The 57,465-nt window shown below is 59.3% G+C and carries 53 protein-coding genes and 1 tRNA gene; 19 read left to right on the plus strand and 35 right to left on the minus strand.

Features of this window, described 5'->3' with window-relative positions; translation table 11 throughout:
* The first annotated feature begins 462 nt into the window (after positions 1–462).
* A complete protein-coding gene (locus ABRP93_RS05180; protein WP_349864130.1) occupies positions 463–612 on the plus strand; it encodes an HNH endonuclease in 150 nt (49 codons plus the stop codon).
* 144 nt (positions 613–756) lie between these two features.
* Here ABRP93_RS05180 and ABRP93_RS05185 read toward each other — a convergent pair.
* Both ABRP93_RS05185 and ABRP93_RS05190 read right to left on the minus strand, forming a co-directional pair.
* Positions 757–833 (minus strand) — tRNA-Met (locus ABRP93_RS05185).
* 162 nt (positions 834–995) lie between these two features.
* Positions 996–3,965 (minus strand): UPF0182 family protein, encoded by a 2,970-nt coding sequence (locus ABRP93_RS05190; protein WP_349887153.1) that lies wholly within the window; start codon positions 3,963–3,965, stop codon positions 996–998.
* A 123-nt stretch (positions 3,966–4,088) separates the two neighbouring features.
* Here ABRP93_RS05190 and ABRP93_RS05195 point away from each other — a divergent pair, with 123 nt between their 5' ends.
* Together ABRP93_RS05195 and ABRP93_RS05200 are read left to right on the plus strand one after the other, a co-directional pair.
* Positions 4,089–4,625, plus strand: a complete 537-nt coding sequence (locus ABRP93_RS05195) for a PPA1309 family protein (RefSeq protein ID WP_284770000.1) — start codon at positions 4,089–4,091, stop codon at positions 4,623–4,625.
* 35 nt (positions 4,626–4,660) lie between these two features.
* A complete protein-coding gene (locus ABRP93_RS05200) occupies positions 4,661–5,305 on the plus strand; it encodes a beta-N-acetylglucosaminidase (RefSeq protein WP_349864125.1) in 645 nt (214 codons plus the stop codon).
* A gap of 22 nt (positions 5,306–5,327) precedes the next feature.
* Here the strand turns inward: ABRP93_RS05200 and ABRP93_RS05205 are convergent, their stop codons facing one another.
* Positions 5,328–6,392 (minus strand): YlbL family protein, encoded by a 1,065-nt coding sequence (locus ABRP93_RS05205; protein WP_349887154.1) that lies wholly within the window; start codon positions 6,390–6,392, stop codon positions 5,328–5,330.
* A 93-nt stretch (positions 6,393–6,485) separates the two neighbouring features.
* On the opposite strand from ABRP93_RS05205, the gene ABRP93_RS05210 reads away from it, so the two are divergent.
* Positions 6,486–7,931 carry a zinc-dependent metalloprotease gene (locus ABRP93_RS05210; RefSeq protein WP_349864120.1) on the plus strand — a complete coding sequence of 482 codons (1,446 nt, stop codon included), beginning with the start codon at positions 6,486–6,488 and terminating at the stop codon, positions 7,929–7,931.
* A gap of 6 nt (positions 7,932–7,937) precedes the next feature.
* Here the strand turns inward: ABRP93_RS05210 and ABRP93_RS05215 are convergent, their stop codons facing one another.
* Positions 7,938–8,459, minus strand: coding sequence for a M48 family metallopeptidase (locus ABRP93_RS05215; RefSeq protein WP_349864118.1), 522 nt, complete (start codon positions 8,457–8,459; stop codon positions 7,938–7,940).
* Between the two features lie 85 nt (positions 8,460–8,544).
* Between ABRP93_RS05215 and ABRP93_RS05220 the strand changes: the two genes are divergently transcribed.
* On the plus strand, positions 8,545–9,441 hold the full coding sequence (locus ABRP93_RS05220; protein ID WP_349864115.1) for a hypothetical protein: 897 nt from the start codon (positions 8,545–8,547) through the stop codon (positions 9,439–9,441).
* On the opposite strand, the gene ABRP93_RS05225 is transcribed toward ABRP93_RS05220, so the two are convergent.
* The 8 genes from ABRP93_RS05225 to ABRP93_RS05260 all read right to left on the minus strand — a co-directional run bounded on the left by ABRP93_RS05225 (position 9,419) and on the right by ABRP93_RS05260 (position 21,768).
* A complete protein-coding gene (locus tag ABRP93_RS05225; protein WP_349887155.1) occupies positions 9,419–11,473 on the minus strand; it encodes an ATP-dependent DNA helicase UvrD2 in 2,055 nt (684 codons plus the stop codon). The genes ABRP93_RS05220 and ABRP93_RS05225 overlap by 23 nt on opposite strands.
* Positions 11,466–12,197: an NAD(+) diphosphatase gene (locus tag ABRP93_RS05230; protein ID WP_349864111.1), complete on the minus strand. Its 732-nt coding sequence runs from the start codon at positions 12,195–12,197 to the stop codon at positions 11,466–11,468. Before ABRP93_RS05230 ends, ABRP93_RS05225 begins: the two co-directional genes overlap by 8 nt.
* Positions 12,198–13,316 carry a potassium channel family protein gene (locus ABRP93_RS05235; protein WP_349864108.1) on the minus strand — a complete coding sequence of 373 codons (1,119 nt, stop codon included), beginning with the start codon at positions 13,314–13,316 and terminating at the stop codon, positions 12,198–12,200.
* Between the two features lie 99 nt (positions 13,317–13,415).
* The gene (locus tag ABRP93_RS05240; RefSeq protein ID WP_349887157.1) at positions 13,416–16,595 is read right to left on the minus strand and encodes an ATP-dependent helicase; all 3,180 of its coding nucleotides are present in this window, start codon (positions 16,593–16,595) and stop codon (positions 13,416–13,418) included.
* Complete coding sequence (locus ABRP93_RS05245; protein WP_349887185.1) at positions 16,588–19,695, minus strand: ATP-dependent helicase; 3,108 nt, start codon at positions 19,693–19,695, stop codon at positions 16,588–16,590. Before ABRP93_RS05245 ends, ABRP93_RS05240 begins: the two co-directional genes overlap by 8 nt.
* 32 nt (positions 19,696–19,727) lie before the next feature.
* Positions 19,728–20,516: a hypothetical protein gene (locus tag ABRP93_RS05250; protein WP_349864103.1), complete on the minus strand. Its 789-nt coding sequence runs from the start codon at positions 20,514–20,516 to the stop codon at positions 19,728–19,730.
* A gap of 10 nt (positions 20,517–20,526) precedes the next feature.
* Positions 20,527–21,477, minus strand: a complete 951-nt coding sequence (locus ABRP93_RS05255) for a DUF3152 domain-containing protein (RefSeq protein ID WP_349864101.1) — start codon at positions 21,475–21,477, stop codon at positions 20,527–20,529.
* A 66-nt stretch (positions 21,478–21,543) separates the two neighbouring features.
* The gene (locus ABRP93_RS05260) at positions 21,544–21,768 is read right to left on the minus strand and encodes a DUF3107 domain-containing protein (RefSeq protein ID WP_023025669.1); all 225 of its coding nucleotides are present in this window, start codon (positions 21,766–21,768) and stop codon (positions 21,544–21,546) included.
* 73 nt (positions 21,769–21,841) lie between these two features.
* Between ABRP93_RS05260 and ABRP93_RS05265 the strand changes: the two genes are divergently transcribed.
* Positions 21,842–23,194: a DEAD/DEAH box helicase gene (locus ABRP93_RS05265; protein WP_349887158.1), complete on the plus strand. Its 1,353-nt coding sequence runs from the start codon at positions 21,842–21,844 to the stop codon at positions 23,192–23,194.
* Positions 23,191–24,429: an Rv3212 family protein gene (locus ABRP93_RS05270; RefSeq protein ID WP_349864096.1), complete on the plus strand. Its 1,239-nt coding sequence runs from the start codon at positions 23,191–23,193 to the stop codon at positions 24,427–24,429. Before ABRP93_RS05265 ends, ABRP93_RS05270 begins: the two co-directional genes overlap by 4 nt.
* A gap of 36 nt (positions 24,430–24,465) precedes the next feature.
* Here ABRP93_RS05270 and ABRP93_RS05275 read toward each other — a convergent pair whose 3' ends face one another.
* Positions 24,466–24,945, minus strand: a complete 480-nt coding sequence (locus ABRP93_RS05275; protein WP_349887160.1) for a hypothetical protein — start codon at positions 24,943–24,945, stop codon at positions 24,466–24,468.
* Positions 24,946–25,462: 517 nt separating this feature from the next.
* On the opposite strand from ABRP93_RS05275, the gene ABRP93_RS05280 reads away from it, so the two are divergent.
* The 4 genes from ABRP93_RS05280 to ABRP93_RS05290 all read left to right on the plus strand — a co-directional run bounded on the left by ABRP93_RS05280 (position 25,463) and on the right by ABRP93_RS05290 (position 28,525).
* The gene (locus ABRP93_RS05280; protein ID WP_005277545.1) at positions 25,463–25,723 is read left to right on the plus strand and encodes a WhiB family transcriptional regulator; all 261 of its coding nucleotides are present in this window, start codon (positions 25,463–25,465) and stop codon (positions 25,721–25,723) included.
* A gap of 104 nt (positions 25,724–25,827) precedes the next feature.
* A complete protein-coding gene (locus tag ABRP93_RS11695; RefSeq protein WP_369707509.1) occupies positions 25,828–25,902 on the plus strand; it encodes a 50S ribosomal protein bL37 in 75 nt (24 codons plus the stop codon).
* Between the two features lie 305 nt (positions 25,903–26,207).
* Positions 26,208–27,551 carry an IS256 family transposase gene (locus ABRP93_RS05285; protein ID WP_349887161.1) on the plus strand — a complete coding sequence of 448 codons (1,344 nt, stop codon included), beginning with the start codon at positions 26,208–26,210 and terminating at the stop codon, positions 27,549–27,551.
* 524 nt (positions 27,552–28,075) lie between these two features.
* Positions 28,076–28,525 carry a hypothetical protein gene (locus ABRP93_RS05290; protein WP_349863727.1) on the plus strand — a complete coding sequence of 150 codons (450 nt, stop codon included), beginning with the start codon at positions 28,076–28,078 and terminating at the stop codon, positions 28,523–28,525.
* Positions 28,526–28,880: 355 nt separating this feature from the next.
* On the opposite strand, the gene ABRP93_RS05295 is transcribed toward ABRP93_RS05290, so the two are convergent.
* Together ABRP93_RS05295 and ABRP93_RS05300 are read right to left on the minus strand one after the other, a co-directional pair.
* Positions 28,881–29,153 carry an anti-sigma factor gene (locus ABRP93_RS05295; protein ID WP_349887162.1) on the minus strand — a complete coding sequence of 91 codons (273 nt, stop codon included), beginning with the start codon at positions 29,151–29,153 and terminating at the stop codon, positions 28,881–28,883.
* Complete coding sequence (locus tag ABRP93_RS05300; RefSeq protein ID WP_005277540.1) at positions 29,153–29,755, minus strand: sigma-70 family RNA polymerase sigma factor; 603 nt, start codon at positions 29,753–29,755, stop codon at positions 29,153–29,155. Before ABRP93_RS05300 ends, ABRP93_RS05295 begins: the two co-directional genes overlap by 1 nt.
* A 36-nt stretch (positions 29,756–29,791) precedes the next feature.
* Here ABRP93_RS05300 and ybaK point away from each other — a divergent pair, with 36 nt between their 5' ends.
* Entirely contained in the window at positions 29,792–30,295 is a 504-nt protein-coding gene (gene ybaK / locus ABRP93_RS05305; RefSeq protein ID WP_349887163.1) for a Cys-tRNA(Pro) deacylase, read from the plus strand.
* Here ybaK and ABRP93_RS05310 read toward each other — a convergent pair.
* Entirely contained in the window at positions 30,281–30,928 is a 648-nt protein-coding gene (locus ABRP93_RS05310; RefSeq protein ID WP_349887164.1) for an SOS response-associated peptidase, read from the minus strand. The two genes, ybaK and ABRP93_RS05310, sit on opposite strands and share 15 nt — an antisense overlap.
* On the opposite strand from ABRP93_RS05310, the gene aroA reads away from it, so the two are divergent.
* Together aroA and rsgA are read left to right on the plus strand one after the other, a co-directional pair.
* Entirely contained in the window at positions 30,927–32,228 is a 1,302-nt protein-coding gene (gene aroA / locus ABRP93_RS05315; protein WP_349887166.1) for a 3-phosphoshikimate 1-carboxyvinyltransferase, read from the plus strand. The genes ABRP93_RS05310 and aroA overlap by 2 nt on opposite strands.
* On the plus strand, positions 32,221–33,255 hold the full coding sequence (rsgA, locus tag ABRP93_RS05320) for a ribosome small subunit-dependent GTPase A (RefSeq protein WP_349863713.1): 1,035 nt from the start codon (positions 32,221–32,223) through the stop codon (positions 33,253–33,255). The genes aroA and rsgA overlap by 8 nt, the downstream gene beginning before the upstream one ends.
* Before the next feature lie 6 nt (positions 33,256–33,261).
* On the opposite strand, the gene ABRP93_RS05325 is transcribed toward rsgA, so the two are convergent.
* Together ABRP93_RS05325 and ABRP93_RS05330 are read right to left on the minus strand one after the other, a co-directional pair.
* A complete protein-coding gene (locus ABRP93_RS05325; RefSeq protein ID WP_005277532.1) occupies positions 33,262–33,777 on the minus strand; it encodes a DUF6912 family protein in 516 nt (171 codons plus the stop codon).
* Positions 33,777–34,187 (minus strand): HAD-IA family hydrolase, encoded by a 411-nt coding sequence (locus ABRP93_RS05330; protein WP_349863711.1) that lies wholly within the window; start codon positions 34,185–34,187, stop codon positions 33,777–33,779. Before ABRP93_RS05330 ends, ABRP93_RS05325 begins: the two co-directional genes overlap by 1 nt.
* Positions 34,188–34,364: 177 nt before the next feature.
* On the opposite strand from ABRP93_RS05330, the gene ABRP93_RS05335 reads away from it, so the two are divergent.
* On the plus strand, positions 34,365–34,748 hold the full coding sequence (locus ABRP93_RS05335) for a hypothetical protein (RefSeq protein WP_284643374.1): 384 nt from the start codon (positions 34,365–34,367) through the stop codon (positions 34,746–34,748).
* Positions 34,749–34,830: 82 nt separating this feature from the next.
* Here ABRP93_RS05335 and secA read toward each other — a convergent pair whose 3' ends face one another.
* The 8 genes from secA to ABRP93_RS05375 form a co-directional block, all read right to left on the minus strand.
* Positions 34,831–37,416, minus strand: coding sequence for a preprotein translocase subunit SecA (gene secA, locus ABRP93_RS05340; RefSeq protein WP_349887168.1), 2,586 nt, complete (start codon positions 37,414–37,416; stop codon positions 34,831–34,833).
* Between the two features lie 238 nt (positions 37,417–37,654).
* A complete protein-coding gene (gene hpf, locus ABRP93_RS05345) occupies positions 37,655–38,299 on the minus strand; it encodes a ribosome hibernation-promoting factor, HPF/YfiA family (protein ID WP_023025625.1) in 645 nt (214 codons plus the stop codon).
* 136 nt (positions 38,300–38,435) lie between these two features.
* Positions 38,436–38,876 carry a ComF family protein gene (locus ABRP93_RS05350; protein WP_349887169.1) on the minus strand — a complete coding sequence of 147 codons (441 nt, stop codon included), beginning with the start codon at positions 38,874–38,876 and terminating at the stop codon, positions 38,436–38,438.
* Between the two features lie 251 nt (positions 38,877–39,127).
* A complete protein-coding gene (lpqB, locus tag ABRP93_RS05355) occupies positions 39,128–40,873 on the minus strand; it encodes an MtrAB system accessory lipoprotein LpqB (protein ID WP_349887170.1) in 1,746 nt (581 codons plus the stop codon).
* Positions 40,873–42,732, minus strand: a complete 1,860-nt coding sequence (gene mtrB, locus ABRP93_RS05360) for an MtrAB system histidine kinase MtrB (protein WP_349887186.1) — start codon at positions 42,730–42,732, stop codon at positions 40,873–40,875. The genes lpqB and mtrB overlap by 1 nt, the downstream gene beginning before the upstream one ends.
* Positions 42,733–42,801: 69 nt before the next feature.
* Entirely contained in the window at positions 42,802–43,494 is a 693-nt protein-coding gene (mtrA, locus tag ABRP93_RS05365) for an MtrAB system response regulator MtrA (RefSeq protein ID WP_349887171.1), read from the minus strand.
* Between the two features lie 3 nt (positions 43,495–43,497).
* Entirely contained in the window at positions 43,498–44,112 is a 615-nt protein-coding gene (locus ABRP93_RS05370) for a dTMP kinase (RefSeq protein WP_349887172.1), read from the minus strand.
* 63 nt (positions 44,113–44,175) lie between these two features.
* The gene (locus tag ABRP93_RS05375) at positions 44,176–44,529 is read right to left on the minus strand and encodes a DUF4259 domain-containing protein (RefSeq protein ID WP_349887173.1); all 354 of its coding nucleotides are present in this window, start codon (positions 44,527–44,529) and stop codon (positions 44,176–44,178) included.
* A 213-nt stretch (positions 44,530–44,742) separates the two neighbouring features.
* Here ABRP93_RS05375 and ABRP93_RS05380 point away from each other — a divergent pair, with 213 nt between their 5' ends.
* Complete coding sequence (locus tag ABRP93_RS05380; protein WP_349851994.1) at positions 44,743–45,609, plus strand: hypothetical protein; 867 nt, start codon at positions 44,743–44,745, stop codon at positions 45,607–45,609.
* A gap of 120 nt (positions 45,610–45,729) precedes the next feature.
* Here ABRP93_RS05380 and manA read toward each other — a convergent pair whose 3' ends face one another.
* Together manA and ABRP93_RS05390 are read right to left on the minus strand one after the other, a co-directional pair.
* Positions 45,730–46,983 carry a mannose-6-phosphate isomerase, class I gene (gene manA, locus ABRP93_RS05385; protein ID WP_349887174.1) on the minus strand — a complete coding sequence of 418 codons (1,254 nt, stop codon included), beginning with the start codon at positions 46,981–46,983 and terminating at the stop codon, positions 45,730–45,732.
* 6 nt (positions 46,984–46,989) lie between these two features.
* Positions 46,990–48,039 (minus strand): exopolyphosphatase, encoded by a 1,050-nt coding sequence (locus tag ABRP93_RS05390; protein WP_349887175.1) that lies wholly within the window; start codon positions 48,037–48,039, stop codon positions 46,990–46,992.
* Positions 48,040–48,080: 41 nt separating this feature from the next.
* Between ABRP93_RS05390 and cobA the strand changes: the two genes are divergently transcribed.
* Positions 48,081–48,833 (plus strand): uroporphyrinogen-III C-methyltransferase, encoded by a 753-nt coding sequence (gene cobA, locus ABRP93_RS05395; protein WP_349887176.1) that lies wholly within the window; start codon positions 48,081–48,083, stop codon positions 48,831–48,833.
* Here the strand turns inward: cobA and ABRP93_RS05400 are convergent.
* Genes ABRP93_RS05400 through ABRP93_RS05415 form a run of 4 tightly spaced genes read right to left on the minus strand, consistent with a single transcriptional unit; the run spans position 48,830 to position 52,514 of the window.
* Positions 48,830–49,849, minus strand: coding sequence for a sulfite exporter TauE/SafE family protein (locus ABRP93_RS05400; protein ID WP_349887177.1), 1,020 nt, complete (start codon positions 49,847–49,849; stop codon positions 48,830–48,832). The genes cobA and ABRP93_RS05400 overlap by 4 nt on opposite strands.
* On the minus strand, positions 49,843–50,580 hold the full coding sequence (locus tag ABRP93_RS05405) for a sirohydrochlorin chelatase (protein ID WP_349887178.1): 738 nt from the start codon (positions 50,578–50,580) through the stop codon (positions 49,843–49,845). The genes ABRP93_RS05400 and ABRP93_RS05405 overlap by 7 nt, the downstream gene beginning before the upstream one ends.
* Positions 50,581–50,589: 9 nt before the next feature.
* Positions 50,590–50,841, minus strand: coding sequence for a hypothetical protein (locus tag ABRP93_RS05410; RefSeq protein WP_005277497.1), 252 nt, complete (start codon positions 50,839–50,841; stop codon positions 50,590–50,592).
* Complete coding sequence (locus tag ABRP93_RS05415) at positions 50,838–52,514, minus strand: nitrite/sulfite reductase (RefSeq protein WP_284852117.1); 1,677 nt, start codon at positions 52,512–52,514, stop codon at positions 50,838–50,840. Before ABRP93_RS05415 ends, ABRP93_RS05410 begins: the two co-directional genes overlap by 4 nt.
* A gap of 307 nt (positions 52,515–52,821) precedes the next feature.
* Between ABRP93_RS05415 and ABRP93_RS05420 the strand changes: the two genes are divergently transcribed.
* The gene (locus ABRP93_RS05420) at positions 52,822–54,174 is read left to right on the plus strand and encodes an FAD-dependent oxidoreductase (RefSeq protein ID WP_349887179.1); all 1,353 of its coding nucleotides are present in this window, start codon (positions 52,822–52,824) and stop codon (positions 54,172–54,174) included.
* A 17-nt stretch (positions 54,175–54,191) separates the two neighbouring features.
* On the opposite strand, the gene ABRP93_RS05425 is transcribed toward ABRP93_RS05420, so the two are convergent.
* Together ABRP93_RS05425 and ABRP93_RS05430 are read right to left on the minus strand one after the other, a co-directional pair.
* Entirely contained in the window at positions 54,192–55,559 is a 1,368-nt protein-coding gene (locus ABRP93_RS05425; RefSeq protein ID WP_349887180.1) for a phosphomannomutase/phosphoglucomutase, read from the minus strand.
* 107 nt (positions 55,560–55,666) lie between these two features.
* Positions 55,667–56,158 carry a DUF3499 domain-containing protein gene (locus ABRP93_RS05430; protein ID WP_349868356.1) on the minus strand — a complete coding sequence of 164 codons (492 nt, stop codon included), beginning with the start codon at positions 56,156–56,158 and terminating at the stop codon, positions 55,667–55,669.
* Positions 56,159–56,252: 94 nt separating this feature from the next.
* Here ABRP93_RS05430 and ABRP93_RS05435 point away from each other — a divergent pair, with 94 nt between their 5' ends.
* Positions 56,253–56,729, plus strand: a complete 477-nt coding sequence (locus ABRP93_RS05435) for a metallopeptidase family protein (protein WP_349868357.1) — start codon at positions 56,253–56,255, stop codon at positions 56,727–56,729.
* Positions 56,730–56,813: 84 nt separating this feature from the next.
* Here the strand turns inward: ABRP93_RS05435 and ABRP93_RS05440 are convergent, their stop codons facing one another.
* On the minus strand, positions 56,814–57,107 hold the full coding sequence (locus ABRP93_RS05440; RefSeq protein ID WP_005277485.1) for a WhiB family transcriptional regulator: 294 nt from the start codon (positions 57,105–57,107) through the stop codon (positions 56,814–56,816).
* Positions 57,108–57,465: the final 358 nt, after the last annotated feature.

The raw sequence follows: 57,465 nt of genomic DNA on the forward strand, positions 1-57,465 counted from the left end.
TCAAAATGGTAATAAGAAGGCCGCTGCTTAACCCCTAAGCAGCTTAACTACGTGTCCACGATTTGCGGGCAACCCCACTCTTTTGAAAATGGGGTGTAGTGAAGCATGTTCTTATCCTTGCTGAGGGAGTGAGTATGTTCTTGGAACAATTTCACTATCTCACAAATAAACCTACCTTTTAAGATAATGTGATAAATACAATCACCGCACCCAGGAGCGGTTTTATCTCTGTAGAATAGGCAAGGTTGCATTCTTAATATTCGGGGATTGAAGTTTGAGAGTGGGGACGAATATGCCTTTCTCCCTGATCGAAGAAACCGTTACAGGAAGCAAATAAGGCAGGCCTGGTGATTACGTTCTATGCCTTTGCAACCACAGTGGTTATGCTGTCACTCTTTCTTCTTTAGGCGATAAGCACCATCGTGCTGTTTAACAAAGAGATGAGTGCTCTTTTGCACCTATATGACTTGCCGTTATTGTTATTCTGCCAACCCTTGGCCGCAGTCTGAGATGGATGCCGACCATGTCACAGCGTGGTCGAAGGGTGGTGCCACCGAAAGCAACTGCGAGCTGTTGTGTAAGTCCCACAACCGCGCGAAGGGTAACGCTTAGGGGCGTGTCGGGCAGCATCACTTCCAAACCGGCTTAAGTGACCAAATGCCATCGCTAAAGTCCCGATTTGAGTCCCAGGACGTGCTCCTTAAGAGAAATAACTAAAGCCCCTACCAGCGTTTCCACTGGTAGGGGCTTGGAAGTTGGTAGCGGGGGCAGGATTCGAACCTACGACCTCTGGGTTATGAGCCCAGCGAGCTACCGAGCTGCTCCACCCCGCGTCGAGATGACTTCCATCATCTGCGCTTGAACAGTGCGTTAATACTTAATGTATTCGCTCTGTCCCGGCGACTTCTGTAACTATACAGACAGGAAGGCACCTACCCAAATCCCCTGGGTAGGTGCCTTATTTCCTGAGTTTCGAGTGCGAGAAGTTGGAGGTTTTAGCCCTCGGACTTCTGGTAGGACTCAACTGCCTTATCCAACTCATCTAGGGCGCGGCCGTACTCTTCGAAGGAACCGTCGCGGGCATCTTCCAGACCCTTCAAGGCCTTGTTGATGTCATCGATAGCGCCTGCTTCATCGGAGGAACGAGGGGCCGAAGCCGGAGTGGATTCCTCAGAAGACTCCTTCTTCTCGTCCTTCTTATCCGCAGAAGAGCTGTCCTTATCGGCATCGTCTTCGCCGGAATCGCCCTCAATCTCTTCGATGTCTTGGGCAGACTTGGCGTCGATTCCCACTTGCTCTAGGGCATCACCGATAGTCGGTGCGTAGCCCACGCGGCCCTTGTAGGACACGAGCACGCGCAGCAGCTTCGGGAAGGCGGAGGCCTGATCCTTGCGCTGCGAGTAAATCGGTTCGAGGTAGAGGATCTCGCCGCCGCCGACTGGCAAGGCCAGCAGGTTACCGTTGTGCAGGTCGTTGGTGCCCTCCCACAGGGTGCGGTCGCGGGCAACCTGGTCAGACGACATCATGGCATCCTGCGCCTGCTTTGGACCCTGAGTCTGCGTATTGGTTGGCAGCACGCGCACGGTGATATCGCCGTAGGTGTCCGGATCAGAAGATACCGCCATGTGTGCGGACAGGAACTCACGGTTCAAGCCACGGTACGAGGTGGTCAGCTGGAAGCTCGGCTTACCGGTCTCTGGATCAGCAGCCATCACGTAGTACGGCGGCTGGTTCAGGTCGCGGGATTCTTCCGCGGTCGGGTCATTCGGCACAGACCAGAAGGCGTCGTTATTGAAGAAGACGTTCGGATCATCAACGTGGTAGCGGGCCAAGAGGTCACGCTGCACCTTGAACATATCCTCTGGGTAACGGAAATGCTCGCGCAGCTCATCGGAGATCTCCGATTCCGGCTTCACCACATCCGGGAAAACGCCTTCCCATGCCTTGAGCACGGGGTCTTCCTTGTCGAACTCATAGAGGTCCACGCTGCCGTCATAGGCATCCACCGTCGCCTTCACGGAGTTGCGGATATAGCCCACCTGGTCATTGACCAAGCGCTGGGTGGTGCCATCGGGATTGAGGGCGTCCTGGGTGGCATCGGAAAGCGAAGCGCGCTGCGAGTACGGCAGGGAGTCCAGGGTGGTGTAGCCATCAACGATCCACTTCAGGTGGCCGTCAATAACGGCCGGGTAGGTAGCGGAATCGGTGGTCAACCATGGGGCAACCTTCTCCACGCGCTCGCGGGGATCGCGGTCATAGAGCAGCTTGGATTCGCTGCCCACGCGATCCGAAAGCAGGAAGTTCAGCTCGCGGTACTTTGCGGCATACATGGTGCGGTCAAAGAGGTTGCCAATCTCAACGCCGCCGTCACCGTCATAGGTGTAGTTGGCGCTATCGGTGTCGTACTCCACTGGGTTCTCGCCGGTGGTACCGGTAATAGCGTAGTCCAAGTTATCGGCAGCGCTTGCGATGACTGGGCCGTAGTAAATACGGGGCTGGTCTACCTTGATGCCCAAGGACTTCTCAGCGTCTTGGGTCTCGCCCTCGCCCTCAGACTCGCCGGCCTGGGTCTGCAGGTCAGAGACGGTGAAGATGGGGTAACCACCGCGGGCGGACCCGGCATCGCGGGCAACCTCATCGACGGTATTAGCCTGCGCGGCTACGAAGCCATTGCCGTGGGTATATACGGTGTGGCGGTTAATCCAGTCGGACTGGTTTTCGCGCAGCTCGTTCGGGTCCAGCTCGCGGGCCGCAACGACGAAGTCGCGCATCTTGCCATCGATTTCGTAGCGGTCCATGGACAGCGTTTCTGGGAACCCATAGAAGTTCTTCAGCTGCTGCATCTGGGTAAACGTCGGCGATAAAATCTCTGGATCCAGCAGACGCAGGTTATTGATGGTGGCATTATCGGAAGCAACCTTGTCATCCGATACGTCATCGCCGCCCCAGTTTTCCTTGTAATCCACGTGGTCATCGGTAAGCCCATAGGCATACCGCGTGGCCTCGATATTGCGGGCAATGGACTCGTTTTCCTTGGCCTGACGGTTTGGCTGTACCGAGAAGCGCTCCATCAGCAGCGGCCATGCCTGGCCAATAATCAGCGAGGACGCGAGCATGAGCACGACAGCGAGGCCAGGAATGCGCAGGTCCTTGATCACGATGGCCATAAAGAGCGCAATGGCGACGAAGACGCCGATGATCATCAAGATGATCTTGGCGGGCAGGTAGGCGTGGATATCCGTGTAGGAACCACCGGTAAACAGGTCGTGCTCGGAATACAGCAGCCCGTAGCGCTCCAGCCAGTAGCCGGCGACCTGGGCCACCATCCACAGCCCGGCCGTAATGGCGAGCTGCAGGCGCGCCGAGCGGGAGATGGAGCCACGCACTCCCGCAGCCTTATTGCCAATGCGGATTCCTCCCAAGATGTAGTGACCAAACAAGGCAATGAGGAAAGCGAGCACGAGCAAGATGGACAGGGTGCTCACCACCATCTGCAGCACGGGCAGGCTGAAGGCATAAAAGCCCAAGTCGTGGTGGAATTGGGGGTCCTCAACACCAAAGTCCTGGCCGTTGAGGAAGAGCATCACATCGCGCCAGTGAGACTGACCAATAAAGCCCGCGATGATACCCACGATGGCTGGGATGACCTTGAATAGCACGCCCATGGACTTCTCAATGGACTGGCGGTACTGATAGACCGGAGAATTCAGATCCCCCATATCCAGGGAATCGGGGCGGCCGCGCCAAGCAAAGAACCCGGCTGCCCACACCACCGCGGCAGCAACGAGCCCGAAGATGATAAAGAGGACTATGCGCGCAATAATCGCAGTGGTGAAAACACTGCGGTAATCAATGGAGCCAAACCACCTCCAATCCGTGTACATGCCCACGAGCATGGGGCCGAAGAATAAGAGGACGGCAATGATGGCCGCAATAATTGCCGCGACCTTAGGAGGCCGCTTCAACGGGGCGGCTGGTGTGGATGACCCTAGGGACAACGCCAGCTCCAATCAAATAGTGCGAATATTAAACATGTAGACTTTTCCCAGTTTAAGGAATCAATACACAGATAACGAATAAGGATGCCTATGAGTTCCCCCGAATTATCACAGCCAGCTTTAAACCGCGCTATGACGGAGGCCGTGGATTTCGTCCACGCTGAAGGTTGGGACGCCCGCCCCACCATCTTCGCCCTTGTTCCCACCCACCTGGTGGCGGATCAGCTTGCGGCGATGGATGAGGAAACCGCGTCCCCGCTGACCCTTATCGTCCAAGACAATGTCCCGGAAAACATCGAGCCGGGCTCCGAGGAATTGGCCGACTACGTCTCCCGCCTAGCCTGGCCGCGCGAGGTCGCGGGCGCCATCTTGGCCCAGGAAATCAAGTTCCGGGATACCTCCAGCGAGGACCCCTCCCCTCGCCCGGCGCGCCTTTATTCGGGTGCCCTGCGCGAGGAAGGAATTGAGACCACCTTGCTGCAGCTGCGGCCCACCGAAGAAGAGCTAGAGGCAGCGGGCCCCTTTGCTGAGGACGATATTCAGCTCCGCGGCGGCCCGCAGGTGGCCCCTGGCGTGATCGCCGCTTTGCGCTATGGCCTCAACCAAGATCCGGATGAACTAGACTAAGGACAATTAAGCCCGCAACCAAGGAGTTCTATACAGTGCGACGCATTTCCTTCTCCCGCCGTTCTTCTGCCCGTACCGCTACCGCGGCGGCGTTACTAGGGCTCAGCGTGGCTGCGGCAAGTTGTTCCTCCGATGCAGATGCGCCTGACGATACCCCAGTGGAGACCACCTCTGCGGCCACCACCACAGCTTCTGAAAGCGACACCGAATCCTCCACGTCTTCTACGGAGTCAGAATCAGCAGACAAGGACGAGGACGAGGCTTCCGAAGAAAGCTCCACCAGCGAGCCGAGCGCGAGCGGCGAATTGGATAAATCGGTGGCCAAGGTCTATGACACATATAAGTCGCTGGCGCCCAAAGACCTATTCGCCCAGTTTGAGCGCTGCGATTCCACCGGCGGGGATTCTTCCTACAATTGCTCGGGTCCTAAGGTGGGGCAATTCCAGTTCTTCAAGTCCCACTCCAAGGCCTCCCAGACCACCCAGGTACTCACGGAGCTGCGCAGCTCCCATGCCATCGAGGACGATGGCGATCGCGTCGTCGGCTGGTCCACGTTGGGCACCACCGCGGTTATCACCGTGGTGGATAATAAAGAAGGCTTGGTCATGCAACAGATGATCTCTTCTGACCAGGTAGACCCAGAAGAAAAGATCAAGGACTTGGGCCTAGTTAAGGACTAAGCTTCGGCCCCATGAGCTGTTATTAGCTGCATTCCTTGACGTCTTTGCCCGCTGCAAAGTCCTTCATGGCCGCCACGGCATCGTCGAGGGTTTCTACCTGCGCAATGGTCATATCGCCGTGGTCGCTGCCGGCCGCTGCAGAACAGTTGTCCTTAGGCGCCAGGAAGAGCTCAGCGCCGGCATCGTGCGCGGCGGCGATTTTATGCTCGATGCCACCAATTGGCCCGACCTTGCTATCGGCCTGAATGGTACCGGTGCCGGCCACGAAGGTGCCACCGGTTAAGTCTTCATCGCTGAGCTTGTCGATGACCGCCAGGGTAAACATCATGCCCGCTGACGGCCCGCCGATATCCTGCAGGTTATAGTTCACCGAAATATCGTCCTTGGGCTGCGATAGCATGGCTACTCCCAGCAACGCCTTGCCCTTATCGTGCGGGTTTTCGCCCAGTTCGATCTCTTCGCTGAGCTCTTTGTCCCCGCGGGTGACACTGATTTTCACCTTATCGCCGGGGCTTTTGTCCTTGATGATGTCTTGGACCTCGCTCGGCTCTGTGATCTCGGTGCCATCGACGGCGGTGATGACATCGTCTTTTTTGAGGTGATCCGCGGCGGCGCCGTCCTTAACGACCTCAGCCACGGTGATTTTGACCGGCAGGTGCAAGTAGTCCATCGCCGCGATGGTGGCTGCGGATTCAGATTGGGTAAAAGCCTGCTTATTGGATTCTTGGACCTCTTCATCGGTCATGTTTTGCGGAATGACGGTATCGATGGGCACCAAAGTGTCATCGGTAAGCGCCCAGCGCCCCAGTGCCTGCGCCAAGGTCATATTGGTACGCACGGACACGGTGGTCATATTGAGGTGCCCACTGGGCTTATAGGTCTTCGGCGCCTGCACATCAACGACTTGGGTGCCATCAACCTCGCCCAGCGTATCCACGGTGGGTCCAGGGCCTTCGGCAGCATAAGGAACGGTCAGCGAGACATCGGTGCCCGGGATATGGTCAAGCGATACCAACGCACCGGTAAGCACAACGGGGATGGCACCCCAGGCGATGGTGCGGACGCGACGGCTAGCAGGAGAATTCACGAAGCAATAGCCTACAACCTTTGGCGTACTGTTCGCTGTCAGCGTTGCTGTGATCATGGAAACTTTCCGCACGGTGCCGGTAGATTGGAGCACATGAGCAACGGATTCGGTTTTTCTTTCCCAAATAACGATGACGACGATAATGACGGCCGTCGTGACCAGAACCCGTTCGGCGCATTCGGCGGCGGTAATGGTGGCGGCCTCGGAGACATGCTGAACCAGTTCGGTCAGATGCTCTCCGGCATGGGTTCGTCCATGAACTCGCCCCAGAACTCCGGGCCGGTCAATTACGACATGGCCAAGCGCATCGCCCTGCAGCAGATCCCCAAGTCAAAAAATATCAGCGCAGAAGATTCCAAGGCTGTAGAGGAATCGGTGCGCCTAGCGGAGCTGTGGCTTGACGATGCCTCCATTCTCCCCACCGCTTCCGGCGCCACGCAGGCGTGGAATTCCAAGCAGTGGCTGGAAGAAACCATGCCCGCCTGGAAGCGCATGGTCACCCCGGTAGCCCAGCACATGAACGATGCCCAGTTGGAGTCCATGCCGGAAGAGGCCCGTGAAATGATGGGTCCAATGACCAAGATGATGGGCCAAATGTCCAGCATGAATTTCGGCATGCAGCTAGGCCACGCCTTGGGCGATCTGGCCAGCCAGGCACTAACCGGCTCCGACTTTGGCCTGCCCATCGCCCCGGCCAATACGGTGGCGCTTTTGCCGCATACCATTCAGAAGGTCGCGCGCGAGCTCAACGTTCCTGGCCAAGAGGTACTGGTTTACATCGCCGCGCGCGAGGCCGCCCGCCAGCGCTTGTTCAAGCACGTGCCGTGGCTGGTAGAGCGCATCGTCTCCTCCGTGGAGGAATACGCCATCGGTTTGGTCATTGATACCTCCCACATTGAAGAGCTCGCCCGCGAGCTCAACCTGGAATCCGGCGATCCGCAGGCCATCCAAGAAGCAATGAGCAAATTGCAGGGAATGGACCTCTCCCCGCGCATTACCTCCAAGAACACCGCAGCCGCTTCAAGGCTAGAAACCCTGCTGGCCTTGGTTGAGGGCTGGGCAGAGCACGTCGTGAGCGAGGCTTTGGGCGAGCGCATCCCCTCTACCTCCAAGCTCACTGAGGCGTGGGCGCACCGTCGCAGCACCGGCGGATCTGCCGAGCAGGCCTTCAGCAAGGTCGTTGGCATCGAGCTCAACGCCCCCAAGGTGACCGAGGCTGCCGAGCTGTGGCGCCGCGCCACCGTTGCCGTGGGTGCAGAGAAGCGCGATAAGGCCTGGGACCACCCAGACTTTCTGCCTACCGCAGAGCACCTCGATAACCCGGCCGCCTTCATTGATTCCCTCTTGGATGACGAGCCAGATGAGGGCTTCGAGGAAGAATTTGCGAAGCTGGAAGAGATGCTCAAAAACGGCGATGATTCCGGCAATAAGTCCGACGAGGACAAGGATTCTGCAGAGGACCAGGATTCCAAGGGCAGCGACAACGGTGACGACAGCGACGAGAACACCGATAAGGACAACGGCGGCGAGGAAAAGTAGCCCGCGCTAACCGCCCCAGCGCTGGTAGGCCTCAAGGTAGCCTTTGGCCCGCTCGGCGTGGGGTGCCCTATCGGCCCATTGCCAGAATTCGCGCCCATGGCGCGGGATGAAGGTATGGGTTAGCTCATGGATGATGACCGAATCCAACACGTAATCCGGCACCTGCTGTAGGCGGTTGCTCAGCCGGATATCCGCGGTGGAGGTAGTACAACTACCCCACCGCGTATTTTGATTGCTCACCCACCGGATGGACCCAATCCAGGCGCGCCCTTCCAGGTACTGTGCGTTGAGCTGTTCGGCGCGCTGAAGGAGCGCCGCATCGGTCTTCGCCGCACCACCGGTTTTCTTTTCTAAGCGCGCGAGCATGTCCTGTACCGCCTCGTTTTCCTCGCGGGCGGACATCCAGGCTGGAATGCGCACTTCCAAGACCCCGGCCACCATGCGCGCCTGCACCGACTTTCGCCGCCGCGCAGAGCGGATAACCTTGACCTCAGGGCGGTTACTTCCAGGTGGTTGCGTGCTCGACATGACAGGCCATTGTACCTGTGGTGCAATGGACGCACACGCGGCGCTCTGCCGTATTCGGGGTGATTGAGGGGATTCGGGGGAAGCAATGACTGCCTCACAAGACATGACTCAGCTCGTGACATTGGCGCCAGGGTGTGGTGTATTCTGCCGCGAGGATTCCGTGGTGCAATTCGGGATGGATGCCACCCGGGTGGCGGTGGCGGATACGGGCAATGCGCCGGGCGTAGCCCGCGCGTTTGCCACGGCCCATCAACCGGTCGACTCTTCCGACTTGGCGGCGCGGTTGGAAGCGGCCGGTCTGGATAGCGCTGCCGCCAGCAGCCTTATCGATGATGCCCTAGCCTATGGCATCCTCTGGCCCCTGCCGCCACATCCCAAGAAGCCTGAAACCATCATCATGCTGGGCGAATCCCCGCTCGCTGTGGAGCTGCGCGCCCGTTTGACGGCAGATGGATATACGGTGCGCATCCCCCTTGATGAGGACAATATCTTTTCCTATATCCACGACCTCGATGGGCTTTTTACGGTGCTTGGCGTAGACCAGCTCCACTGCCCCATCGATTGCGCCAATGCGCTTGCTGGCACCCCGACAACCTGGCTGCCCATTTCCTTACTAGATAACCGCGGCATCATCGGGCCCCTGCGCGTGGAAGGGCAAGGCCCCTGCCCGCTGTGCATTCACTTATTCCACGTGGATGCGGATCCGCAGTGGAGCGCCATCGCCTCCCAGCTCACCAGCGTGCGCAGACAGCCAGAAAACCTGGTCATCGATGCGGTAGCGGCCCAAGCACAGGTGGTGATCCGCCGCCTAAGCAAGCGCCCCTTACCACCAGGCGCGCCCACGGCCTTCCCACGGCCGGGGCAGCAATGGGAGGTAGACGTTTACGGACGCCACCAGCAGCGCACGGCCATCGCCCATCCGCGGTGCCCGGTGTGTTTCGGCGGCAAGGTCAATCTGGCTACATCCGCACCGAGCGAATGACCTCTAGGATCTGCTCGCCGTAGCGCTCCAACTTATTGGGTCCTATTCCGGAAATAGACAGCAGCTCCGCCTCATCTGCCGGCAACTCTTCCGAGATGGCCTGCAGCGTGGCATCCGTAAAGATGACATAGGCCGGAACCTTTTCTTCCTGGGCCACCTGCGCGCGCCACGAGCGCAGGGCGGAAAAGACCTCGTCATCGCCACTGCCCTCGCAGTCTTCATGCCTGCCAATGACCTTTTCCGCCGGGGTCCCTAAAACACCGCTGCATACGCGGCAGCGCTTCGGGCGGCGGGAGCGGCCACTTCCCACAGAGGATTCCACGCCTGGCGCGATGCCGTCCAAGAACCGGGTGCGCTCCCGGGAGGCCCGCGAACCGGCTGTCTTCGCCAATGCCCACGACAGCGCCAGGTGCTCGCGGGCGCGGGTAATGCCTACATAAAACAGGCGGCGTTCTTCCTCAATCTGCTCGTCGCCCGCCTTAATGGCGTGGTTGATGGGCATGAGTTTTTCACTTAGCCCGACGAGGAAGACGGCGTCCCATTCCAAGCCCTTCGCCGCGTGCACCGTCGCAAGGGTCACGCCCTCCATGGCAGGGGCTTGCTTATCGGTAGAGCGGCGCCGCAGCTCACCCAGCACCCCATTAAGATCGATGCCCGGGGTGGATTCCACGATCTTCTCGATCAACCCCACCAGCGCGTTGAGCGATTGCCAGCGCTCGCGGGCCTGCGCGCCCTGCGGTTCGGTGGCGCTGAGCCCAAGCTCCACGAAGGCGGCCCTCGCAATCGCCACCGGGTCTTCCGGCAAATCATCGCGGCGCGTTGCGGCGATGAGCACGCGAATGGCCTCCAGAATCTCCGGGCGGCGGAAGAAACCTTCACCGCCGCGGACTTGGTAGACCACTCCGGCATCGGCAAGCGCCTGCTCAAACTGCTCCGACTGGGCGTTGATGCGGTACAAAATGGCAATTTCTGAGGCTGGGACACCCTGATTGAGCAGGGTCAGCACCTGCCCAGCCACCTCCTGCGCCTCATTTTCCTCGGACTCGTAGGCCTTAAACGTGGGCTCCGGCCCAGGCTCGCGCATGCCCTGCAGCTCCAAGCGAGTGCCCGCCGCGCGCCCCGTAGCCTTGCCGATGACCCGGTTCGCCAAATCCGTTACCTGCGGTGTGGAACGATAGTCGCGCTGAAGCTTGACGATGGTCCCATCCGGATAACTGCGCGAAAAATTCAGCAGGTACTCCGGCGAAGCGCCATTGAAGGAATAGATGGTCTGGTTGGCATCGCCCACCACGGTGAGATCATCGCGATCGCCCAACCAGGCGTTCAGCACGCGCTGCTGCAGGGGTGTGACGTCCTGGTACTCGTCAACGACGAAGGTGCGGTACTGCTCGCGGAAGGTCTCCGCAATGGCCGGGACGTTTTCGATGGCGCCAGCGATGTGCATGAGCAGGTCATCGAAGTCCAGATGCATCATATCCGGTGTAGCTTTGGCCTTTTCGTATCGCCGGAAGGCCTCGGCCACCTTGGCGGCATCGGCCGGGGCGGTGCGATCCGTTTCCGCGATGACGCTCTCATAATCTTCGGCACTGACCAGCGCGGATTTCGCCCATTCGATTTCCGCCAGCACATCACGAATCATGTCTTTGGAATTATCCAGCCCCACCGAGCGCACCGCGCGGGCTACCAGCGGGAATTTATTGTCCAAGAGTGTCCACGGCAGATCGCCCGCGACCTGCGGCCAAAAATACTTCAGCTGCCGCCGCGCGGCCGCGTGAAAGGTTTGAGCCTGCACACCAGCAACACCCATCATGCGCAGGCGATCCCGCATTTCTCCCGCCGCACGCGCGGTAAAGGTCACGGCCAAAACACGCTGGGGATTCACAAACCCTTGATCCACCATATTGGCGATGCGATAGGTAATGGTGCGGGTCTTACCGGTGCCCGCACCCGCCAAAATGCACACCGGTCCACGTGGGGCGGTGGCCGCGCGGCGTTGATCCTCATCCAGCAGGGACAAATCCGGCTTATTCACCGTGATACCACTCCATAATCATCGTGTGTGCGATAGAACCCGCGGTGGCCAGCGGGAGCTTAGGCAGCTCGGCGCGGGTCACCCAACGAATTTCTTCCAGTTCCCCATCAGTATGGCAGGTGGCATGGACATCCGATGTCTCTGCGTGAAAGCCCAGCATAAGCGAGCCACTCGGCGGCCACGGCTGGGATCCCCAGTAGCGGAGATTGTCAATGTGTCGCCCGGTTTCCTCCATGGTTTCGCGGGCAAAGGCGGCCTCAATTGTCTCGCCCGGTTCCACGTATCCAGCAATCAAGGAAAAGAAGTTATTGCGCCCGCGATTGCGCGCCAGCAAAATCTTGTCCTCGCCTTTGAGCTCAATGAGGCCAATGACCGCTGGGTCCAGGCGCGGGAATACCATGCGGCGCGAATCCTGCGGATCGCGGCCAACGATACCCGGCGTTGGATAGTCCAACGGGTGGCCCGTGCGCGGATCGAAGCGCTGTTCCAACCGGTTGCGAATCAAAGCAATGGCCTGCATGACGAGGGTGTTATCGGCGAAAAAGGTCGCAGGTTGCAGCTGCCCCATCCGTCGCGCAATCGCTTCCGGGCAGGCAAAAACGTGCAGCGTGCCGATGTCCACCATCTCCGGCGTTCCCACACCTTCCGGCAATTCCTCCACCAACGCGGCGTCCCCACTCGCGGTAGCAGGCACTAGTCCCGTGTGTGTTACGGGCAAATACAATTAATCCTCCTCGTCATCATCTTGCACTTCCACGGGTTGTTCCAGATCGTGCTTGATATACAGCAGGCGGTCGCCCGGTTTCAGTGCGGAGGCATCAGCAGTATCGACGCGGTGGAGTTCGTTATTGCGCAGTACCGCGAGCACGATATCCGCCAGATGGCGTGGGTTGGACCCGACCTCGAACTCGCGCACGGCGCGCTCAGATACCGAAAAGCCCTCGTTAGGTGAAAGCAGGTCTTCCATCATTTCCACCACGGTGGGGGTCACGGTGGCAAGCCCCAGCAGGCGGCCAGCGGTCTCTGCAGAAGTCACTACGGAATCGGCACCGGATTGGCGCAAGAGGTGGCGATTTTCGGACTCGCGCACCGAGGCCACAATCTTGGCCTTGGGGGCGAGCTCTCGCACGGATAGGCAGCACAGCACCGCGGTATCGTCCGAGGACGGGGTGACCACAACAGAGTTGGCGTGCTCCACCCCAGCCACCTTGAGCACGTCCTGCTTGGTGCCCGAACCAAAGATGGTGACCAGCCCGTGGTGTTCGGCATGTGCCAGCGACGCGCGGTTGTTATCGATGACCACGATCTGGGAGGTGGGTACGTCATCTGCCAAGAGCGCGGCGACTGCCCCGGCACCCTTCGTTCCATAGCCAATAACGACGGTGTGGTTACGCAATTGTTTTCTCCAGTTCTGGATTTCAAAGGTGCGACGGGCCTTGTCCGTCAGCACGGATAGCGTCGCACCAACCAACAGCACAAGGAAGACGAGACGGGCTGGTGTGATAAGTACGAGGTTGATAAACCGCGATCGTTCCGTGACCGGAACGATATCGCCATACCCCACGGTGGTCAGCGTGACGGCGGCATAGTAGGAGGAATCCAAAAGCGACATGTCCTCGCTATAGCCCTCGCCGTCTAAGTACACCACGACGGTGACGAAGATGAGTATGCCAAATGCCCAGAGCGCACGTTTGGCCAACTGCCGCCACGGGCTGGCATTTTGATCCTTGGGCACAGTGATGACGTCAAGGAGCGCGTGATCAGGTTGCGAGGACAACTCGACTTGCGGCAAAAAGCGCTGTTTAATACGCCCTTTGAACGCCTTCGCACGTTTTTTGGCCACTGGCCCAGCCTTCTTTTCTGGATCGACTTTTCATTCCGCCGGTTATACGGAGACGCAAATATCCAATCATCGTCCGCATTCCGTCCCCATACCTTAGCCCTAGTGGCCTGCTACCGACGATTCAAGCAGGCTACGCAGCTCCTCGCCTTGGGCTAAAGTATCTGGCTCAAAAGTATAACCATCGTGAACGTAATGGAAAGCCGCGCGGATTTTATCGCCGCCGTGGATGCGCCGCCAGGCTTCGGCGTAGACCGCCAACTGGATCTTCGCTGCTTCCATGTCCGCGCCCTTCGGCGGTCGACCGGTCTTCCAGTCCACCACCATCCACGTGCCATCTGCCAAGCGGAAGACGGCATCCATTCGCCCGCGCACCACCGCACTGCCGATGGTGATTTCAAACGGCGCCTCCACAAAATCTGGCTGGCGCTCCGCCCATTCGGAGTTCAGGAAGGATTCCTTCAGCTCTTCTAAGTCGAAGTCCTCCGGCTCATCGATACCCGGCAATTCCTCTTCCCCTAGCAGCGCTGGGCTGCCAAAGCGCTCTTCCAACCAGGCGTGGAAGGCGGTGCCCCGCTTGGCATAGGAATTGGGCTTAAACGGCACTGGGCGGCGCTGCCGGCGCGCAAACTGCAGCGGATCGCTGCCCAGGGCCACCATGTCAGAAGCGGTCAGCTCGCTGGGAAGTTCCACATCCACTACCGGTTGCTGCAGGGACTTGTATTCCTCAATGAGCGCGCCCGCATCCTGTTCCCACAACTCGAAGGTCTCGCCGTGGCTCAGCTCAGGAAGGTCCTCCATGGCGGCTAGCACCGCATCCGCGCCGGCCAGGGAATCCGGATCTGCTTCAAGTGCCGGGAAGAGCCCGCTTTCTGCCGCACTGGCCGAGGTTTCCACCGGCTCTTCGGGCACCGTCCACTCCACTACGTACTGGGGGAAGGATTCTTTTAGCCTTTCAAGGTACTCATACGGGACCTTCTTGCCCCTGCCCGGCTTGTTATTCGTACCAGAGCCGGTAACGGTCAACGTGGACTCGGTTCTGGTTAAGGCCACATAAAAGAGGCGGGCTGCCTCCTCCGCTTTAAGCGCGCGGTCATCATCTTTGAATGCCTTGCAGGCCTTTTCGAATTCGGACTGGGCGACCGCATCCGGTGATACCTCGATGTAGTCATCTTCACCGGGTACCTTTTCGATCTTGGACAAAAAGGTCTCTGCTTGTGCCCCATAACTCGAAGAATCCGCGTGCACGACATAGACGTGCTCCCACTCCAAGCCCTTGGCCTTATGCACGGTCATGATTTGTACGCGATCCGTAGAGGCAGGAACCTCCCCAAGCTCGAGGCCATCTTCATGCTCGCGAGCGAGCTCCAAATAATCTAGGAGCGCATACAAGGAGTCTCCGTGGAATCCCGCGACGATATCGGCGAATTTATCCAGGTGGGTGGCTCCCCCGGCGCTACCGCGGGCAAGTACCTCGGTACGGATATTGAAGATGGCCTCGATGTCTGCGAAGAGATCGTTTAAAGGCTTGGACAGCGAGTAGGTGCGCAGGTAGCGCAGCTTGGCAGATACCTGTTCCATACGCGCCAAGCCCTGCGGGGTGTAGCGATCGCGCTCGCCGAGGTCTGCAAGGGCATCGGCAAGCCCCACCGTCTGATCAGGGCCCTCGGCCGTAAGCTGCGCCAATTGGGCACGCAGATGCTCCTCTGGATCCATGCCTTCTTCCCATTGCAGGCGCTCCTGCTTCGCCCCCGCCAAATTCTTTTGCCGTGCGGCAAGGGCTTGGATATCGCCCATGCCCAGCCCGCAAATGGGCCCGGCGAAAATGCGGAGGGCGGCTTGCGCGTCTTCCGGCCGCACCAACATAGTTGCCAGCGCTACCAGATCCTGGATTTCCGATTGCCACAGCAATCCACCTAGGCCATTGATTTCATTGGGTACATCGACGGCATCCAAGGCTGCTGCAATGGCCGCGGTTTGCCGGTTGGTGCGCACCAGTACCGCTGCGCTAAAGCTATCGCCTTCGCGCGCATCCCACTGCTGCCTTACTTTCTGGGCAATATAATCGTGTTCCTCGTCCTCGCTGGCAAAATAGGCCAGCTCAATCTCGCCTTCGCCCTTGTGCGGGGCCGCACACAGTTCATCGACGGGGCGGGGGCCGCCGGCAAAGACCCCGGCCGCCACCGAGTTAGCCAGCTTCAAGGCACCCGACGGGTTACGCCACGAGGTAGTCAGCTGGTCCTTGGGGGCAGGGGTGCCATCTGCCTGCGGGAAGTCCTCCACAAACGCGGTGAGGTTTTCTGCGGTAGCTCCGCGCCATCCATAGATAGACTGCATAGGATCGCCCACTGCGGTCACGGAAATGTCTTTCTGCTCCCCGCCAAAGAGGCTGCGCAGCAGTACGCGCTGGGCATAAGACGTATCTTGATATTCATCCAGCATGATCACGCGGTAGCGCTGGGATTGTTGTTTGCCCACGGCCGGGTGCGCTTGCGCGAGGCGCGCTGCTACAGACATCTGCTCGCCAAAGGTGATGACCTGCTGTTCTGCCTGCGCGCGCTTGAGTTCCTCGAGCAAAGGCACGTACTGCACGCGCCAATCCTGGGCATCAATCCAATCCTGCAGATTCTTGGAATACTTGCCCTCCGTCCTCGGCGCCTTTTCCAGGTTGTCTATATCGGCGCGGAAATCCCTCGCGAACTCGGCGATACCATCTGGGCCTTGTAAGGAATTATCCATATTGGAGGTCATCTTCAGCAGGGTTTCTGTAATGTTTCCCAAGCTATTTGTATCCGTTAATTTTCCGCCGTAGTTTTTTACCACGTCATAGGCAATGGCGAAGCGCTCTGCCTCCGTAATGATTCGCGCTGAGGGCTCCACTGGGACCAAAAGACCGTATTCGCGCACTAGCTCGCCGGCATAAGAGTCATAGGTGGCCACGGTGGGCGCGATATTGGTAAGTGCCTCCGCGGCGGGGCTGCCGGGGACGATAAGCCCAGAATCGCGCAGCTGAATGAGCTGGCGGCGAATGCGCTGTTCTAGTTGCTGGGCCGCCTTGCGCGTAAAAGTCAGCCCCAGCAACTCTTCTGGGCGCACGTAGCCGTTGGCCACCAAATAGACCACGCGGGAGGCCATGGTTTCCGTCTTACCGGCACCCGCGCCGGCGACCACGAGCTTGGGGCCAAAAGGACCCTCGATGACGTGGGCTTGTTCCTTAGTGGGTGGATAATCTTTACCCAGTGCTTGGGCTATTTCTTCCGGGGAAAAATTCTGCTTAGGCATGGATTGTCATCTTTCCTTCCTCCTGCACCGGGCAGATGGGACGAATGGGGCACTTATCGCAATCCTTATTGGTGCGCGCGGTAAGCTGCGGTCCGCGCAGTTCCGCCGCCAGTGGTGGCAGTAGTGCAGAAAATTCTTCAAGTGCCTCCGCGGTGAGCTGACTTTGTGTGCGCGTGGTGATCTTTTTGGAATCTTTTCCGGCAAAGACAAGCACCCCGCCTGCGCGCGGCATTCCTTCGCCATCGCGCACGCGCTGCCCGTCAAAGCTGCCCCGGGACAAGGCCAATTGGTAGGTCATTAGCTGGCGGTTTTCTTCCGCTTCCGGCACCGTCACTACAGATTTACCGGTCTTGAGATCCACGACCAAGTAATTTCCATCTCCATCCTGCATCAAGCGGTCCATGAATCCACCTACCCGGATATCCGGGGCTACCTCGACGTAGACGGGTACTTCGACCCCGACGAGTTCGTTTTTGACTTCGGATTGCTGTGCCCATTGCTGCGTGCGCTCTAACAGGCGGGAAAATTCATTTAACTTGGTCTGTAGCTGCCACTGTGGAACGTCCAAGATGAGCTCATAGGCCTCCATGACGAGCAGGCGGGCCTTTTCTGCATCCATGCCGCGGCCGATGGCCTCCAAGAAATCGTGGGCCAGGTCGCCGCGTAAAAGGTGCTCGGCGCCGCTGGGATCCTCGGCAAGGTTGCCCACAATCGCCTTGAGCGGGCAGTTGAGCAGGGCTTCAACCCGGGACGGAGACAGGCTCTTGCTGCCGCGCAGCTGCGTATGCGATGCCACAGAGCGCGCGGAAAACCACTGGTCTGGATGGGCGCCTGGGATTCCCTCCTGTGCTAAGCGCGCCAGCTGCCGGGCTGCTTGGCGCCGCTCCGCCTCGCCGGAATCTGGGTTCGTGACCACGCGGCGCAATTGCGCCACAAAGGAAGGAACGGACAGCACCGCCACGTCGAGGGGATCGAACTCGGGCTCATCGCGCAGGGACACCTGTGCCGGCTCGGAAACGTCTAAGTCCAACTCGCGGGGAAATTGGGCGGCGCGCAAGGCACGGCTGGCTTCCCGGCGCGCCATTGTCCCAGGTACATCAACCCCACGCCCGATAAATTCCGCGATGAAGCGGGAAGGTTCTGCAAAGGCATCCTCATTAGGGTTTTCCATCGCGGCGATGAGCAACCGGCTCCGGTGGCGCGTGGTGGCGACGTGGAAGAGCCGGCGCTCTTCTGCCAAACGGGAGGCAATGTGGCTAACAGGGGTATCGGGCTCAATATCGCGGTCCAAGAGATCGATGAGATCTTCTTGGCCAAAAATGGATCCAGTCTCCCCCAGCGAGGGCCACGTGCCTTCTTGGGCTCCGGCGACGATGACGGTATCCCATTCGCGGCCAACGGCGCCGTGGGCGGTGATGATCTCTACGGCCTGCGGGATGGCGGTGCGGCGGTCGCGGACGCCGGTGGGCAGTTCTTGTTCGGTGATGTGGGTTAAAAAGGACTGCAACGAGGAGCCGGGGCGGCGCTCGGAGTAATCACCGGCGGCATCAAATAGCGCCATAATGGCATCAAGATCGCGGTCCGCCTGCGAACCGGTGGCGCCGCCGCGCAACGCGGATGCCTGCAAGCGCGTATCCAGCTCGGTAGCGCTCCATACCTCCCACAGGATTTCTTCCACAGAAGCCTGAGCTTGTACAGCCTGCCGCCCCGCGGAGAGTACTGCGCGCACGCGCTCTAGGATGGAAAATTCGCGTTCGGTGAGTTGTCCATTGAAGTCCGGAAGCTCACCCTGCAAGAGCTCGCGCAGGCTATCCATGCCGCGCGTATCGGGCGCCCACCGGCGCAGACCGCGAATCAGGCGGCGCAGGGTGACGGGATCCGCCCCGCCCACTGGGCCGGTAAGCAAGTCCTCGAGCTCTGCATTGCTGAGGTTTTCTTCCAAGGCGCGCAGGGCAAGGAGCATGGCAGATACTAGGCGCTGTTCTGCCAAAATCACGTCGGCTGGGCTGATATGTACGGGTACACCGGCGGCCAGCAAGGTGCGGCGCATCTGGCCGATATCCGCCGTCGAGCGCACGATGACGGCGATATCGCGCCACTGCACGCCATCGTCCAAATGGCGGCGGCGCACGGTATCGGCCACCACATCGCGAAGGCGGCCCTCAGAATCCACGATGGAAATGCAGGCCGGGGATCCGTTGCGGTGCGGCTGCGAAAGCTCGATGGGGTGTTCCGCGGGAAAATCCTCAAAGAACTGCGAATTAGCACCGCGGAAGGCAAAGACGGATTGGTCCGGATCGCCGCCAATGACTAGCAATTGTGCATCGGGTGCCAGGCGGGAGATGAGCTCGCCCGCGGTGGGATCCAATAGCTGAGCATCATCAACCACAATGGTGTGCCACGGGTGCGAACTCGTAAGTTCTGGGCGCAGCAAGACCTGGTTGACTAGCTCGGCCGCGGAATAAGAATGCGCCCCGGAAAGTGCCTGGACGCGTTCATATTCGCGCAGGAACTTACCGGCGGCACCCCACATCCCGCGGCCGTACTTCGCACCAAGGCTCTCCAAATCCGCGGGGCTTAAACCACGTTCGATGGAGCGCAAAAGAAAATCGCGCAGTTGGCGGGCAAAACCTACGTACTCTAGGGCGGGGCGAACTTCCTCCGGCCAATCGCCGTGGCCGGATTCAGCATGGCCTTCGAGCAATTCCCGGATAACGGCGTCTTGTTCCGCGCCGGTAATAAGGCGCAATTCCTCGTCGCTTGCACTGCGCAGAAGTGCAAAGGCCAAGGAGTGAATGGAGCGGACCATGGAGGATTGTGCCGCATAATCTTCGAGGCGCTCCGAAAGCTCGCGGCGCAGGCGAGCACCAGATTCCTTGGAGGCGGCAACCACGAGGATGCCGGAGGGGTCTGCCCCCGTCTCCTGGGCGCGGTCGAGGGCATGAATGACGGTATCGATAAGAAAACTGGATACGCCGGTTCCGGCGGTGCCGGTTACCTTCCAGGTACCGGTCTCCGGCAGCTCAACGGGCCAGGATCGGGCGCGTGCGGACGGGGTGCGGGCAATGAGTCGTACCTCTGGCGACGGCGGTAGGACCACTCCCGCGCGGGCGGTGGAATGGGGATCGTAAGTCACCGCCCCAGTATTGCAGATGCCCTAGACACAAGAAACTGTTCCACTCGCTCAATATTGGAACGCACATTCGAGCGCGAGCGCGGATTCAGATCATTAATATGCCGGCGATAGGACACCGCCCGCAGCAAAAGCTCCTGCATGCCCGGCACGTGGCCAAACCGCTGACAGATGTCATCATCTACCACTTGTGCGATCAATCCATCCACGATCACAAGCGCTGCGCTCCACCCGGCTGGGCGCGCGGATTGGCTCGGCACGAGATCCACAATCCCCGGTGGGTGCGCGCCATAAAAGACCGTGGTGGTCAGCAGGGCGGTATGGGCGGTGACCAAGGGGACATCGGCAAGCGCGGCCTTATCGTAGGCCTCCCCCGTCTCCGCCCAGGCGGTGCGCTCCGCGCGGGCGAAGGCATCATCGCGGTGCGTGCTCGGCGGCGCAGGCGCATTGGCCATGGCATCGTCCAAGCGCAAGGCCGTCTGCGCTGCTTCATCGATGCGCCCGGCGACCTCGCCGGGAAGGAACTGCGTCGCCTTCCATCCGGCGGCGGTGTGGCGGCCGTCGCTCGCGAGAACCGGCCGCGATACCCGCGCGCCCGGCACGCTTAGTTTTTCGCGCACCTTGGCAGACCATGCCGCGAAGGGGCCGGCCTGGGAGTAAACCACGTCGCCCACCTTGATGCCGTTATCCCATACTGGGCCCAGCTGATCGCCTTGGGCCCGGCGCGACCCAGTCGCACCGGTTTCTGCGTGGAAGGCGCTTAAAACATGCTCTGGGGGAAGCGGCATCCAGTACTCCTTATTGGGGTTGGTGGGGATCCTTGTGCTCCGGATTGGGATATGGCCACGGGTTAGGCTCGCAGGTCACATCCTCATCAGGATAGACCTCCTTGGGATTGCGGTCATGCAATTGCTTATTGTTCAAACTCAGCGTCTGCTGCATCATCACTGGGGCCAATTTGCCCTCGCCGCCGCACTGCTGGTGGGAGGCATAGCCAATGGCATGGCCCAATTCGTGGTTGATGACGTACTGGCGGTAATTGCCCAAATCGCCCTCAAAGGGCGTGGCCCCGCGCACCCACCGCGCTTCATTAATGATGGTGGTGGATTCGCCGGTAAACTTGGTGTGGCAGGAGGTTTCCGTCTCGATCTTCTCGCCACAACGCTCAGCGGCCGTGGTCAGAGAGGTCAGCTGGATGCGGGTATCGGGATCGTCTGCGGAGGCGACGTGCTCGAATTCGAAGTCGCCTTGGGCGGTCCACCCGCGTGGATCCGCAAGGGTTGCCTCCACCATTGCGGCAAAGGCATCATCTCCGCCATAGGGAGCGGTATTGAGCCCATCTTCCACCTCGATGGAATAGCGCACCTTTTTCTCGCCACCCTCGCCGGCTACAGCGCCGGGGCGGCCGATTCCGTGGAAAGTGCCCTTGCCCTTTTTGGTGAAGTCACTTCCAGGGGGCATCTCACTGATCTCGCGCTCTACCGCCTCCGCATTCGCGGGGTCGGGGCCCGTGAGATCCTCGTGGGTAGGAGTGGCTGCGGTGGTTTCCGCGCTGGATGCATCGCCGTTGTCATCGGCCGAAGAGCCAGACGCGATATCCACAATCACCCAGACGGTAAGCAGCACCATCACGGGGATAGCCACCACACGCCACCAGCCGTACCGGCGGGCGAACCGGACCACCGGGTTCGGGTGATCCGGAATTCGCCCATGGCTCTGCTGAGCCTTGCGATTCTGCCTACTTTCCATAGGCATTGAGGGTACCCGGTTGTCTATTCAAAAACTGAATTAGCAAACCTTTAGAACGCCCCAAGCTTAGGCGCCGGCGAATCCGACGGACTGCTTCTTAGCGGCACCAACCTCGACGTACACCACACGCTCAGTGCGCACGAGGTACTTGCGGCCCTTGTCATCTTCTAGCTCCAACGTGGAGTTTTCTGCCAGGGCGCTATTAATCTTTTGCGTTAGCTCCGCCTGCTCACCACTGGTGCTAATGATCAGCTCGCGCGGGGTATCTGCAAAACCAAACTTGATATCCATAAATTTATCCTCCTCTAACTAGAGTTTTACATGCCAATGGCCCCACTATAACCATCCCGGCTACTATCAAGGTGTGTCTGTCATAAAACCCCAGCCACCGACCTTCGCGGAACTCGGCGTGGCCGCCGAAATCTGCGATGGGCTCGCTGACCGTGGCATCGCGCGAACCTTTGCAATCCAGGAATTAACCCTGCCCATTGCGCTCAATGGCCAAGACCTCATTGGCCAGGCGCGCACCGGCATGGGCAAGACCTTTGGCTTTGGCGTGCCGCTGCTCGATCGCGTTTTTGATGACGCGGATATTGCCCCACTGGATGGGACGCCGCGGGCGCTCATCGTCGTTCCCACCCGCGAGCTTGCCCAACAGGTCACCGCGGATTTGCAGGACGCGGCCGCGCACCTGCCGGTCCGCCTCGCCTCCATCTACGGCGGGCGCCCCTACGAGGAGCAGATTAAGCTCCTCCAGCGCGGCGTTGATGTGGTCATCGGAACGCCAGGCCGCCTGCTCGACCTGCACGAGCGCGGCGATCTGGTTCTGCGCCAAGTTGCCATCGTGGTACTCGATGAGGCCGATGAGATGCTGGACCTAGGCTTTTTGCCCTCCATAGAGGCCATTTTGGAAGCGCTCGATGGCAACGCGCACCAGACAATGCTGTTTTCTGCCACCATGCCAGGCGCCATTTTGAACTTATCGCGGCAGTTCATGAATAAGCCCGTACACATCCGGGCCGAATCGGAGGCGGATGAGGTCACGCACGAAACCACCCGCAAGGTCACCTTCCAGGCCCACCGCATGGATAAGGTGCCGGTCATCGCGCATATCCTACAGGCCCAGGGCCGGGGTCGCAGCATCATCTTTACCCGCACCAAACGCTCGGCCGCGCAATTGGCCGATGACCTTGCTGAGCGCGGCTTCCGCGTCGGCGCCGTGCACGGTGACTTGGGCCAAAAGTCCCGGGAGAAGTCCCTGCAAGCCTTCCGCTCGGGCGAGGTGGATATCCTCGTCGCCACCGATATCGCCGCGCGCGGCATCGACGTCGATGATGTCACCCACGTCATCAACTACCAGGTTCCCGATGATCCCATGACGTTTATCCACCGCATCGGGCGCACCGGCCGCGCTGGGCACACCGGCACCGCCGTCACCCTGGTCGGCTACGATGAGCTGGCCAAATGGCAGGTCATCAACGATGAGCTAGGCCTAGATACGGCCACGCCGCCGCAGTGGTTTTCCACCTCCCCGGAGCTTGCCCAGGCGCTTTCCATCCCCGCTGGCGTGCAGGAAAAGGTGGGGCCTGCCACCAGCGTAGTCGGCCAGCTTCCGGCGCATAAGCGGTCTGCGGGACAGCACCAATCCCGGCCCCAGTCGCGGTCCCGGTCCGGGGCGCGGCGCGGTAAAGGCACGCCCCGAGGAGGGCGCCGATGACTAAGGCCCCCATCTTGCGGGCTACCGCTGCGGATTGGAAGGCCACCGGCATTATCGGCGCTATCTGCGCCATCGCGGTGGGCGGCTCAGTAGCCACCGCCAATATCCACCAGGCGGACCTGCACCAAGAGGCGGTTCCTGGGGAGAGCGATGCCGCTGTGCTTGCCGATGTCCCCTCCTCCCTCACCACTGCCTACAGCCTGCCCAACCAGCCCGTACCCGGCCAATACCGCGCCATTTCCGCCCATGGCTTGAGCATTAGCCACGATGGCGATGTGCTTACGGCCACCAATGCCGATGGCTCCACGGCTTGGACCTATACCCGCAGCGACGCCGAACTCTGCTCGCTTTCGACCGCTTGGGGCAAGGTGGTTGCCACCTATCGCACGGGCGTGGGCTGCGGGGATACGGTTGCCATCGACGCCGCGACGGGTGAATATGACTCCACCCGCAGCGCTATCAATTCCCCGGACGTTATACCCGTGCAGTCCAATGACCGGGTAGGTACCGTTTCTGCTGGGAGAATCGACCTGTGGCGCTCAGATCTCGTGCGCACCGTGGAATACGGCGACGTGGAGGCCAAGCAGGAGGCGCAGAAGCAACCGCACGAGGAGTGCACCATCTCTTCGGCGTTGACGCGTACCGAGAACCTCGCGCTGACGGAATCGTGCCCGGAGGAACCTCACACCACCTGGTTAAGGTTTCAAACCACCACCCCGGAAGACTCCCGGGAACCAGAGATGGACGCAGATGTCTCCGTGGAACGCGATGGAGCGCGGCTTATCGCGGTGGGCCAAGATGCCGCCGCGGTCTATATCCCCGGCCCAGAACCCCGCATTGAGTCTTATAACAACCAGGGCGAAAAGCTTTCTTCTACTCCCGTAAAGCCTTCCGCCGCCATCGAATCCGGTACAAGCCCTTTCGCCCCAGCCATAGCGGATCTCCCGCACCACATGACGTGGTTTGATGGGAAACGCCTCTACCTTTTAACCCCCAGTGATTTGCGGGTCGATCACGTCATTGACGGCGCCATCGGCACCCCAATCTCAGTGGCTGGGCGCATGCTGATGCCCACCGAAAAGGGCATAGCTGTGGTGGACTGGTCTACCGGGAAGGTACTGCGCGAAATTGCCGTCGACCGCGGCGGCTACCGTGGTCCTGTCCACCTCACGTTGGCGGGCGAGACCATTGTAGAAACCCGGGGCGATACCGTGGTTGGCCTCAGCAGCGACTAAGCGAGTGCCACTCGCGCCTCCCGCGCGAATGGTCCCTTAGAAATTCGAGGCGGCCCACTCCGAGGACTCGCGCCTAAACATCAAGAGATAAAGCACCGCGACCGCGCTTAACAGGGTGATAGTTCCCAGCACCGGGGATCCACCGCTATACATTTGAAACGCGCTCGCGCCTAGGATGAGCTCTACGAGGACCACGGCGCCTCTTCCCCATCGCTTTCCTTTCACCATGGCCCAGGCGCCTGCGATGACGAAGCCAAAGACGATGAAGATAAAGATGGCGGTGCCAAGCCCCACAAAGCTTCCCGATCCGGAATCAGAAACCATCGAGTCATTTTCCGCGCCCACCGCTTCGCGCACGATGAGGAAAATACCAAAACAAATAACCGCGATGGATTGCACTGTGGCAATGCCTACGCCTATAAGCACCGACTGCGGGGCACTATCCGGTGCTGCCGCTGGCGCTGCCGACTTATCTCGCTGCTGCTTATTTACCTGGCGTTTGTTCTGCTTAGACACAAATCCCCAGTCTACTAATGCGGCGCGGATTTTTTCTGTGCCACCCACGGCGGGGCCTCGATGTTGCCTGCAGTAGCGCGGGGGCAGGGGGATGAACTGGGAGATTTGACGGTCTCTTCCTCACCACACTCACCACATAGCACCTATAGCTGCAGCTCACAGCGATTCTCACAGGATTCTTTAAAATTTGATTTTGGCATTTATGGCCCCCACACCGCGCCTATTTACGTGATGTTAACCACAATTTAGCCCGTACCCCTAGCGGCGATCGGGTAAACATGTCATGATTCTCTAGTAGCAAAAAGAAAGAGGGCGTAAACCTCTTCTTAACCTGGAGGAAACTTCAGGTAACAACACCGTGAACCATAGGCGGCGGCGACGCTGGCCCGACCTCGAGACCGGGCCCCACTGCTAGCAGACCAGTTCACACACCACCTAAAAATCAAGGTGCTTTCCTGCCTCGCACGGATTGCGCTCGTATTTACTGCTGTCAAAAATTTGTTAGGAGATATCAATCATGGATTGGCGCCACGAAGCCGTTTGCCGCGACGAAGACCCAGAGCTGTTCTTCCCAGTAGGTAACTCCGGTCCTGCCCTTACCCAGATCGCTAAGGCCAAGCTGGTCTGCAACCGCTGCCCCGTTGCTTCTTCCTGCCTCAACTGGGCACTCGAGTCCGGCCTCGACGCCGGCGTCTGGGGCGGCCTGTCTGAAGAGGAGCGCCGCGCCCTCAAGCGTCGCCGCAATCGCGGCCGCGGCCGCTCCCGCGTGTCCGCCTAATAGCGCGGACCCGGGGAACCTAACACTCACCCCAATTTTCGTTTCGGCGCCCTTAGCCGCTACAGTTGAATAAAGTTCAGAAACCCTCAACGAAGGAGTGCGCAATGAGCAAGCGTGGTCGCAAGCGCAAGGATCGCCGCAAGAAGGCCGCTAATCACGGCAAGCGTCCTGGCGCATAACGTACAGCACATATTAAAAGCCCGGTTCGTACCAGTTCACCTTAAGAACTCGTATGGCCGGGTTTTTAATCTTTCTATTAGAAATCCGACTCTCGGAGTAGTAGCTACCAGGGCGCTCATTTTAGTTTGGTACTACTGGTCCGTATCGGGGCATCGGTCATAGCTTCCCCGAAGTGCTCTAATTGAACTCATTTCGTAGTTTCCTTTTGCCGGCTTCCCTTAGCAGGTATAGCGATCGGCGATGATGGGAGAGTGTCTAATGGTTTGTGTGTAGGTTCCCAACCTGCATAAGGAGATAAGCCAGAATGACTAGTGTGGCACGACGAGATCCGGCTGATAAGGCCAAGATTGATGCGATTGAAAAGAAGCTGCTTGCTAACCCTGACATCGCGAAACTGATTGATGACCTAGGCACGTCCACCACGGATGCCAACGACCTGGTTCGCGGTATGTTGCAAGCTTCAATTACCCGCGGGTTAAATGCGGAAATGGATACTCACCTGGGCTATGCATCCGGTGATAGAGCAGCTAAAGCTAGTGCTGGAACGGATAATTATCGCAATGGGGCGTATCCGAAAACCGTAGATTCTAATTACGGGCCAGTAAGCATTGATGTTCCACGAGACAGAAACGGCACGTTTGTTCCTACGATGGTGCCCAAAGGCTCGAGGAGATTGACCGACGTTGATGACATGATCGTCAGCTTATATGCCGGTGGGATGACCATTCGGGATATCCAGCATCATATGGCAACTGCGATGCGTGTCGATATTTCCCATGAGACGATCTCCGCAGTCACCGACGCCGTCCTCGATGAGGTCATGGTCTGGCAAAACCGCCAGTTAGACGAGTTCTACCCCGTAGTGTTTCTCGATGCGTTGCGCATTAAAGTCCGCGATGGTGGCCGAGTGGTCAACAAATCCGCGTACATGGCAATCGGGGTGGACCTCGACGGTATTAAGCATATTTTGGGATTGTGGATTGCCAAAGAAGAAGGCGCTTCATTTTGGGCGCAGGTATGTGCCAATCTTTCTAACCGCGGGGTCAAAGACGTCTTTATCGTCTGCTGTGACGGGCTGAAAGGCCTACCAGAGGCAGTGGAGGCAACCTGGCCGAATTCCATGGTACAAACCTGCATCGTGCACCTGATACGTGCCGCGAATCGGTGGGTGGCCTACGGGGATCGCCGGGCTGTATCAGCCGCGTTGAAGAAGGTTTATACGGCTACTGATGAATCCACGGCAGAAGCAGCGTTGAAGGAATTTTCCGAGTCTGAACTGGGTGTGAAGTATCCTCAGTCGGTCAAGGTCTGGCAGGACGCATGGGATAGATTCGTGCCATTTTTGCAGTTCCCACCAGCAGCAAGGAAGGTTATCTATACGACGAATTCGATTGAATCGTTTAACAACCAGCTGCGTAAAGCCACGCGTAACCGGGTCCAATTTACTAATGATGAATCCGCGTTAAAGACGTTGTGGTTGATGATCTGCAATATTGAAGACAAACGAGCTATCAAGCGGGCAAAACAAGGCAAACGAGCCTCAGCTACAGCCAGCAGGCTCGTGGAAGGAGCACGAGTATCCGGCTGGAAACAAGCCATCAACCAAATGGCCGTAGCCTTTCCCGACCGCTTCGACAAATACCTATAGTCCGACCCCACACACAAACAACTTGACACGCTCGATGATGGCCCTTGTTACATATGGGTACCCATCGTCCGCAAGCTGTTCGCCTCAACTACCCCTCAAGGCGAAAGAAACTTGACGACGACGAGTATGCAGGCCTTGCCCGAGACTCACCGTGCAAACTGGTAATAGCCCGAACTCGCACAATCATCGCCCTCACTACGCCAAAATTGATGGAGTAGAGACATGCTAAATCCTGCTGACACCAGAAACCGATCTAGACGCATAATTCCTCGGGGCAGCGATTCTCGCCTTCTTCACTTCGACAACGTCTCTGCTGCACCCCACAAAGCCGAATCTTGAATCCTCAGGACACAACAACGAAATCTTCCTTGTAGTAGAAAGTGTATGCTGGAATACACTCGATCGTCTAAGAAGACAGCAAAAACTGGGTACTGGGCTAAATCCGCAACCTGTTTTTCGACAAGACATTAAATCAATATTCAGGGGCTTGGGTTATACGCCCTGCATAGCCCGATAGGAATCTCATGTGGTTTGACGGATATCATCAACAATTCGGAAATAGGCTGGAAGACTTCCTTTCAACAACAGTCCCCACGACACTTGCAGAGTTGACGCCTCTTCAGCGCAAGCAGGTCACCGATGGCACAAAAGAGTTTCCCTTCGAGATCGTACTCGAAATCTTAAACTCTAAACACAGCTACGAAGAGAAAGTATCCCGCGTCCTCGCCATCAACGGCACATGGATGAATGCGATGTCAGGGAGCCAGTGGGCACTTGGCCCCTTAAGTAGCACGGCCTACTCCGAAAGAGTAGGTATAGGCATCAGATGGGGCGAGATCGCATTTTCACCGTTGCTAAGCATCGCAGAGAACCTTATCGATACGTATCCCATCTGGCCGGGCGTACTCATGGAATTTGCTCACATGCAAGAAGACAATCGTGATTACTACCGCCAGCGAATTCAGAAAAACTAGCACTGCTACCACCAGATAGGTACCAGCCCAAACAATAGAACCCGTTCTTCAACTATTCGCAGGATGCGTATTCACCAGTCGGGGCCGGACATGACCCCAGAAAGTGTACACGTCAGGGTTAGGCCCCTACTATTTGCCTATCCACTCGCATTAGGTCCCCAAGGCGTGTGGTGGGGTTTGACTCTTGGGTTAACCGCTGCGAGTGCGATCCTATGGAAAATTTTTTCTACAGCACCGCTTCGGCAGAGGGCGCCTGACGGTTTGTACGTATGCTTCTGAACTGGATGAGAAAACACGGCAGTACGAACTGTCCCGACTTTTGTTGCGAGACGTTCGCAGCTCTGAAGGGCGCTTCTTACCCGCGGGATTCGATCTCCGTAATTTCTACCGAAATGCGGCGGCGCAACGATTGCGGTGCCTTAGCTTGGCCGGCACAGCAATTGCGCACGAGAGAGCGGACGAGCTCTTCGCGCTCTAGGCGTTGCTGGCAATAATCACACTGGGCAATGTGCTCGCGGATGGCTAAAGCGCGGGCGTAGGTCGTGGATTCATCGAGAAGCTCGCAAAATAGGTTGTGTACCTCAGTGGAGCTGCACGCACCACAGTTCTTTCCGGTTGCGCCTTCCATTACTTGTCCTCCATGTCCGGGTGTTCTAATCCAATTCCTTGTTCACGTGCTACGTCCTTCAACGCCTTCCGGAGCATTTTTCTTCCACGGTGTAGGCGGGACATCACCGTTCCCAATGGAGTATCCATGATTTCGGCGATTTCCTTGTACGCTAAGCCCTCCACATCGGAGTAGTAGACCACCATCCGGTAGTCCTCCGGCAGGTCATTAATGGCCTGCGAGATGGACCTATCTGGCATCTCTTTAAGCGCTGCCACCTCGGCGGATTCCAACCCGGTGGAATCGTGGCCTGCGGTGGTATAGAGCTGAAAATCACTCAGATCATCGGCAGAAGACTCGGTAGGGCGCCGCTTCGCCTTGCGATAAGAGTTGATGTAGTTATTGGTCATGATGCGATAAAGCCATGCTTTCAGGTTCGTTCCCTGCTTAAAGGAATGGAAGGACTTATAGGCCTTCAGATAGGTCTCTTGCACCAAGTCTTCCGCGTCTTGCGGGTTTCGCGTCATGCGCAGCGCGCCGCCATAGAGCTGATCGAGCAGCGGGAGCGCTTCCTTTTCAAAGCGGCGCTGCAGCTCCTTTTCGCTCACTGTTTCTTTAACCACACAATCTATCCTAACGTCTCACGCTAAAATTCCTATATGGCCAAAAAGTCCCCGCATGCCGCTACCCCGGCGCTGAAAGTCATCGAAGATGCCGGAGTCAAGCACTCCGTATCCACCTTTGAAGCGGGCAAGGATCACTTTGGTGATCACGCCGCGGCGGCCTTAGATGTAGGACCCGAGCGCGTGCTGAAAACGCTCATTATTGATCTCACCGCGGGCAAGGGCCCGCGCCGCGAGCTGGCGGTGTGCGTGATTCCCACGACGCACCATTTAAGCCTCAAGAAGGCGGCCGCCGCCCTGGGGGCTCCTAAGGCCGCCATGGCGCAGGTGCACGATGCCGAGAAGTCCTCAGGTTACGTGCACGGCGGCATTTCCCCGCTCGGGCAAAAGAACCCGCTGCCCACGGTGATCGAGGAATCTGCGGTGCTCTTCGAGACTGTCTTTATCTCCGGCGGCCGCCGCGGCTTAGATATCGAGCTCAACGCAGAAGACCTCGCGCGCTTGTGCGGGGCTGGCTTTGCCGATCTACTGGCTGAGTAGCTCCGGGTAGTCATTGGAGACGGTCCCCACGGCCTTATCCACCGCGTAGTACTCAAATCCCCGCAGGCCCGTGGGCACTAACAGCTCCTTGGCCTCGTCGGCGCTGCCCTCTAGCCAGGTGCGCATCTCTTCCGGTGCCAAAAATCGCGGCAACCTGTGGTGCAGCCACTCCATCTCTTCGGTAGCCGCGGTGGTCACGATAGTGGCAGAGAGCCGGTCTAACCCGGTATCCCAGAGCCCCGCGGCCCACAGCAGGCCCTGATCTGGATGGACGTAATACGGCGTCTTGGTGGAGCCATCCTTGTGCCACTCGTAATAGCCGTTCATGGGGATAAGGCAGCGCTGGGATTTAAATGCGGTGCGAAAAGATGGCTTGCTCGCCACCGTTTCCGCCCGGGCATTAAAAAGCGGCGGTCCATCTAGGTCTTTTTTCCACTGCGGCAAAAGCGCCCACCGCGCGGGATCGACTTCCGCTAGCTCGTCGCGCACGCGCACGATGGGAATGGGCTGGGTGGGGGCAATATTATATCGCGGCCCTGGCGTGCCTTGTGGGGCGTGGACTTCCTGGACACCCGGGAGGTTTCCCACCTCATCGAGGAGGGACTCGGTAAAAAGAACGAATCTTCCGCACATGCCCTCTATTATGGACACTATGTCTCAACCTTGGACCGCCCCGCTGGCTACCAGCCCCGTTACGGGGGAGCACCAGGTGCCTGGATCGAAGTCTATTACCAATCGCGCCTTCATCCTGGCCACGCTGGCTGATTCCCCGTCTATCCTGCACGCCCCGCTGGTATCGCGCGATACGCAGCTAATGGAGGATGCACTCTGTGCCATGGGGGTTCGCTTCACCCATGACGGCGCCGATATCCACGTCCAGCCTGGGAAGCTACACGGTGCCACGGTACATTGCGGGCTGGCCGGCACGGTGATGCGTTTTGTGCCGCCGGTCGCAGCATTGGCAGATGGCCCGGTGCGCGTCGATGGCGATAAGCAGGCCTATAACCGCCCCATGTCCACTACGCTAGATGCGCTGCGCAGCCTCGGCGTTGATGTGGAAGGAGGTAGCCTGCCCTTTACGGTGTCCTCCAACGGCGTACCAGAAGGCGGCAAGGTCACCATCGATGCTTCTGGTTCTTCCCAGTTCGTCTCCGGCCTGCTGCTCAGCGGGGCGCGCTTTTCCCAGGGCATCCAACTCACCCACGAGGGCGGCCAGCTGCCATCCATGCCGCACGTGGAAATGACGGTGGGCATGCTGCGCCAGGCGGGCGTGCGCGTGGATTCGGATGGCACTACGTGGACGGTGCACCCCGGCCCCATCGCCGGTCGCGAATGGTTCATTGAGCCGGATCTCTCCAATGCCACGCCATTCCTCGCCGCCGCGGCGGTAACCGGCGGGCGCTTGACCATCAAGAACTGGCCGGCAAATACCACCCAGCCAGGCGATGCCATCCGCCAGATCCTGCTGGATATGGGCGTGATGGTAACCCAAGAGCACAATAGCGTGACCGCAGCGGGCAACCCGGCGGGAAAGCTGCAGGGCATCGAGCGCAACATGGGCGATATCGGGGAGCTCACCCCCACCGTTGCGGCCCTGTGCGCGCTTGCGGAAACGCCGTCGCGGCTTACGGGCATTGCCCACCTGCACGGCCACGAGACCGACCGCTTGCAGGCGCTCACAGCGAATATCAATGCGCTGGGCGGCAGGGTCACCGAGCTTGACGATGGCCTAGTGATCGAACCCGCCGAACTCCACGGCGGCGATTGGCCGTGCTATGCCGATCACCGCATGGCCACCGCCGGCGCCATTCTGGGTTTGAAAGTCCCTGATATCCAGATTGAGGATATTTCCACTACCTCCAAGACACTGCCCGGTTTCGCCCGCATGTGGGAGACGATGCTGCACCCCGACCAACAGGATTTACATGGCTAGACGTTTCGGTTCCTTTGATGAATCTGATGTGCGCGTGCGCCCCGGCAAGGGCTCGCGCCCGCGCACCAAGGATCGGCCCAAGCACAAAAATGCCAAATACGGCATGGTAATCACCAAGGACCGCGGGCGGTGGGGCGTTGCGCTTGACGATGGCCCCCAAGTCACCGCCATGCGCGCCCGCGAGCTGGGCCGCACCGCCATCGAGGTCGGTGACCGCGTCGGCGTGGTTGGTGATACCTCTGGTGCCAAGGACACGCTGGCGCGCATCGTCAAGCTCGCGGATCGCACCTCCGTGCTGCGTCGCACCGCCGATGACACGGATCCGTATGAGCGCATTATCGTGGCCAATGCCGATCAATTGCTGATCGTTTCTGCCGTGGCAGACCCTCCCCCGCGTTCCGGCTTTGTCGAGCGTGCCTTGATTGCCGCATTCGTGGGCAACCTGCACCCCATCCTGTGCCTGACCAAGACAGATCTCGCGGACCCGACGCCGTTTGCAGAAGAATTCGCCGACCTAGACGTCACGGTGGTCGAAGCCGGAGTCGAGGATGGCCTAGATGCCGTGCGCGCGCAGGTGGATGGCCACATTACCGCGCTCATCGGGCATTCCGGGGTGGGCAAGTCCACGCTGGTCAACCGGCTGGTTCCAGAAGCGGAAAGGGAAACGGGGGAAGTATCGGGTATCGGCAAGGGCCGGCATACCTCGACGCAATCGGTGGCCCTCCCCTTGCCCACCGACGCTACAGGAACCGAATCTCAGGGCGGCTGGATCATCGATACCCCGGGCATTCGTTCCTTTGGGCTGGCGCACGTGGACGCGGATAACGTCCTTGGAGTCTTCGAGGACCTCGCCGCGGCTATTGAGGAGTGTCCGCGTGGCTGTACGCACGCGGGGCCACCGGCGGATCCGGAATGCGGGCTCGATGATCCAGAAATCATTCCCGAGGGCACCGCTACCGCCCGCCGTCGCGATGCGGTACGCGGGCTGCTGCAAGCCCTGCGCTCCAACGTGGAGTGGGAAAACTAGCGCGGCTTAAAGCAATTCCACGAGGAAGGGCAGCTCCGTGGGGTGGTAGAAGGCCATGAAGTTATCCAGGGCATCGCCCACCGCGAGCTCCGCATCCTCATCTCCCAGGTCTGCGGAATCGATGGCCTCAATGGCCTTGGCGGTTGCCTCTTCGGATTCTTCAATATCGACGTGAATGGCGGCGAGGTTATCGGTGCCAAATTGCGCCGGTTGGAGCTCTACCACCGGCTCGCCCATATCTGGGCGCGGGGTAACTGCAGTGTCATCAACGTCAATGGAAATAACCACGCGCCGGTGTGGGAACTTCTCCTCGTCCCCAATGGTCAACAGGCGCAGCGAGGCCATAGAGGCCTCAAGGAAGGCGGAGTAGGCTATCTCTTCTTCATCTCCTGCGGTATAAAAATCTCGCAGGGCCGGGGTAACCATGAAACCCCAACCGGAACGCGCCGCGAGCGTACCAGTTTCTGCGAGCTCCGCCAACATGGCATAGGTCGCCGGAATATAGACGCGGGCTTCAGCCACTAAAATTCCCCTTCAATATCGAATACGGCTTGAATTTCTACGGACACGCGGTCGAAGCTGGTGTACAAGAAACCGATCATCCCGGCATCGACGGCGGCGCGCACATTAAGGATCGAATCATCGACCATCACGCAATCGCTCAAGGGCAGCTCGAGGGCATCGGCAGCCGCTTGGAAGGCCGCAGCCTCCGGCTTTTCCGCCCCGATTTCTCCAGACAACACCACGGCATCGACGTTGCCGCGGTATTCCCACTCGCGAATGTGCTCAGCGCCGGAACCGCCCGGGTCATTAGACAAGATAGCGGTTGCGGCACCATTTGCCTTCGCCGCGGATAGCAATGCCTTCCAGCGGCGATTGTCCTCTTCAGCGCCATCGAGGACGCCGACATAGTCAACGATGAGACCACGCATATTTTTAATCCTTCAGTACACGAATTCTTTGTAACCCTCGAAAGTATAGCGAACTGCGCTTATATTCTCGCCCGCCTCATACAGGAACCTGCCAGAAATAGCGCGCGCAGCGCCCCCATGAGATAATTATCACGCGTTCGCCTCCCTGCCCTTTTTCGCAGGAGCACTCATTTCACCATGTATGAGCCCATTCCCGGCTACTCCCATCTCAAGCTGTATATCGCCCCGCACCGCATCCATTACGGCCGCCTGCCCACTACGGCAGAGGTTGCCGCCCAGCACCATATCCAAGCCTGGGTCGTCTTCATCCTTGAGGTCGCCGCCGGCTACCGCCCGCTTGCCCAGCTCAATTCCCCGCGCTTTTCGGATTCCATCCGCCTTCATATTGGCTCCTGGGTGCACCGGCGGGAAAGCCCCTATGACACCGATACCCTGCGCCTTACCAGCCTGCACGCGCGGCCTAATGGCGAATACTTCGGTTCCGCGGTCATCGGCACCCACCGCCACGCCTTTACCGGCTCCGCCACGGACCAGGGGCTGCGCTCGTTTCGGCTGCTCTAAAACTGACAGTGCCCCCTCCCGCTCTCCTTACCACGCGAAGGCGGGGAGGCAGAGGAAGGGGGTGCGAAAGGACGCTGCAGCGTTATGCCTCTACGGTTTCTTGGCCTGCAGGGCCAGAGCCCGAGTCACCGCCGGATTCTTGGTTTTCTTCCTGCTGCTTGAACTGCTTGCGCAGCATGAACAACTGGCGCACGGTTTCTTCCTTCACGCCTTCATTCATGGCATTGAACATATCGCCGCCCTCCTTCTGGTATTCCACCAGCGGGTCGCGCTGCGCCATCGCACGCAGGCCGATGCCCTCCTTGAGGTAGTCCATCTCATAGAGGTGCTCGCGCCATTTCTGGTCAATGATCGGCAGGATGACCATGCGCTCGGTATTGCGCATCTGCTTGTCGCCGCCGATGGCAGAAACGGCTTCCTCCAGTTTGTCGTACTCCCGGTTCGCGTCGGTGACGAGGGCATCGCGCAGTTGCTCCGCGGTGAGCTCGCCTGGGGAACCGTACTCGGAGCCCTCTACTAACTCGTCCGGGGACATCGTGGGGCCGTAAAGCGCCTCAAGGGCGTTCCAGAGTTCCTCGAGGTTCCAGTCTTCGACATAACCGGTAGCCGTAGCACCCGCGACGTAGGCAGAGACTGTGTCATCGATCATGGTGCGGATATCGTCCTTGATGTCATCAGCATCGAGGATGGAATAGCGCGTGGAGTAGACCACCTTGCGCTGCTCATTGAGCACCTCATCGTACTTCAGCACGTTCTTGCGCATCTCGAAGTTTTGGTTCTCCACCTGCGCCTGGGCGCCCTTAATGGAATTCGAGACCATCTTGGCCTCGATGGGGACATCATCGGGCACGTTGAGGCGGTTCATCATGTGCTCCATGGACTGGCCCACAAAGCGCACCATCAATTCATCGCGCATGGACAGGTAGAAGCGGGTCTCGCCTGGGTCGCCCTGACGGCCGGTACGACCGCGCAGCTGGTTATCAATGCGGCGGGACTCGTGGCGCTCGGTACCCAAAACATAGAGTCCGCCCGATTCGCGCACCTCGTCGCCCAAGCGCTTCGAGCGCTCTTTCTCCCCGTCGATCTCGGCTTCCCAGGCTTCCTGGTACTTTTCCTCATCCTCGAAGGGGTCGAGGCCGCGTTCGCGCAGCTTTTCATCGAGGATGACTTCCGGGTTACCACCGAGCACGATATCGGTACCACGACCCGCCATGTTGGTTGCCACGGTCACGGTGCCGGGGCGGCCCGCACGGGCAATGATCTGGCCCTCTTCTTCGTGATGCTTGGCGTTGAGCACGTTGTGCTGCACGCCGCGCTTGGAAAGCAACTGCGACAGGTATTCGGAGCGCTCCACAGAGGTGGTACCAACTAGCACCGGTTGGCCGTTTTCGACGTGTTCTGCAATATCATCAACCACTGCGGCGAATTTTGCCTCTTGCGTCTTGTAAATGCGGTCCGAGTGGTCGGTGCGCTGATTCGGCTTATTGGTAGGAATAGGAACCACATCCAGCCCATAGATGGAATGCAGCTCCGCGGCTTCCGTTTCCGCGGTACCGGTCATGCCGGAAATCTTTTCATAAAGGCGGAAGAAGTTCTGCAGGGTAACCGTCGCCAGCGTCTGGTTCTCGTTTTTGATCTCCACCTGCTCCTTGGCCTCAATGGCCTGGTGCATGCCTTCGTTGTAGCGGCGTCCCGCCAAAACGCGGCCGGTGAAGCCATCCACGATCATGACTTCGCCGTTGCGAACGATGTAGTCCTTATCGCGGGTAAATAGCTCCTTGGCCTTCAACGCGTTATTGAGGTAGGAAACCAACTGGGAGTGCTCCGGCGCGTAGAGGTTTTCAATGCCGAGCTGATCTTCGACGTACTCCACGCCCTCTTCCAAGACACCAATGGTGCGCTTTTTGTGGTCCACTTCGTAGTGGATTCCCTCGCGCATGCGCGGCGCCAGCTGCGCAAAGACGCCGTAGAACTGGGAGGAACCATCAACCGGGCCGGAAATGATGAGTGGGGTACGGGCTTCATCGATAAGAATCGAGTCCACCTCATCCACGATGCAGAAATTGTGGCCGCGCTGAACTACATCATTGAGGGTACGTACCATGTTATCGCGCAGGTAATCAAAGCCCAGCTCATTATTGGTGCCGTAGGTGATGTCGCAGTCGTAGGCTTCCTTGCGCTCTTGCGGGCGCATTTCTGCCAAGATAACCCCTACGGACAGGCCCAACCAGCGGTGAACACGACCCATCATCTCGGCGTCACGCTTGGCCAAGTAGTCATTGACCGTGACGATGTGAACGCCCTCGCCCTCCAAAGCGTTGAGGTAAGCGGGCAACAGGGAGGTCAGGGTCTTACCCTCACCGGTGCGCATCTCAGCCACATTGCCAAAGTGCAGGGCGGCGCCGCCCATGATCTGCACGGGGTAGTGCTTTTGTCCCAGGACGCGCCAAGCGGCTTCGCGGACGGTAGCAAAAGCATCGAGCAAGATGTCGTTCTTTTCTTCGCCATCTTTCAGGCGAGTCTTGAACTCGTCAGTCTTGGCCTTTAGCTCATCGTCCGAAAGCTCCGCGTACTGATCCTCGAGTGCAATTACATCGTCTGCAATTTTGCCCAGGCGCTTGACCGTACGGCCCTCGCCCGCGCGCAGCAGCTTGGAAAGTCCAAACACTATTCGTTAGTCCTTCTTATCGCGACACATTCGTTAACTTCCCGCAATTGTACTCACGCCACTGCCCTTGTCGCGTTCTACCCGCCCTTAAACGATAGTGATTTCACACTAAGGACACTAAGAAAACGGATAGCTCACAGCATGACAAATCCCCCCCTTCCCCACCTCATCGAGCAATAGCCCGATAGGCAGGAAGGAGGGAGAAGTGGTTTAGCGCTCTAGGCGGGCGCTGGAGGTTCTAGCCCTCTGCATCCTCAGACAAGGAGATGATGCCGTAGTCGAAAGCGTGGCGGCGGTAAACCACAGATGGTTTATTGTTTTCCTCATTAACAAAGAGGAAGAAATCGTGGCCAACCAGCTCCATTTCGCTCAGGGCATCATCCACGCTCATCGGGGTGGCCGGGTGCTCCTTGGTGCGCACGATCTGGCCGGGGCGAACATCCTCGACGGTCTCAGCATAAGGATCGACCAGGCGCTCTTCCTTGGCGCGTTGTGCTTCTGCCTCCGCAACCATCTCTGCGGCGATTTCGCCGGTGCCCTTCTGCGCGCGGTGGCCGCCCTTGACGTATTCACGGCGCACCTTCACCTTGCGCAGGGAGCGTTCCATCTTCCCCATCGCGGTTTCCAGCGCTGCGTAGAAAGAGTCTTCCTTAGCCTCTGCGCGGGCGATGTGACCCTTACCGGTCGCAGTGATCTGGATGCGGTCGGACTCTGCTTCGCGGCGTGGGTTTGGCTCGTGCTGCAACTCCACGTGGAAGAAGGTCAATGTGGGATCAAGGCGTTCAATCTTTGCCAGCTTTTCGTTGACGCGCTCTTGGAAGTGTTCCGGTACTTCAACGTTACGGCCCGTAATCGTTACCTGAGCATTATTTGGCTGGGACATTGAGATGCCTCCCTTTGGTAGTGGGGACTAGAAACAATCACAGTAACTGTTCCTCTGTGACACCTTTAATAATACCAGTGGTTATGACCTGATGGTATTAGGGGGTAACACCGTACACCCCACTTTGTGATGTACCTTAAGCATCCGCGAAGGCCAACGCCCCGTACACCGTGGCGCCGGCGGCGTGCAGGGCCGCCATACTGGCCGCGAGGGTGGCGCCGGTGGTTATAACGTCATCGACAAGCAGCGCCGGCTCACCGCTCACTGGGGCGCTAACCCCCACTCGCCCCTGCAGGTTCGCCCATCTATCCTGCGCATTGAGCTCGGATTGATCCGCCGTATCCGCACCCATGGTAAGCGCCTCGCTCACCTGCAGGGACCGTTGCCGGCGCGCCGCACCCTGGCACATGGCCGTCACGGGATCGCCGCCGCGCATGCGCGCTGAGCGGCGACGAGTAGGTGCCGGCACTAGGCACAGCTCGCGGGGAATCTCGCCGCGGGCAGCCAAGTGCGCCACGCCTGCGGCCACCACCGCACCGATATGATCGCGCACCTCCCTATTGCCCTGTTCTTTCATGCTGATGATGATATTGCGGCGAATATCGGAATAGGGCCCTAAGGCAAATACCGGTGCTCCCAAAAGCCGCGGGCGGCTTACCAGGTAAGGAGCCTGGCGCAGGTGCTCCCGGCACTGCGCACACAAGACATGTCCGGGCGCGCGGCACCCCGCACACGCACGCGGAAATATCAGTTCTCGCACGCTCACTGCGCACCACCGCCCCATCCCCCGAAAAGCTTTTGCTGCGCCGTCTAGGGCGCAACCGCCTTCTAATCGGACACGATAGGCGAAGAACGCCGACCCTGCAGGCCAGGCACCTCGCGCCAGTTCACCTCATCTACCACCGTGGCGGGAAGCTCCAACATGGCATGGGAATCCGTTATATATAGCTTCGATGGCGAGGTCGCCACCGCGACTACCGGGGCGGTGATATTACCCGTCGGCATAGTAGAGGCCGAAGAGCCATCCTGCTCGATGCGCCATACCGGCGACTGCCCAGACGACGTACCGACGATGAGCGAGCCATCGTTATTCCAATCCAGCGATAATGCCGATCCGGAAACCTCTGGGCCCACCTCGCGGGCATTGACGATGCGCTTATCGCCACTGCTGGATTGGGCCACCGCGGCGATGTAAACGTGGCCATCAATGATCATCGCCGCGCGTGCGCCGCTATGGGAGAGGCGGATAACGGAGATCTCACCCTCAATCTCGTCGATGCTGCGCGCATCGACCTCGGATTCTGAAATCCGCCCGGTGGTCTTGGAACGCACGACGCGTACGATGCGGTCACCATCTACCACCGTCCAGGCGGCTTGCCCATTAAATTCAAAGGTGGGCCGCGCCAGTGTCTTGCCGTCGACCGAGTCCTGCATAGCGGATCCGATTTCGCCCATCTGCAGCTTAAAATCGCCACTAGGCTTCCGGCTGACCGCTGCAATCATGCCGGATTCGGTGACATCAACTGACTGCACATTGCCGCTCGAGCCCAAGGCCCCCTTGATAGGCTCGGCTACCCCACTATCGACTTCCAGCACGTTGCCCTCGTTCAAGGCGTATAGCGTGGACAGGGAATTGCTATTGACCTTGGGGTTATAGTCAGCAAAATCATCCACGCTGACGGTATCCATGCCTTCTACCAGATTGCTGCCATCGGCCTTGATCTTGAAGGGGCCAATATGCCCGGCATCGGAAAGCGTCCAGACCAATTGCGCGGCAAAGCGGGTGCGGTCATTTTCATCCAAATCTGACAGACCCTCGAACTGGTATCCGTTTTCAGTGTCGTAGCCAGCAAAGGTGACCTGTTCATCCGCTGCTCGGCGGGTAGCCGGGGCGATGCTACTGGATGGGCCTTCCATCAAAAGGGTAATCAGCGTGGATTCGGATTCTTCGCTGCCTTTATAGAGCCACCGGCGATCCGGGACGAGGACATCATCGGTTTGTTTATAAAAATAGAGCGACTGCGGGGTGTAATGATTGCGCAGCTCATTGCGCTCAATCACCAATCCGGCCGGCAACCCATCAATAAGCCACTGGTCATCCACCATTTTCATATCGATGGTAGCTTCGTAGCCTTCATTTTCCGGTACATAAGCCCCACCGGATTTGAGCCGTCCGATGATGGTGCCCCGGACATTAAATGAGCGCACGTCCTCCGCTGGATCTTGTTTCTTATCGGGCGCGGTCACGATATCCAGGCTATCGACCACCATGACATCACCCGAGGAATCCCAGACCCCGCGGGCGGAATCCGTGAGGAATCCACGGGCTGCATCGTGATCATTGGTTGGAACGGCCGCAGCGCGGTAAAAATCGCGCAGGGTAAGGTCCGGGTCCGCCCCCACCTCTGGGGTAATAACCTCTTCCGGGCCATCGGCCTGTTTGTGGTAAGTGCCTACGACTTGGGGGCTCGTATCGTGCGGCAAGGTTGAACAGGCTGTGACAAAGCACAGCGCCGCCACCGCGCCCACTGCGGTGCTCCGCCGCCACAATCCGTTAGGTACGACCGAATTCATTATTTATCCCCCTTAAAATCCGGCGCCTTATAGGAGCGCCTCTCTGGCGACGCGGCCCCTCGGTTGCGCTCGCGTTCGGAGGGCCACAGGATGCCATCGCCATCGGCCTCGGCTGCGTCGGCGGAGTCATCGTCGATACCAATTCCGCGGCCTACCACTGAGCTATTGCTTGGCGATGTCCCACCGGCGGACGCCTCGCCCCTATCTTCTGCTGCACCATCCTCCGCTGCATCAGCTTCCGCTTCCTCAGCATCCTCGGTACTAGTATCCGCAGTGCCAGCATTCGCGGCGCCAGCTGCGCCGCTGGAGTCGGAGGAAGCAGGGGCATCGGCAAGCGCAGCGTGCGCAGAGTCAGAACCCGTTCCTGGAGCGCCTGGAATCTCGCGGGAGATGGGCTCTTCACCAATCTCGGCATTCGGCTCGCGCGGGATGATGAGGCGGAAGCGGGAACCGAAGCCGAACACGCCAAAGGCGTCGAGCGTACCGCCGTGCAGGGCCGCATCCTCGCGGGCAATGGCAAGGCCTAGCCCGGTGCCGCCGGAGTGGCGCTTGCGGGAAGAATCCGCGCGCCAGAAACGGTTGAATACTAGCTCTTCTTGCCCGGGTTTGAGGCCCACACCGTGATCCGTGACGGCCACGCCCACAGCCTTGTCCGTGGTGGCGATATCGATCACCACGGGTTTGCCCTCGGAGTGATCGATGGCATTGGCCAAGAGGTTGCGCAGGATGCGCTCGATGCGGCGCGAATCGGCTTGGATGGTAATTCGCTCGTCCGGCATATTGCGAACCACTTCTACGTCGAGCTTCTGTGCCAGGTGCTCAACCTGGCGGTACGCAGCATCCACGCAGGATCGCAGGTCAATGGCCGTGGTAGATAGGTCCGCCACGCCGGCATCGTGGCGGGAAATCTCTAGCAGATCCGCGAGCAGCTCCTCGAAGCGATCTAGTTCCCTGGACATGAGCTTGGAGGCGCGCTGCGCGCCCGCGGGCAGGCTATCAGCCTCGGATTCGATGAGGTCTGCAGCCATGCGCACGGTGGTAATGGGTGTGCGCAGCTCGTGCGAGACATCGGAAGTAAATTGCCGCTGCAAATCGCCGTATTCCTCCAGCTGCGCAATCTGGGAGGACAATTTATCCGCCATATTATTAAAGGAGGCGGCAAGCCGGCCCATCTCATCGTCCCGGTCCACGGCCATGCGCTCCTTAAGATGGCCGGCGGCTAGGCGCTGGGCAATGCGGGACGCGGACTTAATCGGGGTAATGACCTGCTGGGTAGCCAACCAGGCAATGCCCACCAGCAAGACCACGACCACCACGCCGGCGGCAGAGAGCAAGCCGCGCATCAGCGCCATCGTGGATTCTTCCGATTCCATGGAAAGAGCCAGGTAGACCTGCAAATTCGGAATCTCTGCATCGGTGGGCGTGCCCACCATGAGCGCGTTATAGTAATCGCCATTTCCGCGCGGGACCGGATAATACTGCTGCGCAATCTGGTCCTGGCCCACCATCTCTCGCATTTGTTCCGGTACCGGGAAATCCTCCGGCGAGGTGGTGATGGATCCATCCTGGTTTTCCACCACGATGACGGGTTCATACACGGCCTGCGCATCGCCTTGTTGCGCAGAGAGCTGATCCAAAGAAGCGCGCGCGGAATTGATGCGCACCTGCACCGAATTGGCCGAGCTGGTGGCATCGATTTGCTGTTCCACCGCCGTGCGGGCGCGCTCGAGTTCCTGCAGCGCCACGTCTTCTTTTTGGGATACCAACCGCTGGGTCAGCACGGAGACTAAGGCGTAGGCCAAGATGATCATGACCACTGAGGAGGCGACCACAATCATGCCGATAACGCGCGCCTGCAATGAGGTGCGCAGCGTATCTACTATGGCGTCACGTATGCGCCGCACGCGGTCTAGAATTCTGATGATTCCTTACTCCCCGGCACCGGCCTTGCCGGTCTTATATCCCACGCCACGCACGGTCAGCACGATCTGCGGATCTTCCGGATCGTGTTCGATCTTGGCGCGCAGGCGCTGCACGTGCACGTTGACCAAACGAGTATCGGAGGCATTGCGGTAGCCCCAGACGGATTCCAGCAGCGATTCGCGGGTGTGCACCTGCCCTGGGTGGCGCGCCATTTCCAGCAGGAGATCGAACTCCAGCGGGGTCAGGTTTAATTCGGTGCCATCGGTACGGCGCACCGTGTGTTCCGGCACGTCGATGACCAGATCGGCAACCTCCAGGGTTTCTGGCTCCGCGGAATCGGTACGGCGCAGGCGCGCCCGAATGCGGGCGATGAGCTCCTTCGGCTTAAAAGGCTTGGTGATGTAGTCATCCGCGCCAGATTCAAGGCCTAAGACCACATCCACGGTATCGGTCTTGGCGGTGAGCATGACAATGGGCACCGCGGATTCGCGCCGGATGGTGCGGCAGATATCCACACCATTCATGCCCGGCAGCATGAGGTCCAAAAGGATGAGATCCGGTTCGTGCTCGCGGAAGGCAGGAACGGCCTCGTTGCCATCCATGACGGGGACCGGATTGAGTCCCTCAGATTCAAGGACAATGGTCAGCATTTCCGAGATCGCTGGATCATCATCCACAACCAAAATCGTTGGCGCCACGTTTTAATCTCCTACAAGGTCATTTATCGCTGCCGTAATAGTATCCGCATCGGCGGTGGCGATCCAGCGCCCGCCCCACCCAGATTCGACTAAGCGCCGATAGGCGGCGGCGGTGCGCTCCTGCAATCCCCCATCGCGTTCATAGTGGTCGCGCTCGCGGGTGGAATCACTGGCGGCTCGGGACTGCGCTCTTGCCGATGCCACCTCCACCGCCGTATCCACATACACCTGCAGGTCTGCTTGTGGCAGGCCCAAGGTGCCAAATTCTAGGTCATAAACCCACTGGAAAAGGCTATCGTCGCGCAACCGGGCCGCGGAATAGGCAGCGTTAGAGGCTACATAGCGGTCTAGGATCACTACCTCGCGCGTTTGCTTCGCCGCCAGTAATTCCTCTTTTACCCCAAAGCGGTCGAGGGCGAAAAGCGTGGCCATGGCATAGGCCGAATCCGTAAGGTCGCCCATCTTTCCGTAGAGCGCCTCGCGCGCTAGCTGCGCGTGGATGGAGGTCTCATAACGCGGAAAGGAAACGGTTTTTACTGGGATTTGGAGGGCGTCCCGCACTGCGGTCGCAAGTGTATTTTTTCCGGCGCCGTCAATGCCTTCAATGCTTATAAGCATGGTGAGATATGCAGAATCCTTTCTGCTCCTAGGCGGCGCCTGCGGCACCGAGGGAGGTGGGTTTTAAGAAAGTGCCTCGATAAACGGTTCCATGTCGTAGTCTTCTTCGACGGTGTCCAAGATCTCAAGGGCGTTTTCGGTCAAGGCATCGTCAACGGTTCCCACCAAGTCCCTAATATAGGGGTAGTCCTCGACGGTTTCGCTGGCGCTGAACGGCGCACCCGCCCAAATGGCGGCGATCGTGGCCGCAGCATGGGCGTTGAGTTGTTCTTCTTCGGTTAAATCGTTCTTGCTGCGGGCTACCTCGCAGGCATCTTGTACCGCGCGGATTACCCCTTCTTCATCGAGGTTTGCCAATTCATCTAGAAAATCCACGTTGAGATCGGTGCTAAAAATCTCTTCGTCCCAGCTGCTCATCTCTCACTCCTTCGACGGGGTTTAGCGCCATTTATACACGCTTTTCCGGCGCAGAAAAATCGGGCATGAAAAGGATTGCATAAGGAATATGATTTCTTATCTCTGTGTTGTTTACATATCACAGAATCTGCAGGCTGTCGCGGGAATTCCAATGCATGATACTCTCGTTATCAACTTGTTACCCACCCTATACACCCAAGAAAGGAGGGCACGATGAAACCAGATTCACGCCGCGTGTACGTATTCATCGTGCTCGGCCTTATCGCCGCCGTCGTCGTGGGAGTGGGCGTGTGGCGCATGAGCACTCCGAGCGCCCATTACTCCAATGCCGCGAATGAGTCCCCGACCTCTACTGTGGCACCAAAAAATACCTCCGCTGAAGAATCGACGACATCGTCGACACATAAAAAGCCTTCGACGGAAAACTCCGCCCCAGCAAAGTCCAATTCTGGCGCTGATGAATCAGACCATCAGCACCCGAAAACGACGGACCCATACTTGGCGCCCAATGCCGTCACGCATCCCCACGCGGCCACCCGCCCTACCAAGGTGTACCGCCCCGGAAATGTGTACTCTCCAGACGCTTCCGCTAATAACGCCCCGTCCACACAGGGCGGCCAGGCTCCGCAGAGTGGTAACGGCGCCGGCACTAGGCAGGCAGTCCCAGATACCCCCAGCAAGCCGGATAACCAAGCGCCGTCCTCCCCAGCACCAAGCTCATCTGCTCCCTCCCCTGCCCCAGGCGAAGAAAAGCCAGGTCAAGGCGATCAGGGTGGAGAGTCCGGAAAACCGGTAGAACCCGCCGGATCAGAAACCCCGGAGCCGCCATCGACGCAGACTCCACAAAAGTCATATACAAAGGGGAGCGCGCAGCGCACCCCAGCGGCTCCTGACGCCACCACAGAGGGGCACGGTGCCGGAGCGGGAGCGCCTTCTAGCGCACCGCAGGCGAAAAACAAATCACACGCCGAGCCGGCAGCAACCGGGAAGCCTGCCCCTACGCAACAGTCCGGCAACCAGGAGCCCACGGATCTCCCGGCAACAGGAAGCTCTGCCGCAGGATCTTCCGCCGCGCGTTAAGTCCTCTACGCGGCTAGCACAACTGGTATCAGGGAGTTAGCCTCAGCCAAACGCGGCCAAGACCTAAAAGGCCCCCCTTGCTGGGATTTTCCAGCAAGGGGGGCACAGTTATAAGGTCCTTTAGACTCGGGCGACGAATAGTTGCGCCGTGCGGCCCTCAGGATTTTCCCCATTTACAGCGTGAGCTTGGGCGGTAACCATTCCATCGGAGGCTGGCAGCCATGCGGCCTGGCCCGGGGCAAGGATCAATTCCTCGCCTGCGGCATTGCGCAAGCTGAGGGAACCCGCGGTGCACAAGGCGATGGTGGGGCCGTCATAATCGAGGTCGACGGAAGAATCCGGCCCGAGCTCGGCGCGGTCGAGCAAGAACTCATCGATGGGCACCGGATAGGACCAAGCCTCGGCGCCGTGGACGTTGTCTTGGTTCCGCTTATCTTTTTGCTGCACCCGCGGCTCATTGGCGGCCGCATAGGTCAAGACCTTCACCAACTCCGGCACATCCACGAATTTCGGGGTCAATCCGCCGCGCAAGACATTATCGGAATTGGCCATGATTTCTACGCCAAGACCGGAGACATACGCGTGGAGTTGTCCGGCGTCGAGGTAGACGGCCTCGCCCGGGGCAAGCTCGATGTGGTTAAGCAAGAGCGCACCAAGCACGCCAATATCGCCAGGATAACGGTCATTAAGGTCCACCACCGTAGCCATGACCCGCGCCTTCCAATCCGTCGGATCGGCAGCAATCAGGCGCTCGCCGGCGGCAACGATGGCCTTAATGAGCTCCTTGCGCTTGGCCGAAGGGATGGTAATCCACGTGGTGAAAAGCACCCGAAGGTTGGCGGATTCGGAGGATTCCGCGGGGTCATCGTCAAGCATGGCCAAGTAGCGCTCAAGCTCTGGGCACTCTAGAGCGGCAAAGAGCTCGCGGGTTTGTACCAGGGGACGGAAACCCGCCATGGCGTAGAAATCCGACAGCGCCACGATGAGTTCCGGCTTGTGGTTATCGTCCTTGTAATTGCGGTTTGCGGCCTGTAAGGCAATGCCCGCCTCGTTTTCGCGGGCGAAACCCTCTTCGGCCTGCTCCTTGGACGGGTGGGCCTGCAAGGATAGCGGGTCTTCGGCGGCGAGGATCTTCAACAGAAATGGCAGGTTATCGCCGTATTCTTTGTAGACTCGCGTACCCAACTGGCCTTCTGGATCCGCCGCAATAACCTCGTTGAGCAACTGACCATCCACTGTGGAGGGATCGCCTGGGTGGGAGCCAAACCAGAGTTCAGCCACCGGCTTTTCTGCGGCTTCTTCGCCCCGCAGCTCAGGGATGAGGGTGCGCGAACCCCACGAATAGTTGCGGGTAGCGCCTTCCAGTAATTGCATTTATTTCTATCCTTTAGAAATCTCGTAGGCGGTCGCGGCAAAACTCCGCGTAATAAGCTGCAGTGAGCGGGCAAGATGCCCAAGGCCCGGTTCCGGGTCGATGCTGCGGACTGCAAGCGAGTTGGGCAGGTTCGCCTCTTCCTGCCCCCAGAAAATCACCTTCAAGGGTATCAAAGGTGCATCCGCGCCAGCACCGTCGATGAAGGGATCGTAGAAAAGGTCATCGGCAGGCGTGGACGCCGTGCTGGATTCGGCATCCCGGTCGAGCGCGCCGCGCAGGTCAGCGGGCTCGACAAAGGTGCCGGGCAGCCCGTGCACGGCCCAGATGGTCGCGGCCATCCGGGCGACCAGGGTATCGATGTGCACGCGCTCACGGCGCTCAGCATACGCATAGGGATCGTTGACACAAGAGTGGATAATCCGCGCGCCCTCAGCGTATTCGCGCAGCTGCCGGCCCGGATTGATGGCATCATCGCGCTCTGGAGAAAGCTGTTCGATCTCGCGGTCCACGGCCGCGGCAATCTCCTCTAATTCCTCGCGCACCGCATGCGGGGAGGTATGCACGATGCTGCACAACGCGTACAGGGCCGTGATAAACCGCGCCGGCGAACAGCCTTCCGCGGTGGGAAGCGACGGGGCAATCAAGGTGTCTTCCGGGCAATCCTCTACCAAGGGGCCGCTTGTCGGGCCCACCAGGATGGTGGTGGCACCGCGCTGGCTCGCCGCGATGAGCGCGCGGGAGGACCAATCGCATTCTGCGGGCTCGCCCACCGCCACGACGATATCGAGCGCACCCACGTATTGCGGCAGCGATTCCGTTACTACCAGTGGAATGCGCAACGGCTCGGCTAAGCCGACGCCGAGGTGCGCTGCCTCACGGGCGATGGCATCGGTGGGCAAGATGACCAGGGAGCGCGGGTTGAGCCCGTTGAGGATTTCACCCCAGCGCTCCATTTGCCCGGCGAGCAGACGAATCTGCGCACCTTCGTGGGCAACATCAAAAAATCGCACCGTTTCGGTGTCATAGGCGGAACCATCAGTGAAACCGTTATCCATATCGCTCTAGCATAGTCTGGCTCCCACTAAGATGGTGCGGCATGACGTCAGCACAGATTCATCCCGTATCCCTTATAGGTGGCGGCCCCGGCGCGTGGGACCTGATTACGGTTCGCGGTATGCGCGCCTTACAGGAAGCCGAGGTCATCTTGACCGATCACCTGGGCCCGGCCCCACAATTGGATAAGCTCTGCGATATTTCCGCCAAGGAGCTTATCGATGTCTCCAAGCTGCCCTACAAGAAGTCGATCACCCAGGACAAGATCAACGAGCTGCTTATCGAGCACGCCCAAGCCGGGCGGAAGGTAGCGCGACTTAAAGGCGGCGATCCTTTCGTGTTCGGCCGCGGCTTTGAAGAGGTACAGGCCCTAACCCAGGCATCTATCCCCATCACCGTCATCCCGGGGGTGACCTCCGCCATTTCCGTGCCCGAGGGCATCGGCATCCCCGTCACCCAGCGAGGAATGGTCCACGGCTTTACCGTTGTGTCGGGCCACCTGCCTCCCGGGCACGAGAAGTCCTTGGTGGATTGGCATGCCCTGGCCCAGTCCGGCGCGACCTTATCCATCATCATGGGCGTGAAAAATGCCCCGGCGATTGCCAGGGCATTGCAAGACGGTGGGCTCGCTGGCTCGACACCGTGCGCGATTATCCAGGAGGGCACCTTGGACACGCAGCGGGAATTTCGCTGTGAGTTAGCGCGCCTTGCGCAGACGATGGAGGATAACAATGTCTCCTCCCCCGCCGTTTATGTCATTGGCGAGGTTGCCGGCCTCGACCCAGCCGCGGATTAGGCCTTATCCGCCTGCGGTGCGGAGTCCTCCACGATGTTCACATCCTTGGAGGCACCGGCCGCGTTGTGCGCAAAGCCTGCAGCATGAAATTCCGCGTGTGCCTTGGTCTCGGCGTTTTCGGCTTCCAGCTCCCTCGCACGGGCCGCGCGGGTCGCCCGCGCGCCGTGGATGGTGGCGGAAATACCCACAACGAGGATCAAGACCATGAGTAGCGGGGAGACGAAGCCCGGCACCGTCAGCCCGAAGTAGGTTTCTAGCCCGCCTAAGACCTTGCCGATATTCAGCGCCACGATGGCCGTACCCACGAGGCCACCGAGGACGACCGGCTCAATCCGGGAAATTACCCATGCCGCAATCGGCGCGGCAATGGAACCACCGATGAGCAGGGCCAACACGGCGGAGAGGTTGGCGACGATATCCTGCCACAATCCAACGACGAAGCCGAGGGTAGCACCCAGTGTGACTAGGAATTCGGCGGTATTTACCGTGCCGACGATGCGGCGGGGCTGCTCGCGACCAATGGCCATAAGCGTCGAGGTAGACACCGGACCCCAGCCACCACCACCGGTGGAGTCAACGAAGCCGCCGACGGAGCCGAGACCAATCAAGAACGGGGTGGAGTGGCTGCGCTTTTGCACGAACTTCGCCCGGCGCGGGCGGGAGAAGCGCCAGATGAGGTTGCTGCCGATGGCCACCAAGATGAGCGCAGTAATGGGAGCGGCCGCATCGGTGGAGATATTGGAGAGAACCGTGGCGCCGATAAACGCCGCGATGGCCCCCGGCACGCCCAGCCGGAAGACGGTTTTCCAGTCCACATTGCCAAAGCGGGCGTGGCTGAGGCCAGACATGGCGGTGGTTCCCAACTCGGCGGTGTGGACTACGGCAGAGGCTTGGGCGGGCCCAAGGCCCGCGAGGAGAAGGATGGTGGTTGAGGTGACGCCGAAGCCCATGCCGATGCCGCCATCGACAAGCTGGGCGGCCGCGCCGGCCACGGCGATTAAAATAAGGGTTAACATGGGACACCGACCTCCTGGGCGATGTGATAGTGAGCAGCAACGATGCCAGCTAGGTCGGTACCCAGAACGGGATCGACGGTGACATTGCTGGGGGTAGATGACAGTGGTTTAAGGAGCAGTCCTGCGGTGACAAAGAGCGGGATAACCCGCATTCGCGCAGTGCTCCTCGCCAATGCATGGATGTCATTGCTGCCACCCCGGGTGGCGAACGCGGCCGTGGCGGGGACGCCAGTGAGTTGAGAAACCCGAGCGGTAAGCCTGCGGATGGAGTCATTGGCCGCAGCATCAGAGGAACCGACGGAGTAGATGACGTGGTGGGTATCTTCCGGCCTTGCGCGTGCCGCGAGCACCGCCGCCAGGTCCGCTTCTGCGGCTTCCCGCCTGCCCACATCTCGTACACCATGCTCTGCGGCGCGCCCTCCGCCCAAGCACTCGCCTTGTACCAAGCGCACGCCTGAAGCTTCTTCAGCCGCAGCGATAACGCGGGGAACGTCAACGCGCTGGTGGTAACCCTGCGTAAAGAGCAATGGAATGACTACGGCCGTATCCTCCCCGCAACGAGCGAGATCGACTGCAGCTCCGGTGAGATCGGGAGTATTGAACTCTAGGTGCGCCGCACGATAAGCAGGTCGGCCTGGTATCGCGGCGGCAGCGGCCTGGGTGAGCCGTTCAATGCCGGCGGCGGCGCCTGGATGGCGCGAGCCGTGGGACAAGGTAATGAGTGCGGTCATGGTCCATCCTTAATCCACTGGAGCCGTGGAGTGTCCGCGGCGGGCTAGGGAGCGCTGCAGGGCTTCGGTGGAGGAAACAGCCGGGGCCGGTGCTACGGGGGCATCGTCTTGTCCGTGGAAGCGGACCGAAAATACGCGCAGGCATTCCTGGCAGTTCCAGGCAAAATCGTCTTCTTCATCCGGGAAGAGATCGGTGCCGGCGCAGTAGGGGCAAAAGGTGGGGTGATTGCGATTGGGATTAGGCTTACGGCGGAAATTCACTGCAAATCTTCCTCCTCGGCGCGCAGTACCCAGTGGCGGAACTGCTCACCTTCTTCGCGTTGTTCCTTATATTTATTGACCAGCCGAATGACGTAGTCCGGTACCTCATCGGCAACAACCTTGTGCCCGCGGAGCTTGCGGCCCCAGTCAGGTGAAAGGCCTAGGGCACCGCCCAGGTGGACTTGGAAGCCCTCTACGCGGTTGCCATCGGCATCGGTGACGATCTGACCCTTGAGCCCGATATCGGACACCTGGGAGCGCGCGCACGCATTGGGGCAGCCGTTGAGTGCGATGGAAATGGGCACATCCAAATCCCCTAGGGTGTCTTCGAGGATGTCTACCAATTCGATGGCGCGGGCCTTCGTGGTCACGTGCGCCAACTTGCAAAATTCCAGCCCGGTGCAGGAAATGACGCCGCGGCGGAACTCTGTGGGCTGGGAATACAGCCCTGTTTCATCTAGCGCGCGCGAGAGCGCCGGAATATCGTCTTCCTCCACATCGAGGAAGAGCAATTCCTTCATCGGGGTGGTACGGATGCGCGAAATGCCGAACTTTTCTGCTACATCGGCAATGGCGATGAGCTGTTCGCCCGTCGCGTGGCCCACGGTGGGTTTCACGCCGACGTAGAACTTGCCGTCCTTTTGCTTGTGCACGCCCAGGTGATCACGGCTGCCGGGATTGACCTCGAGCGGGATGCCATCGGCCAGCGGCTTCTCCAGGTATTCCTCCTCGAGTACCTGACGGAACTTTTCGATGCCCCATTTAGCCACCAAGAACTTCAGGCGCGCGCGGTTGCGGTTGCGGCGGAAGCCGTAGTCGCGGAAGATGCTGACTACTCCGGCCCACACCTCCGGCACGCGCTCGAGTGGCACCCACGCGCCTAGGGATTGCGAGAGCATCGGGTTAGTGGACAGTCCCCCGCCCACGAAGCAGTCAAAGCCGGGCCCATATTCCGGGTGGTTGACGCCCACGAAGGCGACGTCTTGAATTTCGTGCGTAACGTCCTGGCGCGCATTGCCGGAAATAGCGGTTTTGAACTTGCGGGGAAGGTTATGGAACTCCTCGCGCGGTAAGTAATTATTCTTAATCTCCTCGATGGCTGGGGTGGCATCGATGATTTCATCCTCGGCAACTCCCGCGACCGGCGAGCCCAAGATAACGCGCGGCACATCGCCGCATCCCATCAAGGTGCCTAGGCCCACAGATTCGAGCTTGTCCCAGATGGTGGGCACGTCTTCGATCTGGATCCAGTGCAGCTGAATATTCTGGCGGTCCGTAAAGTCCGCGGTGGAGCGGGCATAATCGCGCGAGATTTCTCCCACCGCGCGCAGCTTTGCTGGATCAGCGCGGCCGCCATCGAAGCGCACGCGCATCATGAAGTATTCATCTTGCAATTCCGCGTTAGATAACTTGGCGGTCATCTCCCCGCCCAGGTTCTGGTTGCGCTGCGTATACAGCCCTAACCACTTAAAACGCGGCGCTAAATCCTCCGGCGGGATGGAGGAAAATCCCTGCTTGGAGTAGATGTCTATCACGCGCTGCTTGGCAGAAAGGCCACCATCGTCCTGCTTGATGGCCTCATCGTTATTCAACGGTTCCTTACCGTCAATTTTCCACTGGCCTTCGGGCTTATTGGCGCGTGGCTTGCGTTTGGTCGTCGTTGCGGTAGCCATAATGTGGTGTAGACCTCCCTTTCAAAGCGTTGAAGGAAAACCTACCCGTCTATAGAGTACAGACAAAGCGGTCTGTTTTATTTTCACTTTCATTAATGCTGTGACCAGCATCTTAAAGAGATCTAATAAAGAATCTAAATATCCCACTTGTGCGCAAACAGACCATACGGTTCACTCTGTTAAGAGAATTCCCGCACTCACCTGCCGCAAATAGACCATTTAGTCTATTTGCGCATATCCGTTGAGGACTCCATTTCCTCCTCGCATCGCCGCGGGAGAATACGCATACAAGAAAGGCAGAATTACCGTGTCAGATAAACCCTTAAACGTAGCAGTCATCGGTGCCGGTCCCGCCGGCATTTATGCCTCCGACATCCTGGTAAAAAAGACCGGCGGAAACGTGCGCATCGATCTCATTGAACAGATGCCCGCCCCCTTCGGCCTCATCCGCTACGGCGTGGCCCCCGACCATCCACGCATTAAAGGAATCATTAAATCCCTGCACCGCGTCTTAGATACTGAGCAGATTCGCCTGCTTACCAACGTTCACATCGGCCGCGATATCAACGTGGACGAGCTGCAGCAGCACTACGATGTCGTCATCTTCGCCACCGGAGCAGTAGGCGATCGCCACCGCGAAATCCCCGGCGCGCAGCTACAGGGAGTGCACGGCGCCGGTGAGTTCGTGGGCTTCTATGATGGCAATCCACGCTTTGAGCGCGAGTGGGATCTCTCCGCCAGCGAGGTCGCCGTCATCGGCGTAGGCAATGTGGGCCTGGACGTCTCGCGCATCTTGGCTAAGACGGGCGATGAGCTTAAGGTGACCGAAATCGCCGATAATGTCTACGATTCACTGGCACAAAATAAAGCAGAGACCGTGCGCGTCTTCGGCCGTCGCGGGCCCGCCCAAGCCAAGTTCACCCCGCAGGAGCTCAAAGAGCTCGACCACTCGGAGAATATCAATGTGGTCGTCTCCCCCGAAGATATTGATTACGATGAGGCCTCGCTGGAGGCGCGCGCTTCCAGCAAGTCCACGGATTTGGTGTGCCAGGTTCTTGAGCAATATGCCATTCGCGATCCTAAAAAGGCCCCGCATACGCTGCAGATCCACCTCTTCGAGCAGCCTGTGGAAATCCTCGGTGAGAACGGCCGAGTCAGCGGGATTAAAACGGAGCGCACAGAGCTGACCGGCGATGGCAGCGTGCGTGGGACGGGTAAATTCACCACGTGGCCGGTGCAAGCGGTCTACTTTGCCACGGGCTACCGTTCGGACGCAGTGGATGGCGTGCCATTTAATAGCGAGAAAAACGTCATCAACAATGACGGCGGCCACGTCATCGACGAAGAGGGCGCCATCGTGCCTGGCCTCTACACCACCGGCTGGGTAAAACGCGGGCCCGTGGGCCTGATTGGCAATACCAAGTCCGATGCCAGTGAAACCATTGGCATGCTGCTTGATGATGCCGCCGCGGGCACCCTACCGTCCCCCACCGCCGGCGATATCACCGAGGCCTTCGCAGATAAGGGCATCGACTACCTCACCTGGCAGGATTGGCAGCGCCTCGATGCCGCTGAGCGCGCTTTGGGCGAGCGCGAAGGCCGCGAGCGAAAGAAGTACGTGGAGTGGGAAGACATGGTCGCCCACTCCCGCGCGCAGTAATTCAGTAACTCCAGTAATTAGCGCCTGATGATGGCGAGGACCTCGTCCACAATCTGCTGGACCTCCTCGGAGGTCTTCGCCTCAACGTTGAGCCGTAGCAGCGGCTCGGTATTGGAAGCGCGCACATTGAACCAGGCATCCGTGCCCTTGAGCTCGACCGTGACACCGTCGAGCTCATCGACGGATTCGATCTTATCCGCCAGCTCATCGAGTACGGCCTGGGTGGCGGCCTTTTGGTCCGCCACGGTGGAGTTGATCTCGCCGGAAGCCTCGTAGCGGGAGTACTCCGCCATGAGCTCGCTGAGCGGCTTATCCGTCTGCCCCAGCGCGGCCAGCACGTGCATGGCGGCCAGCATGCCGGAATCGGCATTCCAGAATTCCTGGAAGTAGTAGTGCGCGGAGTGCTCACCGCCAAAGGCCGCCTTGTGCTCGGCCATTTGAGCCTTAATGAAGGAGTGGCCCACGCGCGTGCGCACGGCGGTACCGCCCTTTTCCGCGATGAGCTCCGGCACCGTCTTGGAGGTAATTAGGTTGTGGATGATGGTCGCGCCTGGGAATTTATCCAAGTAGCGGCTTGCCACCAGCGCGCAGATGGCAGACGGCGATACCGGCTGGCCCTTCTCATCCACCACGAAGCAACGATCCGCGTCCCCATCAAAGGCAAGGCCGATATCGGCCTTTTGCTCTACGGTGAATTTCTGCAGATCCTCTAGGTTCTTGGGATCCAGCGGGTTCGCCTCGTGGTTGGGGAAGGTACCGTCGAGCTCGAAGTAAAGATCGCGGACATCGAAGGGCAGGCCATCGAAAACGGCCGGGACCGTGTGCCCGCCCATGCCATTGGCGGCATCGACGGCGACGACCAGCGGCTTGGATTCTTCCAGCGGCACGAGGTGGCGTAGGAAGTCCGCGTAGCCGGTCAGGATTTCCTGCTCGGCGATGGCTCCATGGGGGCCGTCGTAGCTTGGGGTGCCATCGATAAGCATCTGCTTAATCTCTTCCAACCCAGTCTGTTGCCCCACGGGGACGGCACCGGCGCGGCAGAGCTTGATGCCGTTGTACTTCGCCGGGTTGTGGGAGGCGGTAAACATCGCGCCCGCGCACTCCATAGAACCCGCCGCATAGTAGAGCTCATCGGTAGAGGTAAGCCCCAAAAGCGTCACATGGAGGCCTTGGCTCACCACGCCTTCAGCAAAGGCTTGCGCCAACGCGGGAGAAGACGGGCGCATATCGTGGCCTACAGCCACGGTGTTTTCGCCTTCTTCGCGCAGGATTGCGGCAAAGGCGGCACCAGTATCGCGCACGAAGTCTTCATCGATATCTTCGCCCACCACGCCACGGACGTCATAGGCCTTAATCACTGCATCAAGATGCTCACGAGTTCGCATACCTCGCAATATTACTCCCCGGCTGCGGGCAACTAGCGCAGTGCTCCTTCCGTGTCTGCGGCTAGCTAGCGCGAGCTTTCTCAGGCGCTGTGCTCAGCGCCCTTGGTTTAATCAGATTCGGTGTCCGTGTCCTGCTTCTCGGCAGGATTATCTTCGCTCTGCGCATCAGGAACGACGGACAGGTGAGCGCGGCGGGCCTTTTTGGCATAGGCCACGCGGCGGGTGCGAAATACCGGGTGGTTGGAATTGGCGGGATCAGCGCCATCGAAGGTGGCGGCGTAATCAATGGGATCTGCCCCGGAGCCGGCGCTGCGGTCATCGACAAGCCCAGTGGTCACCCTGCCGTCTTCCTTGACCGCTTGGGCCAGGGCCATAAGGTCGTCATCCTCGTCGAGCTCGATGCGGTCTACGCGCACCAGCTCCCAGCCCACCGGCGCAGAGATGCGGTCGCGGTGGGTACTGCAGAGATCCCAGCTGTGCGGGTTATCCTCTTCTGCCAGCGGGCCAACCACGGCGGTTTGATCCGCGTATGCGTAGGTCAACGTCGCCACGGCGGGTCGGCCGCAGCCTGGGCGGGAGCAATGGCGAGATTCAGTCACGCGCAATAGTCTAAACCCTTGGTTGAGATTTAGATAGTACTTCCCCGGCGTGGCTGCACTTATTGCGCAGCCATAGAGCTTTAGAATCAACGCCATGACCGCCGCTCGCCCCCGCCCGCATATTCGCCCCGCCCGCGACCGCCACGGGCGCGGGCTGCACGGGCCCTTGCTACCGCAGCAAACCCCGCGCTACCGCAGCGCCCGCGAGCTTTTCGATGCCGCCGTCCTCGAGGCCTACGCACCCATTCAACACGCCTTCGCCCCGCAATTGCGCGGGCTCGATCTTGCGGTAGATACCATCCCGCGCATGCGCCTTTCTGCCGATATGACGGTGCTGCCGGATGAAATCATTGCCGATGGGCCAGTGCCGCTCGGTCGCATCGTGCCCGCCGGTGTCGATTCTGCTGGCACCCCTACCCGCGCCCGGCTCGTTATCTTCCGCATGCCCATTGAGCAGCGTGCTGTCACCTCCGCCGAGCGCGCGGAGCTCCTCGGCACGGTCATTACCGCCCTGGTGGCCAATTACTTAAACCTCGCTCCAGAGGAGGTAGACCCGCGCTATGGCTGGTAGGGAGGTTTCTCACCACAAAGAAAACTCTAGCCCTTGACCGCACCGCTCAGGGGGCGCAGCCAAGGGCTAGAACACACAACTTAGTTAACCAATCTCGCGTTTGAGGCGGCGGCGTTCGCGGTCCGAAAGCCCGCCCCAAATTCCGAAGCGTTCATCGTGCTCCAGCGCGTATTCCAGGCACTCATCGCGCACCGCGCAGGCTTGGCAGATACGCTTTGCCTCACGGGTGGAACCTCCCTTTTCAGGGAAGAATGCCTCTGGATCCGTCTGCGCGCACAACGCTTGATCCTGCCACTCCTGCTCGACGGCACCGAAGAGTTCATCGAGCGATACCTCTGCAGCAGCACCGCCACGGAGAATGGCGTTGTTATTAGCCATTTTGTCCACGCCTTTTCCTTTCTCCGAGGTTGGGTAATCCTAATCAGTGCAACCGACTGTACACGAGGCTGAATTGCGGCTGAATCGCCGTCAACCCTCGAGCCAATCCGTAAAAACGGGTGTGTCGGTCGCCGTTTCTTGCACTGATGTAATTTCACACCGGATCACTAAATATCGTCAACCTGAATTAGTGCCTTTTCCGCGCTTTGCCGCAAAAACGCTGCACACGATCCCCATCCGTCACATTAGTAACACCCGGTGCCATCCGGGGGTATAGGTAGGGGGTACTAGATATAGTGGTGCCCGGTTTTTCTGTCAACAATTTTCAGGAAGTATCGGCGTGTCTCCCAAAATCTCA

Source organism: Corynebacterium sp. KPL2850 (assembly GCF_040225855.1).
GTDB lineage: Bacteria > Actinomycetota > Actinomycetes > Mycobacteriales > Mycobacteriaceae > Corynebacterium.

What these genes read in the sequence shown, in the direction of transcription:
- ABRP93_RS05180 (WP_349864130.1), top strand. Translation starts at nt 463, where the DNA reads ATGACTTGCCGTTATTGTTATTCTGCCAACCCTTGGCCGCAGTCTGAG.
- ABRP93_RS05195 (WP_284770000.1), top strand. Translation starts at nt 4,089, where the DNA reads ATGAGTTCCCCCGAATTATCACAGCCAGCTTTAAACCGCGCTATGACG.
- ABRP93_RS05210 (WP_349864120.1), top strand. Translation starts at nt 6,486, where the DNA reads ATGAGCAACGGATTCGGTTTTTCTTTCCCAAATAACGATGACGACGAT.
- ABRP93_RS05215 (WP_349864118.1), bottom strand. Translation starts at nt 8,459, where the DNA reads ATGTCGAGCACGCAACCACCTGGAAGTAACCGCCCTGAGGTCAAGGTT.
- ABRP93_RS05220 (WP_349864115.1), top strand. Translation starts at nt 8,545, where the DNA reads ATGACTGCCTCACAAGACATGACTCAGCTCGTGACATTGGCGCCAGGG.
- ABRP93_RS05240 (WP_349887157.1), bottom strand. Translation starts at nt 16,595, where the DNA reads ATGCCTAAGCAGAATTTTTCCCCGGAAGAAATAGCCCAAGCACTGGGT.
- ABRP93_RS05250 (WP_349864103.1), bottom strand. Translation starts at nt 20,516, where the DNA reads ATGCCGCTTCCCCCAGAGCATGTTTTAAGCGCCTTCCACGCAGAAACC.
- ABRP93_RS05255 (WP_349864101.1), bottom strand. Translation starts at nt 21,477, where the DNA reads ATGGAAAGTAGGCAGAATCGCAAGGCTCAGCAGAGCCATGGGCGAATT.
- ABRP93_RS05260 (WP_023025669.1), bottom strand. Translation starts at nt 21,768, where the DNA reads ATGGATATCAAGTTTGGTTTTGCAGATACCCCGCGCGAGCTGATCATT.
- ABRP93_RS05270 (WP_349864096.1), top strand. Translation starts at nt 23,191, where the DNA reads ATGACTAAGGCCCCCATCTTGCGGGCTACCGCTGCGGATTGGAAGGCC.
- ABRP93_RS05280 (WP_005277545.1), top strand. Translation starts at nt 25,463, where the DNA reads ATGGATTGGCGCCACGAAGCCGTTTGCCGCGACGAAGACCCAGAGCTG.
- ABRP93_RS05285 (WP_349887161.1), top strand. Translation starts at nt 26,208, where the DNA reads ATGACTAGTGTGGCACGACGAGATCCGGCTGATAAGGCCAAGATTGAT.
- ABRP93_RS05290 (WP_349863727.1), top strand. Translation starts at nt 28,076, where the DNA reads ATGTGGTTTGACGGATATCATCAACAATTCGGAAATAGGCTGGAAGAC.
- ABRP93_RS05295 (WP_349887162.1), bottom strand. Translation starts at nt 29,153, where the DNA reads ATGGAAGGCGCAACCGGAAAGAACTGTGGTGCGTGCAGCTCCACTGAG.
- ybaK (WP_349887163.1), top strand. Translation starts at nt 29,792, where the DNA reads ATGGCCAAAAAGTCCCCGCATGCCGCTACCCCGGCGCTGAAAGTCATC.
- aroA (WP_349887166.1), top strand. Translation starts at nt 30,927, where the DNA reads ATGCCCTCTATTATGGACACTATGTCTCAACCTTGGACCGCCCCGCTG.
- ABRP93_RS05310 (WP_349887164.1), bottom strand. Translation starts at nt 30,928, where the DNA reads ATGTGCGGAAGATTCGTTCTTTTTACCGAGTCCCTCCTCGATGAGGTG.
- rsgA (WP_349863713.1), top strand. Translation starts at nt 32,221, where the DNA reads ATGGCTAGACGTTTCGGTTCCTTTGATGAATCTGATGTGCGCGTGCGC.
- ABRP93_RS05330 (WP_349863711.1), bottom strand. Translation starts at nt 34,187, where the DNA reads ATGCGTGGTCTCATCGTTGACTATGTCGGCGTCCTCGATGGCGCTGAA.
- ABRP93_RS05335 (WP_284643374.1), top strand. Translation starts at nt 34,365, where the DNA reads ATGTATGAGCCCATTCCCGGCTACTCCCATCTCAAGCTGTATATCGCC.
- hpf (WP_023025625.1), bottom strand. Translation starts at nt 38,299, where the DNA reads ATGTCCCAGCCAAATAATGCTCAGGTAACGATTACGGGCCGTAACGTT.
- ABRP93_RS05350 (WP_349887169.1), bottom strand. Translation starts at nt 38,876, where the DNA reads ATGAAAGAACAGGGCAATAGGGAGGTGCGCGATCATATCGGTGCGGTG.
- lpqB (WP_349887170.1), bottom strand. Translation starts at nt 40,873, where the DNA reads ATGAATTCGGTCGTACCTAACGGATTGTGGCGGCGGAGCACCGCAGTG.
- ABRP93_RS05370 (WP_349887172.1), bottom strand. Translation starts at nt 44,112, where the DNA reads ATGCTTATAAGCATTGAAGGCATTGACGGCGCCGGAAAAAATACACTT.
- ABRP93_RS05375 (WP_349887173.1), bottom strand. Translation starts at nt 44,529, where the DNA reads ATGAGCAGCTGGGACGAAGAGATTTTTAGCACCGATCTCAACGTGGAT.
- ABRP93_RS05380 (WP_349851994.1), top strand. Translation starts at nt 44,743, where the DNA reads ATGAAACCAGATTCACGCCGCGTGTACGTATTCATCGTGCTCGGCCTT.
- manA (WP_349887174.1), bottom strand. Translation starts at nt 46,983, where the DNA reads ATGCAATTACTGGAAGGCGCTACCCGCAACTATTCGTGGGGTTCGCGC.
- ABRP93_RS05390 (WP_349887175.1), bottom strand. Translation starts at nt 48,039, where the DNA reads ATGGATAACGGTTTCACTGATGGTTCCGCCTATGACACCGAAACGGTG.
- cobA (WP_349887176.1), top strand. Translation starts at nt 48,081, where the DNA reads ATGACGTCAGCACAGATTCATCCCGTATCCCTTATAGGTGGCGGCCCC.
- ABRP93_RS05400 (WP_349887177.1), bottom strand. Translation starts at nt 49,849, where the DNA reads ATGTTAACCCTTATTTTAATCGCCGTGGCCGGCGCGGCCGCCCAGCTT.
- ABRP93_RS05405 (WP_349887178.1), bottom strand. Translation starts at nt 50,580, where the DNA reads ATGACCGCACTCATTACCTTGTCCCACGGCTCGCGCCATCCAGGCGCC.
- ABRP93_RS05415 (WP_284852117.1), bottom strand. Translation starts at nt 52,514, where the DNA reads ATGGCTACCGCAACGACGACCAAACGCAAGCCACGCGCCAATAAGCCC.
- ABRP93_RS05425 (WP_349887180.1), bottom strand. Translation starts at nt 55,559, where the DNA reads ATGCGAACTCGTGAGCATCTTGATGCAGTGATTAAGGCCTATGACGTC.
- ABRP93_RS05435 (WP_349868357.1), top strand. Translation starts at nt 56,253, where the DNA reads ATGACCGCCGCTCGCCCCCGCCCGCATATTCGCCCCGCCCGCGACCGC.
- ABRP93_RS05440 (WP_005277485.1), bottom strand. Translation starts at nt 57,107, where the DNA reads ATGGCTAATAACAACGCCATTCTCCGTGGCGGTGCTGCTGCAGAGGTA.